Raw genomic sequence first — 56,009 nt, 5'->3', positions numbered from 1 at the left:
GCAGCAACGAGACGATGCCGGCGAACACCAGATACCACGCCGGCACGATGCGCGAGCCGGTGACGTCGATCAAGGTCGAGACGGTGAGCGGTGCGAGCCCGCCAAACAGCGTGACGGCCACGTTGTACGACAGCGCCACGCCCGTCGAACGCATGGCCGTCGGAAACAACTGCGTCAGCATGCCGGGGTGTGCGCCCGACATGACGCTGAGCACGACCGTCGCGATGATCTGCGCGCTGAAGACGCGCTCGGGCGAAGGCGCTGCGAGCACCCATGCGAAAAGCGGATAGGCAGCACATACCCAGACGATCGTCACCGGAAAGAACAGCCGATATGCGCCGAGGCGGTCGGCGAGCATCCCTGCCAACGGATAGCCGACGATGCCGATCAATCCGGAAATCGCCGTGCCGAACAGCGCATTCTTGAGCGGCAGATGCAATTGGTGCTCGACATAGAGCGGCATATAGGAATGCCACAGATAATTGGTTGCCGCTCCAACGATGATGACGCCCATCGCGCATAGCGCCGCATCGCCACGCTCGCGAATGAATGTCCGCAGCGACTGGCGTGGCGCATGTCCGAGCCGTTCTCGCAACTGTACGAATTCCGGCGACTCGCCGACCTTGTGCCGGATGTAGAAGCCCACTGGCCCGACCAGCGCGCCGAGCAGAAACGGCACGCGCCAACCCCACGCCACGAGCGACTGGTGCGACAGATGGGTGGTCAGCAAGAACGAACATAGCGACGACAGTAGCAGCGCGACGGCCTGTGACGTCATCTGGAAACTGCCGAAGAACATTTTGCGTCCGGGCGGCGCGTATTCCGTCAGCATCGCGGCCGCCGTCGCGAACTCGCCGCCCACGGAGAGCCCTTGCAGAATACGTGCGAGGATCACGACGAGCGGCGCGGCCATGCCGATCGCCGCGTAGCTGGGCGTCAGGCCCATCATCAGCGTGCTGGCTGCCATCAGCAGAATCAGCAGCGACAACGTTTTGCGTCGCCCGTAGCGATCCGCGCATGCGCCTATCACGATGCCACCCAGCGGCCTGACCACGAAGCCGACGGCAAACGTCGCCAGCGTCAGCGTGATGGACACAAATCCGTTGCCGACAGGAAAAAACACCTGCGCGATGATTTTCGCGAAGTAGCCGTAGATGAGAAAGTCGAACCACTCGAGGCCATTGCCGATGACCGACGCGAGCACCGCGCGGCGAGTTTGCGAACGGCTGAGCGCCGTGGCGGCCGACGCGGGCACGTCCGCTTGCAAGATGGATTGCATGTGTCTCCTTTGATTCTCTTCCAGCTTTTGAGACAAGCGTACGTGTCGATGTCCTGAATGTAAAATACATATGGGACACGGTTGCCATATCCAACGCATATACCAGACAAACGATGGAACTCAGACAGCTGCGCTATTTCCTCGCCGTCGCCGACGAAGGCCAGTTCACTCGGGCCGCCGCGCGACTGCATATCCAGCAGCCGCCGTTGTCGCAGCAGATTCAGGAACTCGAACATGAGCTGGGCTTCGCGCTTTTCGTGCGGCAGCCCCGCGGCGTCGTGTTGACGGCGCCCGGCGAGATATTCGCCGCACGCGCGCGTACGGTACTGCTCGAATTGAACAACGCCGTCGTCCATGCGCGCGGAGTGGCGCAAGGCCGGATCGGCACGGTGCGCGTTGCGCTCACGAGTTCGGCTGCGTTTCACCCGCTTACGCCTACCGCCATTCGCAATTTTCGGGACATGTACCCCGGGATTTCGATAGAGATGAGCGAGGTGAATGCGGCGGAAATCATCGAAATGATGTTGAACGGTCGCGCGGATGCAGCCATTCTCCGCAAACCGGTCGAAACGTCAGCTGATTTACGCTTCGAGCTGCTCGCCGAAGAACGCATGTTGCTGGTGCTGCCGGTGGGGCACCGGCTGATCGGCGGTCGTTCCGTGTCGCTCAAACAGCTGGCGAACGAGTCGTTTATCTTCGTGCGTCGGCCCGGTGCGCCCGGCATGTACGCGGACTTCATTCGGGCGTGTCAGGCCAAGGGCTTCGAGCCGCGCGTGGTGGAAGAGGTGCCGCGCATGGTGACGGCAATCAATCTCGTGGCGGCGGGCGGAGGCGTATCGCTCGTGCCCGCGTCGATGCAACGTTATCATCAGGAAAGCGTGCGCTACTGCCGTGTGGCCGGCGATCATGCGTTTCGAGCACCGTTGCATCTCGTCACCCGGCATGATTTGCAAAACCCTGCCGCGTCGCACTTCCGTGAAGCGTTGTTGATGTTTGTCCAGCATCATCCATATCGCGAATGAGCCAGAGAAGGGCAAGCGCCTGACGGATTGCTCACCGGACGATCAAGGCCCGGCCCGCGGCTTGTTAATGCTCTATAGTGCGATTTACTTGCGCGACAGTACGATGATGAGTGACGACCCCTTCTCCGACATCCTGAGACTCACGAACGCCGAATCGCTGGCGACGGGAGGCTTGTCCGCCGGCGGCGCCTGGGCCGTGCGATTTCCGGCACCCGACAAGATCAAGTTCTTTGCGGTGGTGAAGGGCACGTGCTGGGTCTCCATCGACGGAGAAGAAACGCCTATCCGCTTTGGAAGCGGTGACGTCGGATTGTTGACGGCGAAACGCGCCTTCGTCCTCGCAAGTGATCCTTGCGTGCCACCCGTCGACGCGATGGCGTTGTTCTCGGGCGCCGGAAGGTCGACGGTGAAACTCGGCAACGGCGATGAATTCGCGCAGATCGGCGGGCACGTATTGCTCGATCCGGTCACCGGCAGCTTGCTGTCGGACGTTCTGCCGCCATGGATTCACGTACCGGCCGCATCGCCGCAGGCAGTGAAGGTCCGCTGGCTTCTCGAGCAACTCGTGGAAGAGCGTGCGGCCGATCTTCCCGGCGCGCAACTCGTATCGGCCCAGCTTTCACAGCTGCTCTTCATTCAGATATTGCGCGCCCATTTGAAAACGTCCGCCTCCTTGACGGGATGGCTGCGCGCGTTCGGCAACCCGCGTATCGCACCCGCACTGCGGTTGATGCACGGCGACCCCGCGCGTTCATGGCATCTGGATGAGCTTGCCGCCGCGTGTGCGATGTCACGGACCACGTTCGCTTCTCACTTCAGGGCGAGCGCCGGTGTCGCGCCGCTGACCTATCTGGGAGAGTGGCGCATGCGTCTTGCGGAGCGCCGTTTGCGCGACGAGGACATCCCGGTGGCCCTGCTTGCGCAGTCGCTCGGTTACTCGTCCGAAAGCGCATTCAGTCACGCGTTCAAGCGTATGTCCGGGCATTCACCGACCGCATATCGCCATGTCGTACGGACTGCTGCTGAAGGCGCGGGCAGCGGGCGCGGCGGCATTCGCGCGGCCGTGGAGGCTACCGGTGCGACTCCGCAGCCGTTTCCGTTGGAACCTCGGTGAAATGCTCGAGCGACTCGGCGTTCCCATACAAGACATTCCACACATATGAAAAAAGGCGCGAACGCGACGATCCGGGACGTGGCAATGGCAGCCGAGGTGTCTGTCGCGACCGTATCGAAATATGTCAACGGGACCAAGCGCTTCTCACCGGAAGTTGAGTTCCGCCTGAAGCAGACCATCGAGAAACTGGGTGGATACGTCGTTGAAGCCTGAGCAGCGCGCCGCCTTGCTCGTGGCGGCAATGGCATTGCCCGACAAGGAGGAGCAACTGGTGGGCGGCCCCGGCGTGATCGCCGAGCTCCCGCAATGCTTCGGTGCACGTCACATTCCCGGGCTGCCGAAATACCACATCCCCACGCTGCGCATCTGACCGGCACGCTGGGCGTCGCTGAAATTCAGGCGGTTCAGTCGCACGGGATGATCGCGATGGCGAAGCATCTCGTCGCGAACGAGCAGGAAACGAACCGGATGACCATCTCGGAAAACGTCGACGATCGGACGCTGCATGAACCGTACATGCTGTCGTTCGAGGCAGGTGTCCGAGCCGCGACGCCGCCGCTCGCATCACGCGGATTCACCGGCTCTCGCGGGATCGTAGAACAGCGCAAAGAGTTCCGACTGCGACCCGACACCGAGCTTTGCGTAGATGTGCTTCTTGTGCGCGCGCACGGTTTCGAACGAGATCGACAGCTTCTCGCCGATCGCCCGCGTGGAGAAGCCGCTCAACGACAGCATCGCCACTTCGATTTCACGCGTCGTCAACGCGCCGCGCCCGTGCTTTCCGGTCAGCATGCCGAAGCGCGTGTGCGGATCGGGCGCTTCATGTTCCCTCCCGCGCGGCGTTTCGTTCACGACGAACGTCTCGAAGCGCAGGCGCTGCTGCATCAACGACAGCACCCACGGCGTGTAAAGCGTCAGCAATGCCATCTCGCGCTCGTCGTACTTGCTCGTCTTGCCGAGCGAGAAACCCAGCGTGTGATCGCGATCGATCACGACGTTGAAATGCACTTCGTCGCCGACGATGTTCTTCTTGAAGTACCGCTGGTAGTACTCGGTCATCCGGAAATTGTCCGGTGCGACGTCGGCGAGCGTGTAGAAGCCCGACGCCTGCGTTTCGAACGCGGCGAGATAGAACGGATCGAGCTGGTAGAGCGCGGCCAGGTAGTCCTGGAACATCAGGTCGATCTTGCCGTCCGGCATCGCCTGTTCGGCGAGCACGAGCGGCGCCGCATCGCGCGCGAAGCGCAGCGCGACCCAGTTGTCGAAGTCGAGATGCCGCTCCAGCACGCGCGTGAGCCGCGCCCAGAAATGCGGGCCATCGAGGGCGTCGATGGCCGAGCCAATCTCCCGATGAAAGGCGAGATCTCGCCATTCGAGGTCCATCGTGTGCTCCGGTGAGGGTAACCCTGGCGGGGAATTTCAGGTCAAAAATAATAACCCGATAATCGGCCTCAATTCGACGGGCGGCGGGCTATGCACCGCTTCGCTCGACGCGCGTCGCATCCACGTGCAACGCATACGACATGCCAATGAAAGGCGATTGGAAGGAGAGGCTTCATGCAGGTAGAACTCGCGCAACTGTCGCTCGTCGACGGGGATGTCGCACACAACACGCGCAAGGTGATCGACACGATCGAACGCGTCGACGTGGCCGGCGGCACGAAACTGATCGTGTTCCCCGAAACGACGCTGTCGGGTTTCCCGACGCGGGAGAACGTCGCCGAGGTCGCCGAGACGCTCGACGGCCCCCGGCTGCTGGCGGTACGCGACGCGGCGCGTCGCACGGGCGTGGCCGTTGCGGTGGGCCTCGCGGAGCGCGATGGAGGACGGTTCTACAACACCACGGTACTCGTCGACGAGCGCGGCGACATCGTCCTGCGCTATCGCAAGACCCATCTGTGGGCGTCGGATGTCGGCGTATTCACGCCCGGCGACCGCTTCGCGACCTGCGTCTGGAACGGCCTGACGGTAGGCCTGCTGATCTGCTACGACATCGAATTCCCCGAGACGGCGCGCGCGGTCGGTGCGCTCGACGCCGATCTGCTGATCGTCACCAACGGCAACATGGACCCGTTCGGGCCCGTGCATCGCCGTGCGATCGCCGCACGTGCGATGGAGAACCAGATGTTCGCGGTGATGGTGAATCGCTGCGGGGCCGGCGACGATGACCTGACGTTCGCGGGCCTGTCCACGCTGGTCGATCCGTTTGGCGACAGCACGATCGAACTCGGCCGGGACGAAGCCGTCGCACCGGCGAACCTCGATCTGACGCGCCTCGAAGCGAGTCGCGAGCATTACAGCTATCTGCACGACGCACGCGTGGCGCTCGGTCTCTCGCCTGTCGAACAAGCTGACGGCGGGCGCGTGCTCACGATCGACGCGTGCCGTCACCGCGCCGGGTAGTCCCGAAGCGCGGTCCATCCAATGCATGGAGCAGGGCGCGAGCCCCCGCACATGCCCCGGTCGTCCCATTGACATGCCGGCCGCCCGACACACAGGCATTCGCATCGCCCCAGAAGGGCCCAGGAGATCACATGCAAGCGTCGTCATCCCATGAACCGGCACGCCTGAAGCGCACGCTCGGCCTGCCGTCCGTGCTGCTGTTCGGCCTCGCCTATATGGCACCGCTGATCGTCTACGGTACCTACGGCGTGCTCGCGAAGGCCAGCGACGATACGGCCGCGCTCGCCTATCTGCTCGCGCTGGTCGCCATCGCATTCACCGCGCTCAGCTACGGCAAGCTCGCGCGGCTCTATCCGGCCGCGGGCTCCGCCTATACGTACACGCGCAGGACGTTCAACCCGCACCTGGGCTTCATGATCGGCTGGGCAACGCTGCTCGATTATTTCTTCCTGCCGATGGTGATCTGGCTGATCGGTGCGGCGTATCTGAACGCGGCTTTTCCGCATGTGCCGACCTGGATCTGGATCGTCGCGTTCATCGTGCTGACGAGCGGGTTGAACATCGTCGGCATCGAACTGGCCGCGCGCTTCAACATCGTACTGATGGTCGTGCAACTGGCGATCGTCGCGATGTTCGTCGTGCTGTGCTGGCACTATGCGTCGGCGGCGGCGAGCCCGGGCGGCATCGCGATGGCGGAGCCGTTCTTCAAGCCGCACGTGCCGTTCGGCGCGACGATGGCCGGCGCCGCGATCGCCGCGTATTCGTATCTCGGCTTCGATGCCGTCTCGACACTGACCGAGGAAACGATCGATCCGAAAAAGAACATGCCGCGCGCGATCCTGCTGATTGCATTGATCGGCGGCGCGATCTTCGTGATCGCGGCGTATACGATGCAGCTCGCGCACCCGGGCGTCGACTTCAAGGATACGGATTCGGCTGCGTTCGAAGTGGCGAAGATGATCGGCGGCGACCTGTTCGTCACCGTGTTCCTCGCGGGCCTGATCCTCGCGCAGTTCGCGTCGGGCATCTCCGCGCAGGCAAGCGTCGGGCGGCTGCTCTATGCGATGGGCCGCGATGAAATCCTGCCGAAGCGCATCTTCGGGTTCATTCATCCGCGCTTCAAGACGCCCGCGATCAACATCGCGCTGGCTGGCGTCGTCGGGTTGATCGCGCTGAAGCTGGATGTCGCCACGTCGACGTCGTTCATCAACTTCGGCGCGTTCCTTGCCTTTACCGCCGTCAATCTGTGTGTGATTCGCCTGTACCTTTCCGGCAATCACGGCGAACGCCGGATCGGCGTGTTCGGCGGGCTCGTCTTTCCCGCGATCGGTGCGGTGTCCGATATCTGGCTGCTCGTGAGCCTCGAGAAGACGGCGCTCGTGCTCGGCGTCGTGTGGTTCGCGCTCGGGCTCGTGTATCTGTGCTGGATCACGCGGCTGTTTCGCCAGGCCCCGCCGGAAGTGGCGATTTGAACGGCGCGGGCAGCGCGCAGCGCATCAGCCGACAGGCCCGGTCATTCTGCCGACTCGGGCGATGACGAGAAGCACGCGCGTTGCTCGGCCCATTTCAGCATGGCGTCCAGTGCGGGGCACAACGCCTGCCCCCAATCAGTGAGTCGGTACTCCACCTTTGGCGGCACCTGCGGATAAAGCTTTCGCGAAACGATTCCGTCGGCTTCCAGCTGCCTCAGTTGCTGCGCGAGCATCTTCTGGGAAATGCCTGGAATCAATCGTTCGAAATCCGAATATCGCTGCACTTTTCCGTCGAAGAGATGGAACAGGATGATCAATTTCCAGCGCCCTTCGAGCAGCTGAATCGCCTGTTCTACCCCCAGCGCAGCCGTCGCCGGCGTGTATTCCTTTCCCATGGCTCAGTCACTTACTTTTTAGTGCGTTCTTGTGGAATGGTTAGTCTATGACGAGAATGTCCGTCATGAAAGCCCATAGCGAGAACGCAGACATGACGCTGTTACTGCCAGACCCGATTCACGCCTATTTCGAATTCAGCAACGGCGCGGATACGCGTCGGGCCGCGCACTGCTTCACGCCGGATGCGGTCGTCGTCGACGAGGGCCGGACGCACCGGGGGCACGACGCGATCGAGTCGTGGAAACGCACGTCGCGCGAGAAATTCGAGTTTGCGGTCGAGCCTGTCGCCGTCTCCCGGGATGGTGATCGCGTGACGGTCAGGGCCAGGGTCGACGGCAACTTCCCGGCAAGCCCGGTGCAACTCGATCACGTGTTTGATCTGGCCGGCGACAAGATCCGGTCTCTGGAGATCCACTGATGGCCACGACGCTGGAATTGCGGGGCAAGCGCGTCCTGGTGACGGGCGGGACGATGGGTGTAGGAAAGGCCGTCGTCGGCTTGTTCCGCGAACTCGGCGCGAAGGTACTCACCACCGCGCGCACGCCACCGGCCGATACGCCCGCCGACATCTTCGTCGCGGCGGACCTGGCAACCGTCGAGGGCTGCGAAGCAGTGGCCGAGGCAGTGGTGACCAACTTTGGCGGCGTCGACGTGATCGTCCACGTCGTGGGCGGTTCACGATCGCCTGCCGGAGGTTTCGCTGCATTGAGCGAAGATGCTTGGCAGGACGAACTGAACCTGAATCTCCTGCCCGCGGTTCGACTGGACCGCGCATTGTTGCCGGGCATGCTGGCACAACGCGCAGGGGTCGTCATTCACGTCACGTCGATCCAGCACGCGCTTCCGTTGCCGGAATCGACCACCGCCTACGCGGCAGCGAAAGCGGCGCTTTCCACCTATAGCAAGAGCCTGTCGAAAGAAGTCTCGCCCAAGGGCATTCGCGTGATCCGTGTTGCGCCCGGGTGGATCGAAACCGAAGCGGCCGTCGCTTTCGCGGAACGGCTCGCCGCACAGGCGGGAACCGACTATGAAGGCGGCAAGCAGATCATCATGGATTCGCTTGGCGGCATTCCGTTGGGACGGCCGTCGACGCCCGGCGAAGTGGCGAATCTCATCGCCTTCCTGGCGTCCCCGCGTGCCGCGTCGATCACCGGCGTCGAGTATGTGATCGATGGCGGCACGATTCCGACTGCGTGAGCATGCGAGTGGCCATCGCCAACGCTGGATGCAGCGCACGATCGACAAGCGACCCGTCACGCGATGCGAGTGGCTGACGGCGGCCCGCCGATGCAGGCGTATCACGACCACGAATGGGGCGTCCCGGCACGCGACGAATTGGGCCTGGTGGTCGGCAATCGCGTCATGGCCGACGATTCGCCTCACGTGTCCGGCGCAGAAACGGTGGTGCGGCACGTTACGACTCCGATCACCGGAACTTGATCGGGAAAAGCACCAGAAGCTTGCGGATTTTGTTCCGGTTATAGTGGAATGACTGAAGGTAGACGCGGCGCTTTTTGCCGATACCGTTCAGGTCATGACTGTAGACGGGTGCTGTATGAAAAACAAAATCGACAAGACCGCCGGACCGATCTGGGGCGTGGCAGCAGGATTGCTTCTTGCTGGGGCAGGATTGAGTCTGGGTATTTTCCCCGCGGCGTTGCGCAGCGCGGGCAGCGCAAACGACTTCATGGCGTCGGGCGTCGCGATGCTGGGCATCTTCCTCGTCGTCTATTCGACGCACGAACTGCGAAGAAAACGCTCGCACTGAGCGTTCGCGCGCCACTGATTCACGACGATCGACGCGGCCCGACGGACGGCTCGGGCGTGCGCTACGTCTTGCGGATTTCGTGGTCGTAGACGAGTTCGACGATTCGCTTCGTCGGAATACTCGCGCGCAGGCGGTCGACACCGTCGATCGGAAACCACTTGCATTTCGCGATCTCGTTGCTCGCTTGCGGCGTCTGGTCCGGCCCGACTTCCGCGAAGAATACGTGGTGGATCTTCGCGAGCCCGGTGAACTGCATCGAGTACACCAGATCCTGGCCGGTCATGCCGGTTTCTTCGCACAATTCGCGATGCGCGGCTTCGAGCGGGGTTTCCCCACGCTTGATCGTGCCGCCCGGAAGGGCCCAGCGTGATGCCGCACGCGTGACGAGCAACACGCGCTCATCGCGATAGCAGACGACGGTCGCGCGTTCCTTGATCGGGACGGCACTCGTTTCGGGGGCGTGGTCGGGCGTGAGGATCAGGGGCATGCCGTGATTCTAACCAGCCCAAATCGATCGGCCAAGGCGGCCTGACCGGGTTTGACCATCAGCGCCCGGCCGGAGCGCTCCCGCGATGGCAACGGCCATGCCGCGCCGGCACCCGGAGGCCGGTGCCGGCCGGCGCGCGCACGGTGCGGCCCATCCCGCGCACCGCGCCGGCGCGCGGTTCCTTCGATTACTTCTTTTCCGGCAGGAACCAGTTCATCACGAGCGCACAGATGCCGCCCGTCGCCACGCCCGATTCCAGCACGTTCTTCAGTGCATGCGGCAGGCTGTTCAGGATGTCCGGCACCTGCGACACGCCGAGGCCGAGCGCCAGCGACACCGCGATGATCAGCAGCGCGCGACGGTCGAGATGGACGCCCGCGAGAATGTTGATGCCCGACGCGGCCACCGCACCGAACATCACCATCGCCGCACCGCCGAGCACGGGCTCCGGCACGGCCTGCAGCACGCCGGCGACGACCGGGAACAGGCCGAGCACCACCAGCATGCCCGCGATCCAGATGCCGACGTGACGGCTCGCGACGCCGGTAATCTGGATCACACCGTTGTTCTGCGCGAATACCGAGCTCGGGAACGTGTTGAACACGCCGGCCAGCAGCGAGTTCGCGCCGTTGACGAGCACGCCGCCCTTGATGCGCTGCATCCACACCGGCCCTTCGACCGGCTCGTTCGAGATCTTGCTCGTGGCGGTCACGTCGCCGATCGCTTCGAGCGATGTGACGAGGTAGATGATCAGCATCGGCACGAACAGCGCCCACGAGAAGCCGATGCCGAAGTGCAGCGGCGTCGGCACCTGGAACAGCGCGGCCTGGTGCATGCCGGTGAAATCGAGGCGGCCGAGGAACGCGGCCGCGAGATAGCCGATCGCGAGCGCGATGACGAGCGCGGTGCTGCGCACCCAAACGACCGGCACGCGGTTCAGCAGGATGATCGTGCCGAGCACGAGGCCCGACAGTGTCAGGTTCTCCGCGCTCGCGAACGTGCCCTTGGCCATCGCGCCGTAGCCGCCGCCCATGCTGATGAGGCCGACCTTGATCAGCGTGAGGCCGATCAGCAGCACGACGATGCCGGTGACGAGCGGGGTGATCAGGCGCTTCACGAACGGCAGGATGCGCGACACGCCCATCTCCACGAACGACCCGGCGATCACGACGCCGAAGATCGCGGCCATCACGGTTTCGACCGGCGTGCCTTGCTTGACCATCAGGCTGCCGCCGGCGATCAGCGGGCCGACGAAGTTGAAGCTGGTGCCCTGGACGATCAGCAGGCCGGCGCCCAGCGGGCCGAAGCGCTTGCACTGCACGAAGGTGGCGATGCCGGAAATCACCAGCGACATCGACACGATCAGGGTCGTATCGCGGCTGGACACGCCGAGCGCCTGGCAGATCAGCAGGCCGGGCGTGACGATCGGCACGATGATCGCCAGCAGGTGCTGGAGGGCGGCGACGAACGCGACCATCGGCGCCGGCCGGTCGTTCGGGCCGTAGACGAGGTCACGGGCCGCTTCTGCGGCGTCGGCGCCATGGGAGGCGGAGGGGGCGGAGGAGGCGGGTTGCATGGCGAGCGGGCCGGACAAGGTGGAAAGTGCGGCATTTTAGCCGAAGGGGCCGCCGGCGCTGCCCGGTTGGGCCGCGATAGGGGATTCGGCGGCGCGCGGAAAAGGCGTCCGATCGGCGCCCGGCGATCAGCGCGTCGACCGAGTGGCGATCGCGGTCCTGTCGGGCAACCGCTTCACGAATGGCGGATGCTGCCTATCGACGGCGGCGGCCGGCTGGTCTGAGCCGCGCGACGTCAACCAGCAGTCAGCCGGCGGCGCGTGTTTACTTGCCGCGCGCCGCTGCGCGTGGCGGCCGGGCATCCGGATACGCGCGCTGGCACACGGCGATGACCGTATCGCGCAGGCGCCGATGCACGGGGTCGCCGTGCATGCGCGGATGCCACAGCGCGGACACGAGGATCGCCGGCAGGCGGACCGGGATCTCGAAACTGCGCAGCCCGAGGGCTTCGGTGAGCCCCTGCGAGCACGCGTTGCCGAGGCTCGAGCGCGGCACCAGCGCGATCAGGTCGGTGCTGGCCGCGACACGCATTGCGTCCGGGTAGCCTGGCACGACGACGTGCACGGCGGGGCCGTCGCCCGCGTTGACGGTCGAATCGTCGGTCAGCCCGCCGAAATCGCCGAGCTGGACCGCCATGACGTGGCGGCAGGCTGCATAGCGCGCGGGCGTGATCCGCGCCGATGCGAACAGCGGATGCCCGGCGCGCGCCACTGCGACGTGCCAGTCGTGAAAGAGCATGCGCGTGTGCAGCTCGGGCGCGTCGTCGCCGCGCTTGCCGATTTCGAGGTCGACCGTGCCGTCGCGCAGCGCTTGCGGATCGCGGTCGAGCTTCGGGACGAAGCGGATACGCACGCGCGGCGCGACGTCGCCGAGTGCGGCCACCACCGGGCCGGACAGCATTTCCATGAACGACGCGGCTGCCCGGATCGTGAACGTGGCCGTGAGCGTCGCGAGGTCGACGTCGGCCGTCGCCGGCCGGAGCACGGCGCGGGCGTCGCTCGCGACGGCATGCACGCGGTCGCGCAACGCGGCTGCATGCGGCGTCGGCACGAGCTTGCGTCCGGCGCGCACGAGCAGTTGGTCGCCGGTGGCAGTGCGCAGCCGCGTGAGCGTGCGGCTCATCGCGGACGTGCTCAGACCCAGCCGGCGCGCGGCGCCGGTCACGCTGGCTTCCGACAGCAGCGCGTCGAGCGCGGTGACGAGGTTCAGATCGATGTCTTCCATGCGGACAGGATACGCCACTGCGGGATGTGACATGGCGTTCGATGCAACGATGGATTGCATCCGGTGCGTCTGGCGCCTGTCGTGGTGCCCGCCTATAGTGGGCGCATCACGAAACACGGCAAAGGCGAAAAACCATGCAATCGACTGAATTGAATCGACGAAACGCCCCCGCGATCCTCCTCGTCGCGGCGTCGCGCGGCCTCGGGATGGCGATGGCGGAGGCATTCCTGAACAAGGGCTGGCACGTGACGGGCACGGTGCGCGAAGGATCGGGACGCACGAAGCTGCACGACCTGGCCGACCGGTTCGACGGCCGGCTCGAGATCGGCACGCTCGACATCTGCGAGCCCGCGCAACTGGCCGCGCTGCGCGCGCGCCTGTCGGGCCGGCGCTTCGACATGTTGTTCGTGAATGCCGGCACGACCAACGATCCGAATGAAACGATCGGCGAAGTGACGACCGACGAATTCGTGCGCGTGATGATCACGAATGCGCTGGCGCCGATGCGCGTGATCGAGACGCTGCAGGATCTCGTGACCGACGACGGGCTGATCGGCGCAATGTCGTCGGGGCAGGGCAGCGTCGCGAACAACGTGACCGGAATGCGCGAGGTGTATCGCGGCAGCAAGGCCGCGCTGAACCAGTTCATGCGCAGCTTCGCGGCACGTCAGGCCGATACGCGCCGTGCGCTGGCGCTGATGGCGCCCGGCTGGGTCCGCACCGAACTCGGCGGACCCGATGCACGCCTGACCATCGAGGAGAGCGTGCCGAGCCTCGTCGACGTGCTGCTGGCGAAGCGGGCGCGGCCCGGGCTCGAATACCTCGACTATCTGGGGCGCACGGTGCCCTGGTAAGCAGCGTGGTGGCGCAAGCGCGCGGCGGCCGGCCGGGCTCCGGCTCGCCGCGAGCGTGCCGTGAGGGACTGGGTTCGAGGTTTTCGCGGCCGGTCGCGGCACTGCGAAGGCCGTGCCGATTCAATACAATGCGACGACGCGTCAGTGATACGGTGCCGCCTCATCGCGTTTGAATCCATCCGGTTCATCGCGGATGGGGTGCGCTCCCGTCATGACGGGCTTGTGTCGAACCTGGAGCGCAGCATGAACGAACCCTACCTGCAGGTCATCGCGCATTACTTCGCGAAGCCCGGCAACGGCGACCGCGTGATCGAACTGCTCGCGGAACTCGCGCCGGCCACGCGGGCCGAGCCGAAGAATCTCGACTACGCGTATTTCCGGTCGCCGGAGCACCCCGACCACATCGTGATTCTCGAACGCTATCGCGATGCCGGTGGCCTCGACGCGCATCGGGAAACGCCGCATTTCCAGCGGATCGGAATCGGGGCGATCATGCCGTTGCTCGATCGCCGCGACGTGTCGCGCTACATGGTGCAGCCGGACACCGGCACGGCGACGCCACCGGGAGGCACCCGATGAACCCGTTTCAATTCCGTACCGTTCCGACCCAGATCGTCGAATTCGGCGCCGCGCGCCGGCTCGGCGCGCTGTTGCGCGAACGCTTTCCGGCGCTCGTGCGGCTGTGCGTCGTCACCGATGCGTTCCTGCATCGCAGCGGCGTGCTCGCGCCCGCGCTGGAGAGCCTTGCCGCGCACGGCTGGCAGGCCACCGTGATCGACGACGTGATCGCCGATCCGCCCGAGCACGTGGTGCTCGACGCCACCGCGCGGGCCGTCGCGGCCGATGCCGAGATCGTGCTCGGGCTCGGCGGCGGCTCGTCGATGGACGTCGCGAAGCTGATCGCGGTGCTCGCGCCGGGGCAGCAGGCGCTGGCCGACATGTACGGCGTCGACAAGGTCGCGAGCGCGCGGCTGCCGCTCGTGCAGATGCCGACCACGGCCGGCACGGGCTCCGAGGTCACGGCCGTGTCGATCGTCACGGTCGGCGAGGCGCGCAAGATGGGGGTCGTGTCGCCGCATCTGTTCGCGGACGTCGCGATCCTCGACGCGGAACTCACGCTCGGCCTGCCGCGCGCGGCGACGGCCGCCACCGGCATCGACGCGATGGTGCATGCGATCGAGGCGTACACGTCCGCGCGGCTGAAGAATCCGGTGTCCGACATGCTGGCCACGCACGCGCTGACGCTGCTGTCGCGCAACCTGCTGCCCGCCTGCGACGACGGCCGGAACCGGCACGCGCGCGAAGCGATGCTGGTCGGCGCGATGTTCGCGGGGCAGGCGTTCGCGAATGCGCCGGTCGCGGCCGTGCACGCGCTGGCCTATCCGGTCGGCGGGATCTTCCACGTGCCGCACGGGTTGTCGAATGCGCTGGTGCTGCCGCACGTGCTGCGCTTCAATGCGCAGGCCGCCGCGCCGCTGTATGCGGAACTGGCGGCCATCGTCGCGCCGTCGGCCACGGGCAGCGACGAAGCGAAAACGCATGCGCTGATCGCGGAGATCGACCGGCTGATCGTCGCGACGGGCATTCCGCGCACGCTGCGCGAGGTGGGTATCGGCGAGGCCGACCTGCCGAGGATGGCGTCGGACGCGATGCTGCAGACGCGCCTGCTCGTGAACAATCCGCGCGAGGTGACCGAGGCCGACGCGCTGGAGATTTACCGGCAGGCGTGGTGACGCGGCGGGCGGGCGTGGCGCGTCGCCCGGCACGATTCAAGACGTGCGCACGGCCTGCCGAGCGGGCCGTGCCGCGACCCACGCGCATGCCAGCGCGACGGCCACCAGCACGCAGCCGGCCCACGGTGTAACGAGCAGCGCATCGCGCCCGACGAGCACGCCGCCGAGCGCCGATCCGAGCGCGACGCCCGCATGCATCGCCGATACGTTGAGGCCGACGCTCGCATCGGCCAGCGTCGGCCCGGTGTGAAGCAGATAGTTCTGCACGATCGGCGAGATCGACCAGCTGATGCCGCCCCACAGCATCATCGCGGGCACGAATACGAGCGGCGACGCACCGGCCGCCGGCAGCGCGGCCATCGCGACGAGAAACACGGCAGGGCATGCGCACAGCGCGCGCGCTGCGCCGAGCCGATCCGAGCAGAACCCGCCGAGCCACGCACCGGTCACGCCGGCCATCCCGAACGCAACGTACAAGCCTTCGAGCCCCGCCGCGCCGGGCGACAGCACGGCCTGCAGATACGGCGTGAGATACGCGAACAGCGTGAAATGGCCGCCGATCATTGCGATCGACACGCATTGCGCGGCGAGCAATCGCGGTTGCGACAGCACGGCGCGATACGACGGCATGCCGGGCGTGCCGGCCGCGGCAGGCGTCATGCGCGGCAGCCCACGCGCGAGCCAGATCCCGAGCGGCAGCGCGGGCACCGCGATCGACATGAACACCGCGCGCCAGCCGGCCCATTCGGCGATGCGCATCCCGATCGGCACGCCGAGCACGAGCGATGCGCTGATCCCCATGAAGACGATGCCGATCGCACGGCCGCGTTTCGGCACCGGCGCGAGTTCCGCCGCGAACCGCGTCGCGACGAGGATCAGCGTCGCGCAGCTCGCGGCCATCAGCACGCGCGCGGCGAACAGGCTCGCATAGCCGGGGCTCGCGGCGGCGCACAGGTTGGCGGCCGCGAACGCGCCGAGCGCCGCGAGCAGCGCGGTGCGCCGTTCGACCCGTGCGACGAACGAGGCCGCCACCAGCGCGGCGAGCGCGAACACGGCGGAGAAGATCGTGGTGAGCTGTCCGGCAGCGGCGATCGAGACGTGAAGGCCGGCGGAGATCGCCGGCAGGATGCCGACGCAGATGTTTTCGGCAACGCCGGCCAGGAACACGGCGGCGGCCAGCAGATACACGCGAACGTCCAACGCAAACCCCTCCTGTACGCGCGATGCGACGGCGCCGGGCAGGGGCGCGGCCGCATCGGATCGAATCGACGGATGGGTTTCGACGCGAGGCTTCGGTTATCCCGGAAAGGAGGACGGTACCGCACGGTCGGAACGCGCGCAAGTGCCGGCGCGCGGTCGTGGCGGCGTCGGGCGGCGGACGCGAAGAACAGGACGGTGGGCGGCACGCCGCCGCCCACCGCGCTTACATGCGCGCCGCGTCGGCGCCGGCCGCGACCACGTAGGCCGACGCCTGCTTCGTGCCGTCCGGCTTCGTCTGCAGGTACACGCCCTGGATTTCCGGCTCGAAGCCCGGCAGCGCGTTGATCCCGGCCTCGAGCGCGCGGAAGTAGTCGAGCGCCGGGCCGCCCCACGCTTCGCCCGGCACCACGCAGAAGATGCCGGGCGGATAGGGCAGCGCGCCTTCGGTCGCGATCCGGCCTTCGATGCGCTCGAGCGTGACGAGCTCGACGTTGTTGCGGATCAGCTCGGCATTCGCGGCCTGCGGCAGCATCGCCTGCTTCGGGAACTGCGCGCGCCGGAACATCTGTTTCTGCAGGTGCTTCATGTCGTGGCTGCGGTAGAAGTCGTGCATGCGCTGGCACAGCTGCCGCAGGCGCATCGTGCCGTACAGCTCCGGATACGCTTCGCACAGCGACGGAATCGCTTCGCGCAGCGGTGTGTCCTGGTCGAGATGGCGTTCGAACTGCGCGAGGTGCGCAACCAGATGCTGCAGCTTGCCGAAACTCTCCGATGGCGTGAGCAGGAACAGGATCGTGTACAGGTCGGCCTTCTCGGGCACGACGCCGTGCTCGCGCAGGTAGCGCGCGAGGATCGGCGCCGGTGCGCCGAACGCCGCGTATTCGTGCGTGTCGCGATCGATACCGGGCGTGGTCAGCAGCAGCTTGCACGGATCGACGAAATACTGGTCGTCCGCATAGCCTTCGAAGCCGTGCCACGTGTCGGCCGGATGGAAGCGGAAGAAACGCAGGTCGTCGACGATCTGCTCGGTCGGATAGTCGGCCCACGGGCGGCCATCGATCTCTTGCGGGACGAACGGACGGATCTGCCGGCAGGTTTTCAGCAGCAGCTTGCGCGCGTCGACGCCGTGTGCGACGCAGTCGCGCCACAGGCGCTTGCCGGCCGGGCCCGCATGCATCTGCGCGTTGACGTCGAGCGCCGCGAACATCGGGTAGAACGGGCTCGTCGACGCGTGGATCATGTACGCGTTGTTGAAGCGCCGGTGATCGCAGAAGCGCTTCTGGCCTTCGATGTGGCGGTCCTTCTTGTGGATCTGCGACGTCTGCGAGAAGCCGGCCTGTTGCTTGTGCACCGACTGCGTGACGAAGATGCCGGGATCGTCGGGGCCGAGCGTGAGCATCAGCGGCGAGCAGTCCTGCATCATCGGAATGAACTGCTCGTAGCCGACCCACGCCGAATCGAACAGGATGTAGTCGCACAGATGCCCGATCCGGTCGACGATTTCGCGTGCGTTGTAGATCGTGCCGTCGTAGGTGCCGAGCTGGATCACCGCGAGCCGGAACGGGCGGGGCAGGTCGGCGCGCTCGGGCGCGACGTCGCGAATCGCGTCGCGAATGCGCGCTTCGCCGAGCGCCGCGCTGTCGACGCCGCCGATGAGGCCCCACGCGTTGCGCGCGGTCTCGAGGTAGACCGGCCGCGCACCGGACAGCACGAGCGCGCCGAGGTGCACGGACTTGTGGTTGTTGCGGTCGAACAGCACGAGATCGTCGGGCGCGAGCAGCGCGCTCGTGACGACCTTGTTCGACGTCGACGTGCCGTTCAGCACGAACCAGGTCTTGTCCGCGTTGTAGATCCGTGCGGCGTTGCGCTGCGCTTCCAGCGCGGGCCCTTCGTGGATCAGCAGGTCGCCGAGCCGGACGTCCGCGTTGCAGAGGTCCGCGCGAAACAGCGTCTCGCCGAAGAAGTCGAAGAACATCCGGCCGAGCGGATGGTTCGAGAAGAACTGGCCGCCCTGATGGCCCGGGCAGTCGAATTCGACGTAGCCGCGCTGCACGTAGTCGCGCATGACCTTGAAGAACGGCGGCAGCAGGTTCTCGCTGTAGATGTCGGCGGCGGCGGAGATCTGCCGGCCGTAGTAATGGCGGCCGCCGTGCCGGAGCTGGATCACGCCGCTCGCGCGCGGCAGGACCGACGGCGGCACCTCCTGGTCGGGCTCGACCGCGACGAAGAACGGAATCGCGAAACCGGTTCTCTCGACGGTTTTCAGCACCTTTTCCGCGGCATCGATGCCGACGACGATGGCCGCGATATTCGTGAAATCGGTCTGAAATACGTCGACCTGTTCATGCGTGGTGAGAAAGGCGCCGATCAGCGCCGGCTCGACTGCGATTTTCAACAGGCTCACGCGAACTCTCCGGTAAATGACCTGAAACGGGAGCCGCATTCGCGCCGGGACGCAATCGTGAACCGATATGCGCTACAGCCGATTGAAAACGGTCCCGCGAATGCCGAATGCCGATTGCGCATTGCACCAGAAAGCCTTGCGCGGCGCGGCACGACCGCGATCGGGCAAGGCCCGGCGCAGCCGATCGTAGCAACAAAAGCACGCGGATTCAATCGATCGGAACCGGCAATGCCATGGCGGCATGAGCATGATCAAGTCATCGGGAATTGGCGTGTTGCGGCGCACATAAAAATGATCCAATGATGAAAATCCGATTCGAAAGGGCCGATTGTTTCGCCGAATCGTCGGCTTTTCATCGAAAGGCATCCATGGCATAGTCGGCTCCGAACTGGATGGCGAATCAAGCCGGAATTGCGCGCGTCTCATGCCGCTGCCCGTGACTGCTTCCCGCGTGCTCGTGAGACGAACGATACCAATCGAAGCAACGCAACAGCGAGGGCAACATCTTGAATACTTCCATCGGCGGCATTCGCCGTCTCGGCATGCGTGCGCTACTGGTCGACGACGAGATCGCGCAGAAAACCGCGACCGGGCGCGCGGTCCGCACACTGAGCGCGGAGCTTGCGCAACGCGGGGTCGACGTGCTGACGGCCACGTCCGCCGACGATGCCATCGTGCTGATCCGCTCCGATCCGTCGATCCAGTGCGTGCTGCTCGACTGGGATCTCGGCGTGGACGGTCACGGGCCGTCCGAAGCCGTGGTCGACGCGATCCGGCATCGCAACGGCAGCGTGCCGATCTTCCTGCTGGCCGACCGCAGCGTCGCGTCATCGGTACCGGCCGCGGTGATGGGCAAGGTCGACGATTTCGTGTGGCTGCTCGAGGATACGGCCGATTTCATCGGCGGGCGCATTCACGCGGCGATCGAGCGCTATCGCTCGACCGTGCTGCCGCCGATGTTCGGCGCGCTCGCGAAGTTCTCACGCGTCTACGAATACTCGTGGCATACGCCGGGCCATACCGGCGGCACCGGCTTCCTGAAATCGCCGGTCGGCCGCGCGTTCTTCGAATACTTCGGCGAATCGCTGTTCCGCTCGGACCTGTCGATCTCGGTGGGCGAACTCGGCTCGCTGCTCGACCACTCGGGCCCGATCGGCGAAAGCGAGCGCTACGCGGCGCGCGTGTTCGGCGCGCATCGCACGTATCACGTGACGAACGGCTCGTCGACGTCGAACCGCATCATCCTGATGGCGAGCGTGAGCCGCGACCAGATCGCGCTGTGCGACCGCAACTGTCACAAGTCGGCCGAGCACGCGATGACGATGTCGGGCGCGATTCCGACCTACCTCGTGCCGACGCGCAACCGCTACGGGATCATCGGGCCGATCGCGCCGGAGCGCCTCACGCAGGTGGCGATTCGCGAGGCGATCGCATCGAACCCGCTCGCGGCCGGGCTGGCCGATCGCCAGCCGAAGCACGCGATCGTCACGAACTCGACGTACGACGGCCTTTGCTACAACGTGACGCGCGTCGAGGAACTGCTCGGCGCGAGCGTCGACCGGCTGCACTTCGACGAAGCGTGGTACGGCTACGCGCGTTTCAATCCGATCTACCGCGACCGCCATGCGATGCACGGCGACCCGCGCGACCACCACAAGGATCGGCCGACGGTGTTCGCGACGCAGTCGACGCACAAGCTGCTGACCGCGCTGTCGCAGGCGTCGTACATCCACGTGCGCGATGGCCGCAGCCCGATTCCGCATGGCCAGTTCAACGAAACGTTCATGATGCACGCGTCGACGTCGCCGAACTACGCGATCATCGCGTCGAACGACGTCGCGGCCGCGATGATGGACGGCCCCGGCGGCGCCGCGCTGACGCGCGAGTCGATCGACGAGGCCGTCGCGTTCCGGCAGATGATCGCGCGGATGAACGGCGAATTCGGCGCGAAGGGAGACTGGTTCTTCGAATGCTGGCAGCCCGACACCGTGCTCGAGGCGCGCACGGGCCGCACGCTGCCGTTCCACGAAGCGCCGCCCGAGCTGCTCGCGAGCGACCCGGCGTGCTGGGTGCTGCGCCCCGGCGCGCAATGGCACGGCTTCGGCAATCTCGAGGACGGCTATTGCATGCTCGACCCGATCAAGGTGTCGATCGTCACGCCGGGTGTCGCGCCGGCCGGCGGCCTGATGCCGGTCGGCATCCCGGCGAGCGTCGTCACTGCGTATCTCGATGCGCGCGGGATCGTCGTCGAGAAGACGACCGATTTCACGATCCTGTTCCTGTTCTCGATCGGTATCACGAAGGGCAAGTGGGGCTCGCTCGTCAGCGCGCTGTGCGATTTCAAGCGCGACTACGACGCGAACCTGCCGCTCGACATGGCGATTCCGTCGCTCGCGAAGGAGCATGGCGCGCGCTATGCGGGCATGGGGCTGAAGGATCTGGCCGACACGATGTTCGCGGCGATGGAGCAGCTCGGCACGACGCGCCTGATGTCGGAGGCGTTCTCGATCCTGCCGAAGCCGGAGATGAGCCCGGTGCGCGCGTACGAGCACCTCGTGCAGGGCCGCGTCGAGCAGGTCACGCTCGACGAGCTGGCCGGGCGCACGGTGGCCACCGGCGTCGTGCCGTATCCGCCGGGTATTCCGCTGTTGATGCCGGGCGAGAACGCGGGGCCGGCCGGCGGCCCGGTGCTCGGCTACCTGAAGGCGCTCGAGGCGTACGACCGGCGTTTCCCCGGGTTCGCGCACGACACGCACGGCGTGGAGGTCGAGGACGGCACGTACCGCGTGTACTGCCTGACCGCCTGACACCCGACCGGGCGAACGAACGAGCGACCGGCCGCACGGCGGCCTCACATCGAAGGATCGACACCATGGAACACGCAGCGCACCTATCGGACGCCGCCCCGGCGGCCGCGCAGAAGCACCGGATGAACGTCTGGCAGCTCACCGTCCTCACGGCGGTCAACATGATGGGCTCCGGCATCATCCTGCTGCCGTCGAAGCTCGCGCAGGTCGGCACGATCTCGCTGCTGTCGTGGATCGTCACGGCCGGCGGCTCGCTCGCGCTGGCCTATGCGTTCGCGCGCTGCGGGATGCTGAGCCGCAAGCCGGGCGGGATGGGCGGCTACGCGGAGTACGCGTTCGGCAAGGCCGGCAATTACATGGCGAACTATACGTACGGGCTGTCGCTCGTGATCGCCAACGTCGCGATCGGCGTCACGGCGGTCGGCTACGGCACCGTGCTGTTCGACGCGACGCTGTCGCCGCTGCAGACGGGCCTGTGGACGATCTTCCTGCTCGTGCTGACGACGGTCGCGAACTTCGGCGGCTCGCGCATCACCGGCCGGATCGGCGCGGTGACGGTGTGGGGCGTGATCATTCCGGTCGTCGTCGTGTCGCTGATCGGCTGGTTCTGGTTCAGCGGCGCGACCTGGGGCGCCGCGTGGAATCCGAACCACATGCCGTTCGGGCCCGCCGTCGGCAGCTCGATCGCGGTGACGCTGTGGGCGTTCCTCGGGCTCGAATCGGCGTGCGCGAACTCGGACGCCGTGGAGAATCCGGAGCGCAACGTGCCGATCGCCGTGCTCGGCGGCACGATCGCGTCGGCGATCTTCTACATCGTGTCGACCAACGTGATCGCGGGGATCGTGCCGAATGCGATTCTCGCGAAGTCGAACGCGCCGTTCGGCATCGCGTTCGCGACGATGTTCACGCCGACCGTCGGCACGATCGTCACCGCGCTGATGGTGATCGCGTGCATCGGCTCGCTGCTCGGCTGGCAGTTCACGGTCGCGCAGGTGTTCAAGAGCTCGGCGGACGTCGGCTACTTCCTGCCGGTGTTCGCCCGCGCGACGCGCACCGGCACGCCGATCGTCGGCATGGTGATCCTGCTGGTCGCGCAGGTCGCGCTGGCACTGATGACGATCAGCCCGGAGCTGAGCAGCCAGTTCCAGAAGATCGTCGATCTCGCGGTCGTCACGAACCTGGTGCCTTACGTGATGTCGATGGCCGCGCTGATCACGATCCAGAAGGTCGCGAAGGTGCCGCCGGGCAAGGCGCTCGTGACGAACGTGATCGCGATGGTCGCGACCGCGTACAGCTTCTACGCGCTGTTCAGCTCGGGCGAGCAGGCGCTGATGCTCGGCGGCCTGTGCGTGTTCCTCGGCTGGACGCTGTTTGGCTTCGTCAGCGCGCGCTTCTACCAGATGGAAGTCGACGCGCACGTGAAGGAGCCGGGGAAGTCGCTGCAGGCGTGACGGCTAGCGCTGACCTTGCGTCAGCAGCGGCGGGAGTTCGCTTTTCAGCAGATCGACGACGGCGCGCACGCGCGGCGGCAGCGGCCGCTGCGCGTGCACCAGCACATTGAGCGCGAAGTCGGGGACGTCGTAGTGCGGCAGCAGGCGGACGAGCCGGCCATGCGCGAGCGCATCGGCGCACGCCGGGTGCTGGACCACGCCGATGCCGCCGCCCGCCGCGATCGTGTCGAACATCGGGCGCCAGTGGCTCGCGGTCATGACGGTGCGGATGCGCGCGTATTCGACTGTGCCGCCGTCGCGCCGCAGCGGCACCTGTTCGTTCGCGAACACGCCTTTCACGCGGATGAACGGATGGTTCGCAAGATCGGCCTTCGTATCGATCGGGCCGTGCCGCTCGAGATACGACGGCGCGGCGACGAGCACGCGGCCGACCGCGCCGAGCGCGTACGCGACGAATCCGCCGTCGCCGAGCTGGCCGACCCGGATCGAAATGTCGACGCCCTCGGTGACCGGATCGACGATATCGTCGTTCAGCACGAGGTCGATGTGCAGCTTCGGATACGCGGTGCGGATCTGCATCAGCACGCCCGGCAGCACGACCTCGCCGAAACATTGCGGCGCCGCGAGCCGGATCGTGCCGTCGAGCGCATGCGCCGTCTTCGACACCGACGCAACGGCCAGTTCGGCCGCTTCGAGCAGCGCCTTGCTGCGTTCGTAGAAAATGCGGCCTTCCTCCGTGCACGCGAGGGTGCGTGCACTGCGCATCAGCAGCCGCGTGCCGAGATGCTTTTCGAGCTTCTCGATGCGCTCGCTGACGGCCGGTTGGCCCATGTCGAGATCCCGCGCCGCGCCGGACATCGTGCCGCGCTCCACGACCCTCACGTAGATGCGCATCGTCGCCAACAAATCCATGAAGTCGCGCCTCGTGTCTTCCGGTTCGATTTTTACCGATCGACGGATGGTACCAAAGCGGCGGAGGGACGAGGGTGTGCGTTGGGCCGATACTGACTATCGGCCGGTGCGTTCATGGCGCCGTCGAAGCCGCGTGCGTTCGTCGGCGTCGTGAGCGAAAATCGGCTTCCTTCCGCGCGACCCGACAGGAGCCCCGACATGACGCAACGCAATGAAGCCCGACGCACGCACTGCGTCGCCTGGCAGATCGTGCAGACGTGGCAGGCGGCCGAATGGTGCCGTCTCGACGCGTCGCAAACGGGCGTCGCGCTGTCGGGGGTGGTAGCGGGTGCGATCGACGGCACGCCGTTTCGCATCGATTACGCGATCGCATGCGGGACCGACTGGCTCACGCGCTCGGCGCGCGTGACGCATTGGACCGGCACGGCGCCGCCACGGCAATGGGACATCGCGTGCAATGCAGGGCAGTGGACGATCGACGGCGTCGATGCGCCGATGCTCGCGGGCGCAACCGACATCGATCTCGGCTTCAGTCCGTCGACCAATACGCTGCCGATCCGGCGGCTGGCGCTCGCCGTCGGCGAATCGGCCGCGATCCGCACCGCGTGGCTGCGTTTTCCCGACTTCGACATCGTGCGCGGCGAGCAGCGCTATACGCGCACGGCGCCGCACGTGTATCGCTACGAGAGCGGCACGTATGCGGCCGACATCGGAATCGACGACGCGGGCCTCGTCACCGACTACGACGAATGGCGGCGCGTCGGCGCGGCGTCTGCGTCGTGACGGATCAGCGTGCGCTGGCGACCGACAGCTTGCCCGGAATCAGCTTCAGCGTGGTGAACGCGTCGGCGATGCTCTGCTGGTACGCGACCGTCGCGTCTGTGATCGGCTGCACGCCGTAGCCGGCGCGCTTGAGCGCGACTTCGAGCGTCGGCGCATCGAGGCCGACGAGCGGCGACAGTTGCGCGGCCACCTCGGGCACGTGATCGCGCGCCCAGCGATCGACCGCGTCGACTTCGTCGAGCAGCGCGCGCAGCACCTGCGGGTGGGCGGCCGCGTACTTGCGTGCGGCGAGGTAGTACTGCGTGTTGCGCACGAGCCCTTCGCCATTCGCGACCACGCGCGCGCCGAGCTGCCGTTCGGCGGCGGCCAGATACGGATCCCAGATCACCCACGCATCGACGCTGCGCTGCACGAACGCGGCGCGCGCGTCGGCCGGCGTCAGGTAGATCGGCTGGATGTCGGCATACGTGAGGCCCGCATGCTCGAGCGCCTTCACCAGCAGGTAATGGACGTTCGAGCCCTTGTTGAACGCGACCTTCTTGCCGCGCAGTTGCGCGAGGGTGCGGATCGGCGAATCGGGCAGCACGACGATCGCCTCGCCCCGAGGCGCGGGCGGCTCGTTGCCGATGTAGACGAAATCGACGCCCGCGGCCTGCGCGAAGATCGGCGGGGTTTCGCCGACCGTGCCGACGTCGATCGCGCCGGCGTTCAGCCCTTCGAGCAGTTGCGGGCCGGCCGGGAATTCGAGCCATTGCACGGTGACGCCCTGGCTCGCCAGACGCTTCTCGAGCGTGCCGCGCGCCTTGAGCACGACGAAGTTGCCGTATTTCTGGAAGCCGATGCGCAGCCGCGTGCCGCTGTCGTCGGCCCGGGCCGGTGCGGCCGCGAGCGGTCCGAGCGCGAGCCCGGCCAGCCCGGCGGCCGCGCCGTGCAGCCACTGGCGGCGGCGCGGGTTCGCCGGGGTCGTTTCAAGGTCTGCGTGCGGTGTGTCGTTCATTAGGGCGTGTTCACGCTAATAACGGGTTTGCGCTGGCCCCCAGAAGGGCCGAGCGCGAGGATTGCGACGAAGCGAATACTCGACGTATTCGCGAGGAGCATGACGCGGCGATCGGCCCTTCTGGGGGCCAGCCCCGCGAATGAATTTTTCCAAACAGGGGAACGTGCCTTTCCGCCCACATTGCGGCGTCGTGCGTCGCTTGTTTGGCACGGCCAAACGGCGCTCCTTACTCCTTGCACTGCGGGCGGAAAGGCACGTTCGCAAACCCGTTATTAGCGTGAACACGCCCTAAGGCGTCCTGCTGGCGGGTTCACGGGGCGCGCGCGAAGGCGGCGCGGGCGCAGGACCGGGCCGGATGCGGGCGACGCGCGCAACGGGCCGGCCCGCGCCGGAGTCGAGACGATACGGGCCGGCGGGCCGGCCGCCAACCAATGAATCCGCATATGCAAATCAGCGGCCGGACGATACGTGAACCGTGACGCGGCAGGGCGCCGCCGCGCTCACGCGGTGACGAGCAGGCTTTCCTCGATCGAATCGACGCGGTCCGGATAGAACGCGAGGTGCCCGCGAATCGATTCGACGGCCGGATTCGGATGCTCGTATGTCCACACCGCGTTGGCCGAGCGTTCGCCGCCGGCCGGAATCGAGTAGTACGCGCAATCGCCCTTGTACGGGCAGTAGGTCGCGTGGTCGGTGCGTTCGAGCAGCGACATGTCGGCGTCCTCGCGCGGAATGTACAGCACGGCCGGATAGCTGGCCTCGCGCAGCACCAGCGCGTGGCGCGTATCGGCGACGACCTTGCCGGCGACCTTCACGACCACTCGCGACGCATGCGGTTCGATCAGGATCGGATGATCGGGGCCCGGCGACTTCACGGGACGAGAGGGCGTATCGGGGTTGATCGACATTCGTGGTCCTCCAGAGAGAGCGGCGCGCTCGGACGCGCCGTGCCGGCACCTGCGCGCCGGGCGGATTCCCGCGCGCCGGTGCCGGCGTGGGCCAACCGATACGATGCACCCATTTCGCGGAGCCTGCAGGGGGACGGAAGGGCGCCCGCGGCCGTGCGCGAATGGCGCGGCCTCATGACGGTGGCCGGGCCTCGCGGCGGGGTGCGCGAGCCTGTCTGCGGCGCTCGCATGGACATTCTCATGCAGCGGCAGCGGGATGCAGCCACGACGATAAGCAACGCGGAATTAATTGGTAAGCGATCGGCGGGCGGCGCGCGAAGATCGACGGTCGTCATTCGCCTGGCACCTCTTTCTTTCCTCCGTCACCATGAAGAATCCTTTCGTTTCGTCCGCCGCGCGCTGGTCGCGCGGCGTATCGTCCGCCGGCGCCGCGCTCCGCTGCATCGCCGCGTCGTTGCTGCTGGCCGGCGCCGCGACGCACGCGCTGGCGGCGCCCACGGGCAAGACGCTCGTGTACTGCACCGAAGGCAGTCCGGCCGGCTTCGATCCCGGCCAGCACACGACGAGCACCGATTTCGATGCGAGCACGTACCCGGTCTACAACGGGCTCGTGCAGTTCAAGCGCGGCACGCTCGACCTCGAACCGGCGCTCGCGACGAGCTGGGACGTGTCGCCCGACCAGCGCACGATCACGTTCCACCTGCGGCGCGGCGTGAAATTCCAGACGACCGCATGGTTCAAGCCGACGCGGCCGTTCCAGGCCGACGACGTCGTGTTCACGTTCCGCCGGATGCTCGACCCGGACGATCCGTTCCGCAAGGCTTATCCGGTCAGCTTCCCGTATTTCAGCGATCTCGGCTTCGACCACAACATCGAACGCATCGAGAAGGTCGACGACTATACGGTGCGCTTCGTGCTGAAGTCGCCCGACGTCGTGTTCGTGCGCAATCTCGCGATGGCGTTCGCGTCGGTGCTGTCGGCCGAATATGCGGGGCAGCTCGCCGCGCGCCATCGCGAGTCGGACATCAACCAGTTTCCGGTCGGCACGGGGCCGTTCGTGTTGCGTACGTACCAGAAGGATGCGCTGATCCGCTACGACGCGAATCCCGACTACTGGAAGCCGGACGACGTGAAGCTCTCGCGCCTCGTGTTCGCGATCACGCCCGATCCGGCCGCGCGGCTGCAGAAGCTCGTGGCCGGCGAGTGCCAGGTGTCGGCGTTTCCGCGGCCGGCCGATCTCGAGACGGTGCGGCGCGACCCGAAGCTGACGCTGTTTTCGGGGACGGGCTTCAACGTCGGCTTCGTCGCGTACAACACGCAGCATCCGCCGCTCGATCGCGTCGACGTGCGGCGCGCGCTCGACATCGCGATCGACAAGACGGCGATCATCAAGACCGTGTTCAACGGCGACGCGACGATCGCGACGAACCCGATGCCGCCCGCGCAATGGTCGTACAACCCGCGCCTGAAGGATGCGCCGCGCGATCCGGCCGCCGCGAAGGCGCTGCTCGCGCAAGCCGGCTTCCCGAACGGCTTCGACCTGACGCTGTGGGCGATGCCCGTGCAGCGCCCGTACAACCCGAACGCGCAACTGATGGCGCAACTGATCCAGCAGGACTGGGCGAAGATCGGCGTGCGCGCGAAGATCGTCAGCTACGAATGGGGCGAGTACAACCGCCGCGCGAAGCACGACGGCCAGCACGACGCGATCCTGTACGGCTGGTCGGGCGACAACGGCGACCCCGACAACTGGCTCGGCACGCTGCTCGGCTGCGAGGCGGTGCACGGCAGCAATCTCGCGAAGTGGTGCAACAAGGACTTCGAGCAGCTCGTGACCGCCGCGCGTTCGAACGGGGACGTCGCGAAGCGCACGGCGCTGTACGAGCAGGCGCAGGTGGTGTTCAAGGATCAGGTGCCGTTCACGCCGATTGCGACGTCGATCGTGTCGTTGCCGATCTCCAGACGCGTGCACGGGCTGACGTTCTCGCCGCTCGGCGGGCACCGGTTCGACGGCGTGTGGCTCGATTGATCGAAGTGGGGCCGGCGCGCCGCGTCCGCGCCGGCGTTTGCCGCATCAGTTGAGTGCGACGGCGGCCGCGGCTTCGACCGGCGTGCCTTCGAGCGCGACCGACGGGCGGCCGTCGGGGCCGACCGGCACGTCGCCGATGAGCGTCGTGCGATACAGCTGGCGGTCGAAATCGAGATCGAAGATGTCGACGGGCGCGAGATGCGCGGTCGCGCGGTTGTCCCAGAACGCGATGCTGCGCGGTTCCCACTTGAAGCGGATCGTGAATTCCGGCCGCGTCACGTGTTCCCACAGCAGTTCGAGCAATGCCTGGCTCTCGCGAGGCGTCAGCCCGACGATCGATTTCAGGAAGCTCGGGCTCACGTACAGCGCGCGTTCGCCGGTCTCCGGATGCACGCGCACGAGCGGATGCTCGGTCACGAGCGGGCGGCGCTCGACGGCGTCGTCGAATGCGCCGGTCGCGCGCGCGCCGGGCGGCGGCGTGAAGCGGTGGATGCCGCGCAGCGTGTCGACGAAGCCGCGCAGCGGCGCGGACAGCGTTTCGTACGCGCGCACGAGGTTGGTCCAGTGCGTGTCGCCGCCGTACGGCGGGATCGTCACGCCCCGCAGGATCGACGCCCACGGCGGGTTCACGGCGGCCGTCACGTCGGTGTGCCAGCCGGTCCAGGGCCGGCGCACCGGTTCGCCTTCGAAGCGCGTCGCCTTGCGATGCTTCGCGATCGAATAGACGGCCGGATGGCCGTCGACGTGCCCGAACACCGGGTGGCCGACCGTCGGCTCGCCGAACTGCGCGGAGAACGCGACATGCTGCTCGTGCGTGAGGAATTGTTCGCGGAAGAAGATCACGCGCCATTTCAGCAGCGCGGCGCGGATCGCCGCGATCTGCGGCGTGGTCAACGGTTGCGTGAGGTCGACGCCGCGGATTTCCGCACCGATATGGGCGGACAGCGGGATCACGTCGACCGGCTGGGCGGCGGGTTCGAGTAGGGCGCTCATGCGACGCTCCTGGCGGAAGTGAACGAGGGAGACGGACGACATCGTGACGCGTGCACGCGTCGGTCCGGCGGTGCGAGGTTCATGGCGGGTGTCCTCCAGAGCGGAGCGCGGCAGCGCGCGGAAAAGAGCGCCGCCGCGTGACGTCGGTACGTGGACGTTATTGCAGCGTGGCGCCCGGCCCCTTGAGCAGGACGCTCTGGCGGCCGTCGATGCCGACCGGCACGTCGCCGTGAACGGTCGCGCGGCGCACGACGCGGCGCGCATCGCCGTAGTCGTTGATCGCGTAGTGCTGGGTCGCGCGGTTGTCCCAGATCGCGACGTCGCCTTCCTGCCAGTTCCAGCGCACGGTGTTCTCGAGGCGCGTCACATGTTCGTGCAGCACCTGCAGCAGGTGCGCGGAATCCTGCGACGACAGCCCCTTGATCTTTTGCACGAAGTGCCCGAGCACGAGCGTGCGTTCGCCGGTTTCCGGATGCACGCGCACGACCGGATGCTCGGTTTCGTAGACGGTCGACGTGAATACTTCGCGGTAGCGCTTCAGTTGCGTATCGTCGGCATGCACGTGCGTCGACGCATAGTCGTACGCGTTCGTATGCAGCGCCCACAGCGTGTCGGCGAGCGCGCGCAGCGGGTCGGGCAGATTCGCGTACGCGGCGGCCGTGTTGGCCCACACGGTATCGCCGCCGAACGGCGGGATCACGACCGCGCGCAGGATCGAGATCTTCGGGTACGCGTCGACGAAGGTCACGTCGGTGTGCCACGAATTGGCGCGTGCGCCGTGCGCGGAATCGAGTTCGAGCAGGGCCGCGCTGCCGTCGACGGACGGCACGGTCGGGTGCGCGACCGTGTCGCCGAAGCGGCGCGCGAAGGCTTCCTGCGCGGTGTCGTCGAGATGGTGCTGGCCGCGGAAGAACAACACCTTGTGGCGCAGCAGCGCGGCGTGGACCGCATCGAACGTCGCGTCGTCGAGCGTGGCCGACAGCCGCACGCCGGAAATTTCGGCGCCGATCCGGCCGGCGACCTGGCGAAGCTGAAGCGGGGCGGCGGCCGTGCGCGGCGCGGCGTGCGAAGCAGGCGAAGGCGAATGAGCGGCGTGCTGGACTTCGGACATCGGGAGTCTCCTGGGAGTCGGGTCGGTCGAGTCTCCATTCAAGCAGGCGCCGCGCGGAACCGGAACCGATGAATCGTCACAACCTTAGCGTGCGCGCTGCGATGAACGATATGTGTCGTGATGCTGAACGATTCGATCCGTCATGCGCCTACCACGCGAGCCGCCATTCGCCGATCCGGTGCGGGCGCGCCGCGTCGATGCGCTGGCCGGCCGAACCGTCGTCGTCCGGCGGTTCGCTGTCGTCGAAATCGGCGAGCACGGTGTCGCGCAAGCGCGCGAATGCCGGCGAATCGCGCCGGCGCGGGCGTGGCAGCGCGACGTCGACGATGCGCGCGATGCGGCCCGGACGCGGTGCCATCGTGACGACGCGGTCGCCGAGATAGACGGCTTCGTCGACGTCGTGCGTGACCAGGATCATCGTGATGCGCTCCTGTTCCCAGATGCGCAGCAGTTCGTTCTGCATCTTCGCGCGGGTTTGCGCGTCGAGCGCGCCGAACGGCTCGTCGAGCAGCAGCACGCGCGGCCGGTTCACGAGGCCGCGCGCGATCGCGACGCGCTGCGCCATCCCGCCCGACAGCTGGTTCGGAAACGCGTGCTCGAAACCGTTCAGCCCGACGAGTGCGATGTGTTCCGCGATCGCGCGCCGTTTCGCGGCGGCGTCCAGCGGCGCGTTGCGCAGCGCGGCGCCGATGTTCTGTTCGACGGTCAGCCACGGGAACAGCCGGTGATCCTGGAACACGATGCCGCGCTGCAGCGACGTGTCGCGCACGCGCTCGCCGCCGGCGTGGATTTCGCCGGTGTAATCGGTGTCGAGCCCGGCGACGAGCCGCAGCAGCGTCGACTTGCCGCAGCCGCTGGCGCCGACGATCGTGACGAATTCGCCGGCGCGCACGTGCAGCGACACGTCGTCGAGTACCGCGAGCGCCGCGCCGCGTTGTGCGTAGTGCTTGCTGACATGGAGGATGTCGAGCGAATCGGAGGCGAGAGTCGTCATGGCGGTCAGGAGAAGGGGGCGATACGGAATGAACGGGCGCTCAACGCGTCAGGTCGCCGCGCCGGGCCAGCACCTTGTGCTCGATCGCCCGCGCGGTCGCGTTCAGTGCCCAGCCCGTCACGCCGACGACGATGATCCCGAACAGCACGAGATCCATCCGGAACTGCTCGCTGCCGTCGATCAGCGTGTTGCCGATCCCGCTGCCGGCGACGAGCAGGTATTCCGCGCCGAGCGTCGCGAGCCACGAATAGATCAGGCCGAGATACAGGCCGGTGAAGATCGACGGCAGCGCGGCTGGCAGGATCACGTAGCGGATCAGCTGGAGCCGCGAGTAGCGCAGCGCGCGGGCGACGTCGACGTACGTGCGCGGCACCGCGTGAATGCCGTCGCAGGTATGGGCGGCGACCGGCAGCAGCGCGGCGAGCGACAGGAACACGACCTTCGCGACGTCGCCGAGCCCGAACCACACGGAAATCAGTGGAATCCACGCGAACAGCGAGATCTGCTTGAACGTGTCGAAGCTCGGGCCGACCATCCGCGCGGCGACGCGCGACAGCCCGAGCACGGCGCCGAGCAACAGCCCGCCCGTCGCGCCGATCGCGAACCCGCACGCTTCGCGCGCGAGCGATGCCGACAAGGCACGGCCGAGCGCGCCGCTCGTGGCCTGCGCCCACGCGGTGTGCAGCACGTCGGCGGGGCTGACGAACAGCCCGCTTTTCATGAGGTGCGCGGAAGCGAGGGCCCACCAGCACGCAAGTGCGGCGAGCGGCAGCACGAAGCCGCGCCAGTCCGGTGCATGCAGGCGGCGGTCGGCGGTGGCGGGCGGTGTGGCTGATGGTGTGGCGGCGTGCGACACGGGCGACTCTCCTTCGATGGGGCGGGCCCCGGTTCAGCCGCGAAACGCGGACGGCACGCCGCGGCGCAGGCGCGCTTCGAGTGCGTCGAGCGCCCGGTTGATCAGCAGGCCGACCGCGCCGACCACGACCACGGCCGCCATCACGAGATCGAGCTGGAACAGTTGCCGCCCGTAGACGATCAGGTAGCCGAGCCCTTCGGACGACGCGACGAGTTCGACCACGACGAGCGCGAGCCACGACTTCGTGAACGCGAGCCGCACGCCGGTTGCGAGCGTCGGGATCGCGGCCGGCAGCACGACGTGGACGATACGTTGCCGGCGCGTGTAGCCGAATCCGCGCGCGACTTCGTCGAGGGCGGGCGGCGTCTGGCGGAACCCCTGCAACGTGCTCAGCGTGACCGGGACGAGCGCCGCATGCGCGATCAGCAGGTACTTGAGCGGCTCGCCGACGCCGACGAGCAGCAGCAGGAACGGCAGCCAGCCGAGCACCGGAATTTGCACGAGTGCATTGAAACTCGGCAGCACATAGGCTTCCAGCGTGCGCGACAGCCCGAGCGCGACGCCGATCGACACACCGAGCAGCGTGCCGGCCGCGAAGCCGACGAGCACGCGCTGCAGGCTGATCAGCGTGTGACGCACCAGATCGCCGCTCGACGCGAGCTCGGCCAGCGTGTCGACCACGCGTTCCGGCGGCGGCAGGATCTGCGGCGCGATCCAGCCGCGCGCGCTGCCGACGCTCCACAGCGCGAACAGCAGCGCGGGCAGCACCCACGGCGCGAGCTGCCATGCGAGCCGTTTCAGCGCAGCCGAGCGGCGCGGCGGCACGGCGAGCGGGTGCGATTCGGACGACGGGACGGAAAACGCGGTGTCGCTCATCGGGGCGGGTCCGGTCAGGTGTCAGGTGAGAGGCTTGCCGGCGGCGTCATAACGCGGCCAGTAGTTTTCGAGCTTCAACGTGCGCAATGCGTTGTCGAGATACTTCGGCTCGAACCAGCCGTCGACGTCGACCGGCTGGCGGATCAGCTTGAGGTTCAGCGCATCCTGGGCGACGGCCTTGTAGCGCGCGACGACGAACGGGTCGATCAGCGGGGACAGGCGCTCCTTCAGGCGCTGGTTCGCATAGTCGGCCTGCCACGACGAATACGGCACGCCGCTTTTCGCCCACAGCTTGAACAGCGCATCGCGGTTCGCCTCGTCGGACGACCATTGCGCGCCCTTCACGAACGCGGTGACGACGCGCTGCACGATGTCCGGGTGCGCGCGGTCGAAATCGTCGAGCACGAGCAGGTGGGTCTGGCGCGTCAGTTGCGGGCCGTCGTTCTGCGACTCGTAGATGATCTTCGCGAGGCCCGCGTCGCGCAGCTTGTACAGCGCGTAATCGCCCACCGACGCGTCGATGCCTTTCGATGCGAGCGCGGCGAGCGAACTGGCGGCGTCGAGGTTGATCACGCGCAGGTCGCGTTCGCCGAGGCCGTTCTTCGCGAGCGCGTTGTCGGCGACGAGCTGCAGGTTGGTGCCGCGGAAGATCGACACGCGGCGGTCCTTCAGGTCCTTGATCGAGCGGATCGTCGAGTCGGGCGGTACCGCGATCTTGATGCCCGAGCGCACGCTCGCGGCGAGCAGCAGGCGGGTCTTGATCCCGTTCGAGCGCGCGAGCACGGCGGGCAGGTCGCCCTGGTACGCGAAGTCGAGCGCCTTGTTGGCGATCGCCTCGTTGACGGCCGGGCCCGCACCCTTGAAGAACAGCCATTCCACCTTGATGCCGTCGGCGGCGAATTCCTTTTCGACGAGCTGCTGCAACTGCACGGTGGCGGCGCTCGATCCGCCGAACGTCGGGGGATCGCCGGCGCCTTGCTGGGCGACGCCGATGCGGATGGTGGCGGGCTTGTCGGCGTGCGCGGCGGCGGCCGGCAACGCAAAAAGGGACGCGATCAGCAGCGATCGCAGCAGGCGCAGTGGGAGCATGAATCGATGGATCCGGAACGTTGGAGAACGAGGCCGGGCCGCAGCCCGTCGGGTCATTCTCGATGACGCCCCGGGGCCGGACAAGCAACGATTTGAACTATGCTTATCGCCGCGCGGGGGATCGCGGGAGGGTGCGGGCGCGCTGCAGGAGCACGAGCAGCGCGGTCGCCGTGACGGCAGGCCCGATCTGCGGCAGCGTCAGCCACGGATTCAGAAACTCGTACATCGGCAGCGCCCACATGACGGCGACGACGCACTGCTCGCCGCGCCGCCAGCCGTACTGTGCGCCGATGGCGATCATGCACGCGATCGGGATGCACAGCCACGACAGTTCGTAGTGCCAGACATACGGATTGGCGGCCAGCGTCGCGACGACCAGTACCGCACTGCGCAACCGTGCGTCCCGGCTGCGGCGCCAGACGAAGCACGCCGCCGCGAGCGCGATCGCCGCGATGACGGCCTGGCCGGCGTACGCGAGGGCGGGCGACAGGCCGGCAAGCCGAAACGCCGCGAACGGCGTCGGCGATGCGAACCAGAACGGCACGCCGTGCTCGATGATCAGCGAACGCAGCGCGCCGGCGTTTTGCAGGAACAGGCGCAGCGGTTCCATGCCGCCCGCCGCGATTCCCAGTGCGGTGATTGCGGTCGCCCATGCCGCGGCCCACGCGAACGCGCGCCACGCACGCGCGGCAATCAGCACGAACGGGAACAGCAGGGCCAGTTGCGGCTTGACCGACAGGAGTCCGATACAGAGGCCGGCCAGCAGCGGCCGCCGGTCGACGAAGTACACCGCGAGCGCCGCGCACGCCGCGGTCAGCATCGCGTTCTGTCCGTACATCGCGGTGACGAACACGCCCGGGCAGGCGAGCAGCGCGAGCCAGCCGATGCGCGTCGCGCCGGGCACCGCGCCGAATCCCGACACCCGCCACACCGCGAGGCCGAGCAGCACGATGCCGAGTACGACGAACACCGGATAGCTGATCGCGTAGGGCAGCAGCGCGAGCGGTGTCACCGCGAGCAGATACGACGGCGGGTACAGCCACGGCAGGAACGCATGGCGGCCGGCCAACGGGAACAGCGTGGCGAGTTCGCGCGAGAACGCGGGGATGTCGTAGGCCAGCCACGGCGAGCCGTGGAGCATCAGATGGGACGCGGACCAGAACACCATGTACCCCGAGCCGGGGCGAAACGTGCCGGGGTCGGTCGAGTGAAAGCCGACCCAGAGCAGGATCGCGCCCAGCAGCACACCGATCACCAGCATGACCGCGCTGTAAAGCGCGATGCGTCCGGGCGTGAGCCAGGGGCGGACCGGGCGTTCGTCGCGCCGGATCGACGAGCCTGAAATATCCATGCGGTGCTACTTGACCGACAGATTGCGCGACGCCTGCGCGCCTGCCACGACCGTCTGCCGGCGCCGGGCCGTCGCGATGCGCCGGACTGGAAACTGCAGCAGTTTCGAGCCGTCCGCTGGCGCGGCGTGCCGCGCGGGCTGCTGGCCGGCCTGCGCGTCGGCCCGGTAGCGGCGCCGCACGAGGTAGACCGGGCGCTGCTTCGATTCGTGATAGATGCGGCCGAGGTATTCGCCGATCACGCCGATGCCGATCAACTGGATGCCGCCGACGAACAGCATCACGGAGATCAGCGACGCGTAGCCGTGCACCGGGTTGCCGAACAGCAGCGTGCGCATCACGATGTACGCGCCGTAGACGAACGACAGCGCGGCGAACGCGAGGCCGATGTAGGTCCACACGCGCAACGGCACCGTGCTGAAGCTCGTGATGCCCTCGAGCGCGAAGTTCCAGCGCCGCCATCCGGAGAATTTCGAGCGGCCGCCGCTGCGCGCCGCGCGCGTGTATTCGATGATCTCGGTACGGTAGCCAACCCATGCGAACAGGCCTTTCATGAAGCGGCGCCGTTCGGGCAGGGCCCGCAACGCATCGACGACCTGGCGATCCATCAGCCGGAAATCGCCGACGTTCTCCGGCATCTCGACCTCGGAGAGCTGGTTGTGCACGCGGTAGTAGAGCGCGGCGGCCACGCGCTGCATCAGCGGATCGCACCGGCGGTCGGTGCGCTTCGCGGCGACGACCTCGGCGCCCGCGTGCCAGCGTTCGAGCATCGCGGGGATCAGGGCGGGTGGGTCCTGCAGATCGGCGTCGATCAGGATCACGGCCGCGCCGGCCGCTTCGTCGATGCCGGCCGTGAGCGCGGCTTCCTTGCCGAAGCGCCGCGTGAGATCGACGATGCGCACGCGCGGATCGGCGACCGCGATGTCGATCAGCTTGTCGAGCGTGCCGTCGCGGCTGCCGTCGTTCACGCAAACGATTTCGAAGCGCGCGGTGCCGATCGCTTCCAGTATCGGAACGGTGGTCGCGAAGAACGCATCGATCGCTTCTGCTTCGTCGTGAAACGGCACGACGAGCGATACCAACGGCTTCAGGGTGTGCCTGGACATACGTCCCCCGTGAGATCCGGTCTGCGCCGCATCGTCTGGTCCTGTCGTCGCCGGGTGTGCGAAAACGGGTCCGGATCGGCGCGTATGTTGTGTTTGTAATGGCCTCGGCGGCGTGCCGCGAGCCGGGCGGCGAGCCGTCAGATCATTCTACGCACGAATGACACGCAGGTGACAGCGCGCGCGGGTTTGTTCGGGGGCGGGTTTCCGCGATGCAGCGGCTCGCCGGGGAGCGCTGCGGCGCCGGTTACGCGTGCATCCGCAACGGTTAGCATGTCGTCGGTAATGACGATGACGGAGACGGTCATGCAAGTCCAGGATCTGACAGGCGCGCGGCTGGATTACTGGGTCGCGATCGCGGAAGGCCACGAGGCGCCGCGTGCCGACGCGTCCGGATGCACGTCGATTCGCGCGGCGGGCGGCGTGCCGACGCCGTTCGCGCCGTCGTCGTCCTGGGCGGACGGCGGCCCGATCGTCGAGCGGCTGCCGTTCGCCGCGTTCGAGCGCGAGGGCGGGCGGGGCGCCTGGCGTGCGGTGCTGCACCGCGCCGTACCGGCCGCGGGCGAGCGCTGCACGTTCAACCAGGCGGGGCCGACGTTGCTGGTCGCTGCGATGCGTACGCTCGTCGCGTCGACCTTTGGCGACGACGTGCCGGATCCCGATATGGCGCGGCCGCGCTGAACGTACTCCGTGGCCCGCGTGGCCGCGCTCAGGCCGACACGTTCCGGATGGCGATCGACGCGACATCGACGCGGCGCGGCAGGATCGCATCCGCGGCCGCGCGATCGGCGACACGCTGCAGCACGTCGATGTCGGCGCCGCTGAGGCTGCGCTGCGCGAGCGCGGCCCGGCGCGCGATGTCGGTGGCCGCGTCGGGCGGCAGGCGCGTGAGCGACGCATAGACGCTCGCGTAGTCGGCCGGGTGCGCAAGCGCCCATTGACCGGCGCGGGCGAGCCGCGCGAGCACGTCCGCGAGCGCCGCGCGCTTGCCGCGATCGTCGAGCGTTTCGACCGGCGACGTCAGGAACGCAAGCCCCGAATTGATGCCGCTGCCGTCGCGGACGATGCGCGCGCCGCGTCGCACCGCATGCCCGTAGTACGGATCGAACGTGGCCCAGATGCCGATCCGCTTCGCCTCGAATGCGGCGAACGCGTCGACCGGCAGCACGAAGCGCACGTTGACGTCGCGCGGGGCGAGCCCGTGTTCGCGCAGCGCGCCGTACAACTGGTACTGCGAGATGCTGCCGCGTGCCGACGACACGACGACGGTTTGCCCTTTCAGGTCGGCCACCGTGCGGACCGGCGAGTCCGGCTGCACGACGATGCCGAGCGACGCCGGCGAGCCGACGCGCGTCGCGACGATCCGCAACGACGGATCGCCGAGCGCGGCCGTCAGCACGGGCAGGTCGCCGGCCGGTGCGAGATCGATCGCGCCCGCGCGCTGCGCTTCGAACAGCGGCGCGGCGCCCTGGAAGTTGGCCCAGCGGAACCGGTACGGCGCGCCGTCGAGCACGTGCGCCGCTTCGGCCAGCGCCCGCAGGCCGCCGGCCTGGTCGCCGAGGACGAGCGTGACGCCCGACAGGTCGGTGCCGGCCGCGCGGGCGGGCAGTGCGAGGCCGCCGGCGAGCGGCGCGGCGGCGAGCGCGGCAAGGCGCTGCAGCGCGCGGCGGCGCGCGGGGGCGGAAGAGTGGGTCATCGGCGGCGTGTCCTCGGTGATCCGCGCGGGCCGCGCGGCTGCCGGGCAGATTACGGAATCGGTTTCCGGCCGGCAAACATCGAATCGTGAAATGCATATTCGCGCGCCGGCCGCCGGGTGGTCGGTGTCGACCCGATGCTTGGGGCGGTCGTGTCGCTGTCGGGGCTGCTCGCACTCGCACTCGAGCGGCACGCGTGACGCGGCCCGTTGCATCAACCCTTGTTCAATCCGTCAGCCTTTAAGCGCATCGCGATCGACCTGCGCGTCGTGCAGGTCGCGCGTGGCGTCGCGCAGCTTCGCCTGCTTGTCGGCGAGCTTGCGTTGCGCGTTGCTCAGCTTCCTTGCATCGCCTAGCGTTTCGGCTTCGTGGACGCGCGCCTGTGCGTGGCGGACTTCGTCTTCCGCGTGGCGCACGTCGCGCGCCTTGTCGGCGAGCTTGCGTTCGGCGCGCGCGAGCTGGCCGGCATCCGTGCAGTTCGCCTGGATTCGTTCGAGCGCGGCTTGCTGACGCATCGCCTGTTGTGTGTTGCCGAACCGTTTCGCGTTGTCGATCTGCGTGTGCAGCGCGCGGATGCGCGTTGCGCAGTCCTGAGTGCCGGCGAATGCGCCGGTGCTCGCGAATAGCGCGACCGGGATGGCCAGCGCGATGAGTGTGTGTTTCATGCGATTTCCTCGATTCGATCAAGCGGCCACGGGCGTTCGCGATACGACGTCCGGCGGCACGGGTTCGAGGCGTGATTCTGACGAGTCGGTGCGGCGCGCGTAAATAGGACCGGTCTGACATGCAGCGGCCGAGCGGACCCTTCCGGCCCGGGTGCGGCGCCGGTCAGTGCGATTTCGTTGCGCCGCGATGGATGCGTGCCGCCTGCGCGACGCGCGCCGGATGCGACGCATGGCAATGGGTGGCCGGTCTGCGGCGCGTGCGCCGGGTGGGCTCGGGCGGATCGGTGCCCACCACCGCGGTGTTCGTTGCGTCCGCATCGGCCCCGGAAACGGCAACGGCAGCGACTGCCGCGACCGCCGGCAACCTTGCTTCGGCGTCGAGCCATGCGCGCGTCGCCTCGGCGATCAGCCCGCGCAGCCACCGACCGCCTTCCGCGCACGATCCCGACTCGTTCCACGTCATCCGGTACGCGATGTCCGGCGGCTCGACCGGCAGCGCGACCGCGGCGAGCGGCAGCAGCTTCGCATAGTGCCGCGCGAGCCGGTACGTGGTGGTGAGAATCAGGTCGGTGCGCACCAGCGCATGCGCGGCGAGCTCGAAATGCGGCAGCGTGACGACGATGCGCCGTTGCAGGCCCACGCGTTCGAGTTGCCGGTCGATCGCGCCGGACGCTTCGAGCCACGACGGCGTCGGGCACAGTTGCGGCGCCGCCGCGAATCCGGCGGCCGTCATCGCGTCGCGCCGCGCGAGCGGGTGCGTCGCGCGCATCAGGCATACGACGCGGTCGTCGAACAGGTCGTCCTGGCGGAAGCGCGACTGGCGCACGGGCCGGTTGTCGATCACGACGTCGAGGTCGCCGTCGGCCAGCGCGCGCTCGTCGTCGAACCCGTCGCCGAGCGGATGGAACACCAGTTGTGCGTGCGGCGCACGCTCGCGAAACAGCGCGACGAGCTTCGGCACGAACAGGACATTCAGGTAGTCGGGGCAGCCGATCCGGTAGGTGCGCACCGACGTGCGCGCGTCGAACGTCGGCTGCTGGATGCGAATGAAGTCGATCACGCGCAGCGCGTTGCGCAGCGGCTCGATCAACCGCGCGCCGAACTCGGTCGGCACCATCCCGTAGCGGCTGCGTACCAGCAGCGGATCGCCGAGCAGCGTGCGCAGGCGCTTGAGCGCGGCGCTCGTCGCCGGCTGCGACATGTTCAGGCGCACGGCCGCACGCGACACGGTGCGCTCGGTCAGCAGCACGAGCAGGATGCGCATCAGCCGTGCATCGAGCACGTCGAGCGCGCCCGCGGCATCGAACGTGCCGCGGGGCAGGGCGGTTGAATCTAGCGGGGCCCGCATGACGATACGCGTCCCGACGATACGAGGCGGCCGCGCGATGCGGCCGCCGGCCGGCGGCCCGTCATTTTGCGAACGGCCAGCCGACGATCCGCTTCGGGCGCGGCGGCGCGTACGTGCGGACCTTCGACGTCTTCAGCTTCAGGCGCACCAGCGATTCGGCGAGCACGACCGCGGCCGATACGCCGTCGACGACCGGCACGCCCGTGCATTCCTCGATCTGCCGGTCGAGGCCGGCCATCCCGCCGCAGCCGAGGCAGATCACTTCCGCGTGATCGTCCTTCACCGCGCGCTGCGCCTGGCCCACGATCGATTCGATCGCGCGGGCCGGATTCTCCTCGAGTTCGAGCACCGCGAGGCCGCTCGCACGCACCGACGCACAGCGCGCATCGAGCCCGGCGAGCTTCAGGCGATCCTCGATCAGCGGCACCGTGCGGTCCAGCGTCGTGACGACCGAGTAGCGATGGCCGAGCAGCATCGCGACGCTCGCGGCCGCTTCGGTGATGTCGACGACGGGCACCGTCAGCAGTTCCTGCAGCCCTTCGCGGCCATGCTCGCCGTAGCCGGCCTGGATCACTGCGTCGTACGGTTCGTCGTAGCTCAACACGCGGTCCATCACGGCGATCGCGGCGAGGTAGCTCTCGAAGTTGCCTTCGACCGACTCCGCGCCGAAGCGCGGCGTCAGCCCGACGATCTCCGTGCCCGGCGACGCGGCGGCCTGCGCATGCGCGGCGATCGCGTCGGTGATCGACTCAGTGGTGTTGACGTTGACTACCAGGATCCTCATCGGTGACTCCGTGTGCGTGTGTGTCAGTGTTGTGCGCAGGGGACCGCGATGTGCTCGCCCGAGCGCGCTTCGTAGATCCGTTTGCGATCGGCCAGCAGCCAGTACACGCTGCCCGCGATCGCCGCACCGAGCAGCCACGAGAACGGCGTCATCGCGCTGAAGGCCGGCACGACGGCGAGCGTGATCGAGATCAGCGCGGACGGCACGAGTGCCGCGAGCGCCTTGCGGTTCACGCCGCGCGTGTAGAAGTAGGCGCCGCTCGGCGCTTCGGTGTAGAGATCGGGCACGTTCACGCGCTGCTTGCGCACCAGCCAGTAGTCGACCGTGATGATCCCGTACAGCGGGCCGAGCAGCGCGCCGAGGCCGGACAGGAAATAGACGATCACGATCGGGCTGTTGTACAGGTTCCACGGCAGGATCAGCACGGCGATCGTCGCGCTGATCAGGCCCGCGCGGCGGAACGACAGGCGATGCGGCGCGAGGCTCGTCAGCACGAAGGCCGGCGCGACGAAGTTCGCCATGATGTTCACGGCCACCGTCACGATCAGGAAGGCGAGGCAGCCGAGCACGAGGAACAGCTTGTTCGGCACCGTCGCGATGATTTCCGTCGGGCTGTGGATGATGTGGCCGTTCAGCTTGAACTGCGCGCCGGCGAGCACGAAGCTGATCGTCGCGAATACGAGGATGTTGACCGGCAGCCCCCAGAAGTTGCCGACGCGCACCGTCTTCGGGCTCGGCGACGAGCGGGCGAAATCGCAGAAGTTGAGCACCAGCGTGCCGTAGATCGCGAGCCACAGCGCGCCGCCCGCGAAGATTTCCGTCCACATCTTCAGGCCGGTCATCGGCTTGCCGATCGACATCGCGAGGTGGCCGCCGGTGCGGCTGAACATCCATGCGGCGAGCGACAGCGTCGTGACGAGAATCACCGGGCCGGCGAGCCCCTCGTACTTGCGGACCATTTCCATCCCGTACGTGAGGATGCCGATCTGCACCAGCCAGATCGCGACGAACGTGATCCAGCCGAGCGTCGACAGCCCGAAGATCGCATTCTGGTCGAACACGGCGAGGCCCGGCCAGATCGCGGTAAGCAGCACGCGCAGCACGACGGACGCGAGATAGGTCTGGATGCCGAACCATGCGATCGCGATCACCGCGCGAATCATCGCGGGCAGCATCGCGCCGTAGATGCCGAAGCTCATCCGGCTGATCACCGGGAACGGCACGCCGGTTTTCTGGCCCATGTAGCCGGTGAGGTTCATGAAGCCGTACACGAGCACCGCGCCGATCGCGAGCGACGCGAGCATCTGCCAGCCCGACAGGCCGAGCGCGAACAGCCCGATCGCGAACGAGTAGTTCGCGATGTTGTGCACGTCGTTGGTCCATAGCGCAAAGATGCTGTAGCGGCCCCAGGTCCGGCCTTCGGCCTGGGTCGGCGCGAGATCGGGGTTGTGCAGCCGCGGGCTCAGCGCGGGATCGCGCGCGGCCGGGTCGGTTCGATGCGATGCGTCGTCCGCGCCGAGCCCGAGGCCCGCGCGGTGAATGGCTTCCAGTTGCACGCCGTTGTCTCCTTCCATGTGCGGGGCGCGAAACCGGCCGCGTGTCGTACGCGACGCGGGCCGGGCCCCGGTGGACGTTATGTCTCGGATTTGTTCGCGAGTATGGGCGGCAGGCCCGGCGATGGGAAATTAAATATTCGGCTGGCCGTCAGTTGAAAAATGAATGGGGGGCGGGCGGCCGCGGCGGCGGGGGACGGCACGCAAATTGCGGGTCAGCGGGTTCCATCCACATCGACATCAGCGGAGGTGTCATGCAGCGATATTCCATTCGTCACGTATCGCGAGCCGTCTTCGCCGGCATCCTGATCGCGGGTCTCGCGGCAGGCGCGGGTTGCCAGAAGAAGGGCGACAACGGCGCAGCCAGTTCAGATTCGAGCGCAGCGAGCGGCATGTCGGCCGCGCCTTCCACCGCGCCTTCGACCGCACCGTCGGGCATGCCGAGCAGTGGGGCGGACGCCGGCGCGAGCCTGCCGGGCGCGGCCTCCGCGCCGAGCGGCGCGAGCGGCGGCTGACCGACGGCGGATAGCCGGAGCGGACGGTGCGTCAGCGCGCCGTTCGCCGCTGAGGTGCGGTGCACACTGGCACGCGCGCCGGACGGCGTGCGCGCGGCCGTGCGCATGAAAGATTTGCAAGGACCGTTGTAGCGATTTCCGGCCCGGCGGCGACGGCGTGACGCCGGCGTCCGCCGGCCGGGCAAGGAGGTGCGATGCAGAACGCGGAATCGAACCCTACCCCGGAAAAGCAGCGGGAACAGATCGAGAAGAGCCCGGTGAAGACGCCGGCGGCCGGCGACATGCCCGACGCGGCGACCCAGGCCGCGCAAGTGGCGCGGCGTCCGCTGACGCCGGAGGCGGTCGCCGGCAAAATGCCGACCGGCCTGCCGGAGATCGACGTCGACGCGCATGCGGTCGACAGTGGCGACCCGGTACGTCGGGCCGCCGGCCGGATCGTCACGCTCGACAACGCGAACATGGCGATGACCGACAACACGGTCGACGTCGACGGCAAGGGCATGGAGGCGCGCACCGGCGCGTCGGAGCTGCAGGACAACGTGATCTATTCGAACGCGTCGCTCGACGAAGCGGTCGATACGCCCGACGAAGGGCTCGGCGGGATCGAGAGCCGGCCGTCCGGCAACATGCCGCAGATCGCGACGCGGCCGGGCTGGCGGGTGCGTCATGTCGGCGACGTCGATGTCGAGCACGGCGACAGCACGCGTGCCGAGCACGTGATCTGCCTCGAACGGTCCGACGACTGATAGCGGCGACCGATACCGGCATTCGAGGTAGTCGACGCGCGGCGGCCGGCGCACATCGCACCGGCCGCCGCGATCGTTTCCGGCCCGTGCTGCGTTACTGCGGCCCGAGCTCCTGCGCGGACGTATCGGCGTCGTTGCCCTGCGCGACCAGCACATGGATGTCGTTCGGCGTCACGTCGCCGACGCCGCCCGACGGAATCGTCAGGAGCAGCCAGTCCGCGTTGTTGCCGATGCTGACCGGTGCGGTCTTGAGGATCGGCGACTTGCTGCCGGCCGTCGTGACGACCACCTGGTACGTGCCGCCGTTCAGGTAGACCGAATCCTGCGTCGTTGCCGGTACGGCGTTCTGGTACGCGGCGCCTGCCATCGTCGGGCTGACCGTCGTGATGTCGGTGCCCGGCGGCACGACGTACACGTCCACGTTCTGCGCATTCGGCGATGCGTTGAAGCTGCGCACGCGCGCCTTGTCCGACAGCAGGCCCTTGTCGTACGGGTCGTCGATGACGGAGATCAGCGACGTCGTGCTCGGCAGCGCGATCGTCGTGTAGTGGTGACCGTTCGCGGCGCTGAACGCCTGGGACGCGATGGTCGTGGTCGTCCCCGACACGTCGTAGCTCGCGGTCTGCGTGCCTGAATCGACGTCGTGATAGCGCGTCACACCCTTGTAGGCGACGCCCGACTGGTCGACCTTCCCGTTCAGGTAGTAGTCGAGGTTCGGGCCGGCCGGCACCGCGTTGATGAAGCGCGCCTGCGGCTTCGAGATACCGAGTACGGTGCCGGCGTCGTCGCCGCCGCCGCACGCCGCGAGTACGGAAATGACCGAGCACAGGGCCACTATCGTTCGTATTGATTTCATGTTGTCCTCTCGTTCAGGGAACCTGCTTGCGATGCAGAACCGCCGCGTGACGGATCGCGCGGGGCGCAGCGCCGGTTGGAAGGCAGATGACTGTCCGCCGGATGGCGGGCGCGAGGATGTCGCAAGCGGTGTGCCTGTGCGAGGAAAAAACGGCGAACGGCGGCGGGGGAAGCGCGCACGCGCCGGCGTGGCGGCGTGCGCGGGATGACGCGAGGAGCGGGAGCAGACCGCGCGAATCGGCGCGGTTGTAAAAAAGCAGCGTTGCGCGCGCGGCGCGATACGTCAGCGGTTCACGAGCCGGGCCGGATACGCGAGCGCGAGTGCGCAACCGACCAGCATGCACGCGGCGAAACCATACAGACCCGCGCTTTGCGAATGGAACGTATCGCGCAGCCAGCCGATGAAATAGGTGCTGCCGAACCCGCCGAGGTTCGCGATCGAGCATGCGAACGCGATGCCGCCGGCGGCGGCCGAGCCCTTCAGGAACGTCGACGGCAGCGCCCACACGACCGGCATCGCGGCGGCCGCGCCGGCGTTGATCAGCGAGAACAGCAGCACCGTGCCGAGCGTGCCGTGCGACGAGGAAGCCGCGATCGCCAGCGCGACGGCCGACACCATGAACGGCACGACGATATGCCAGCGGCGTTCGCGTGCGCGGTCGGAGCTGGCGCCGCAGTACAGCGTCGCGAGCACCGCGGCGGCGTTCGGGATCACCATCAGCCAGCCGATCTGATATGCGTCCTTCACGCCGGTGTCGCGCAGGATCGTCGGCAGCCAGAAGCTCACCGCATACAGGCCGAGCAGCACGCACAGGTCGATCAGGCCGAGCGCCCACACCTTCGGGTCGGAGAACGCCTTGCCGAGCGCGTGGCTCTTGTTGCCGGACGGATCGGCGTCGAGATTCGCACGCAGCACCCGCTTCTCGTCGGCGTTCAGCCAGCGCGTGGATTCGATGCCGTTCGGCAGCCAGCGCAGCACCGCGAAGCCGAGCAGCACCGACGGCAGCGCTTCGAGCAGGAACAGCCACTGCCAGCCGCCGAGCCCGTGCGCGCCGTCGAACGCACGCATGATCCAGCCGGAAATCGGGCTGCCGATCATGCTCGACAGCGGCAGGCCCACCATGAACAGCGCGACGATCCGCGCGCGACGTGCATCGGGATACCACTGCGTCAGGTACAGCAGCACGCCCGGCAGGAAACCGGCTTCGGCGGCGCCGAGCAGGAAGCGCACGACGTAGAACTGCATCGGCGTATGCACGAACATCGTCGCGCCCGACAGCAGGCCCCACGTGATCATGATCCGCGCGATCCACAGCTTCGCGCCGACACGTTGCAGCACCAGATTGCTTGGGACTTCGAACAGGATGTAGCCGGCGAAGAACAGCCCGGCGCCGAGGCCGTACACCGTGTCGCTGAACTTCAGCGCATCGAGCATCTGGAGCTTCGCGAGCCCGATGTTGATGCGGTCGAGATAGGCCGCGAAGTAACACAGGCAGAAGAGGGTGATGAGGCGCAGCGTGACCTTGCGATAGAGAGGGCCGTGGGGCGCGTCGTCGGGGGAAACGGCGGCGCTCGGGTGTGCGGTAGACATGGGACTGCCCCTGTTCGAGTGTGACGGATGAATGGGTGGCTCGATCGTCGCGAGCGGGACGTTCCGCTGCGCACTGGAGTCTGTATATCACGTCAAATACGTAGCGTACACACTAGAAAATACCGAAGCGCACAGGCACGTATGCGGTCATCTTAAGGCAAGCGTTTGCATGACAAAAGTCCGTGTCATCAAAGGGGTTTTGGATGATATGGAGTGTGCGCTGAAAAGATGGACGCACAGGCGATGGCATGCACGAATTTCGTGCGTATGCACTCAAAATTGAAGTGTGTGCGCGAAAGCTGGCGGCGGCGCTCACATGCACAGGCGGTAGCCGCCGCGACGGTGCGCGGCTGGCCGGCACGCCGCCGTGACGGGCGGGCGATCCGCCATGGATCGGACGAGCCTCACGCGCGACTTGCACGCGATTCCGCGAACCCTGATGCACCGCAATGACGCGACCGGCCGGCCGCCGGCCACCCCGATTTGAGGGTGTACACTGCTTGTCTTTCATTTGCATGCAGGCAAGGGCCTGCACTCTCATGGCGTCTTCCAAGGATTCGTACGATTTTCACGACCAGGTCGGGCATCTGCTGCGCCGCGCGTATCAGCGGCACGTTTCGATTTTCCAGGAAGCGATTCCCGATTCGGATCTCACGGCCGCGCAGTTCGTGACGCTGTGCGCGGTCAAGGAGCGGCAGGCGTGTTCGCTGAACGACATCGTCAAGGCGACCGCGATCGATCAGGCGACGATTCGCGGCGTCGTCGAGCGTCTGAAGACGCGCGCGCTGATCGAGGTGTTGCCCGACCCGAACGACGGCCGCAAGCTGATCGTGCGCGCGACCGCGGCCGGCCTCGCGCTGATCGACCGCACGGTGCCGTTCGCGCGGCAGGTGACGGAGCGCACGTACGGCGCGCTCAATCCCGGTGAGCGGGTCGCGCTGCAGTTCCTGCTGCGCAAGATGATGGAAGAAGACGGCGATGCCTGACGGGTGGCGCGCGGCGCAGATCCATCTACGTCGTGACAGGCGCTGCCGCGTCGGCGCGCATCAGCCGGCCGGCCTCGCGTAGCCCGGCGCGCACGGTCTCCGGCGTAAACGGCGGCGCGTAGAACCGTACGCCGGTGGCATCGAACAGCGCATTCGCGACCGCGGCCGGGCCCGGCACCGATGCCGATTCGCCCGCACCGAGCGGCGGTTCGCCTTGCCTCGGCATCAATACGACGTCGACGTCCGGCACTTCCGCGAACGTCAGGATCGGGTAACTCGCCCATTCGCGCGACGCGACCTTGCCGTCCGCGAACCGCACGCGCTCCTTCAGCGTGCGGCTCAATACCTGGATCACGTTGCCGTGGATCTGGTGGCGCACGCCATCCGGGTTGATCATCGTGCCCGTGTCCTGTCCGACCGTCACACGTTCGATGCGGATCTCGCCCGACACGCGATCGACGCTCAGGTCGACGATCCAGGCCGACCACGCCGCGCCGAAGCCGGGGAAGCGGCTGTGCACGTAGCGCGCATACGCGATCCCGCGGCCGCGCACGAGCCGCGCTTCGTCGCGTTCATCGTGTTGGTCGCGTTCGTCGAGCGGGCGCGGCACGCGCGGCGTCCACCCCGCGCGCTCGGCCACCGCCTGAAGCAATTCGATCGCACGCGTGTCCTGCAGATGGCGAATGCGGAACGCGAGCGGATCGACGCGGGTCAGCGCCGCGCATTCGTCGACGAACGCATCGTGCGCGAACGAGTTCGGCAACGCCGACACGCCGCGCAGCCACGACGCCCGCGCGAGCGGCGCGAGATCCTCGCAGACGAAGCGACGATGCGGGCTGACATAAGGCGACACGGCCGTGCGGTCGCCCATTTCGAACACGCGCGGCTCGGGCGCGAGCGCACCGGTCAATAGCGCCGCGAGCAGCGGCGCATCGTTCGACGGATAGCGCGTCGTGAAGTCGTAGCCGAGCAGGCGGCCGTCGCGCGTGACGGTGCCCGTCACCTGCATCGACTGGCCCGCGCCTTTCGGTTCCCACAGATGTTCGTCCGCGCGCGACAACTGCACGCGCACCGGGCGGCCGACCGCGCGCGACAGCAGCAGCGCGTCGCCGCACACGTCGTCCGCGCCGTTGCGGCCGTAGCAGCCGGCCGCTTCCATCCGCACGACGTCGATATCGGCCTCATCGCGCGCGACGAGCGTCGCGAGGTCGTAGCGCAGCGACACGGGGTTCTGCGTGCCGGACCACACGGTGATCCGACCGTCGCCGGGCGCGCGGTAGTCGGCGAGCGCGCACGACGGGCCGATCGAGCCGTGCATCTGGAACGGCCACGCATAGGTGCGCGACAGCGTGAGCGTGTCCGGTTCCGTCCGCGCGGCGTCGACGTCGCCTTCGTTGAGCAGCACGCGGCGGGTGGCCGGCGCGGCGGCGATCGCGGCGGCCGGCGCGTCGAGCGGCGGCAGCGCGGGAAGCGGCCGCCACGTCACGCGCAACTGGCGCGCGGCGCGGATCGCGTGCTCCTCGCGCTCGGCGACCACTCCGACGAAATCGCCGAGCGCGACGACGGCCACGAGCCCCGGCACGTCGGCTACCGATGCGCGATCGACGTCCACCAGCGACGTGCCGACGAACGGGCCGCTGTCGTGGCCCGCATACGGCGGCCGGACGACGCGGCCATGCAGCATGCCCGGCACGCGCATGTCGTGCACGAACGTGAGCTGGCCGGTCGCCTTCGCGGGCAGGTCGACGCGCGGCGACGCGCGGCCGACGATCCGGTAGTGCGCGGGGTCCTTCGTGCGGGTGTTCAGGTCGAGCGTCAGCGCGATCCGCCGCGCGGCGACGAGCGCGGCGAACGTGACCGTCTGTCCATTGGCTGAAATCGTTCCATCGTCGATGTTCAGCCGCTCGACATCGACGCCGAACCGCTCGGCGGCGAGCGCCAGCAGCGCGTGACGGGCCTGCGCGGCCGCGCAGCGCAGCGGCGCGGCGGAAATCTGGATCGTCGCGCTGGCGATCGTCGGGCCCTGGTTCGGCGTCGCGGCCGTGTCGCCGAGCACCATCGTCACGCGCGCGGCCGGCACGTCGAGTTCCTCGGCGACGATCTGCGCGAGCGACGTGCGAATGCCGGTGCCGAGATCGACGTGTCCGTTGAACGCGAGGATGCGGCCGTCGTCGAGAATCGCGACGAACACTTCCGGCAGCGCCGGCACGTACGACGACAGGCTGCCCGGCTGGCCGGGCGCCGGCTTCACGGGCGGCGCGGGCGGCCGGATCACGGTCAGGCAGCCGGTGTGCGCGAGCAGTTCGGAGCGGTTCACGGGGGAGAGATCCTGTCGAGGAAGGCGCGGCCGGCGCCCGGTCGCGACGAAGGCGGCGTGCAGGCAGCGCGCGGCGCACGCGAGACGGCGGGTGGTCGCGGCGCGGCGGCGCATGCGGTCAATCTAGGTCGCCAAAACCGCCGCGTCAATTGCGCGCGGGTGCAGGCGTAGCCAGCGCTCACGCCGCCCGAACCGCACGAACGGCCGGAGCCACCCGTGCGCCGTGGCAGTTCAGCGTGCCTGCACGGCATCGATCGCCGCGATCGCGTCGTCGAGCGGCATCACGGCCGCATATTTCTGCTGCATGTCGAACAGGTTCGCGTCGTGCGGCGCGATCGCGCGATCGCCGACGCAATCGGCGAGCACGAGCGGGCGGAACCCGTGCGACATCGCGTCGACGACACTCGCGCGCACGCAGCCGCTCGTCACGGCGCCCGCGACGAGCAGCGTCTGCACCGCGCGCTGCGCGAGCCACGGCGCGAGTTGCGTGCCGAAGAACGCGGACGGCACGGTCTTGCGCACGACGAGTTCGCCCGGCGCCGGCGTGAGCTCGGGCACGATCGCGCTGTTCGGATGATGCTCGGTCAGCGTCGCCATGCCGGGCACCTTCAGCGAAAACACGTTGTCGTCGCTGCCGTCGTCCGCATACACGATGCGGCTGTGCGCGACCGGCCAGTTGCGTTCGCGCGCGAGCGCGAGCGCACGCGTGGTGCGCGCGATCGCCGGCGCGATGTTGCCGCCGCCGAACGTCGCGGGATCGGCGAAGCCGACCACGAAATCGACGATCAGCAGTCCAATGTTGCCGTGCGGCGGAAGCGGCGTGCCGAAACCCTGCTGGCGATACACGTTCGCTTCGGCGTGACGGGAAAGATCGTTCATGGTGTCGGGGGCTCGTCGGTCAGGCGGGTTGATCGGTCACGCGGCCTTCGCGCACGACGGTCTCGCCGTCGAGCTCGACCGTGCAGCGGCGCAGCGGGATGTCGATATGACAGGTGGTCGTGCGGCTGCCGCCGCCTTCGTTGTTCGGGCCGAGCGAGAACAGGAAGTTGCCCTCGAACGCGCGCGCGTCCATTCCGATCGTCGCCTCGCGGTCGTACAGCCCGAGCGTCGACCAGCGCGCGCGCGGCTGCAGCCCCCAGCCGATATGCGAGATCGCATAGCCTTCGGGGTCGGCGAACGTTTCCATGTAGTCGCGCAGCAGGTCGGCGTCGACGCCGCCTTCGATACGCGTCGCATACCCGCCTTCGACGGTCAGCGCGATCGGCTCGCGCACGTAGTGCTTCTGCGGCAGCAGGATGTCGCCGCGGTCGATCACGATCGTGCCGCGCGCGGTGCGATCGTTCGGATAGGTCAGCGCGAAGCCGCTCGGCCAGTGGTCCCAGCGGCCCGGCGCGTCGACGAATCCGTATTCGGCGGTCGGCGGAAACTCGCCGAGCGGGCACACGAGCGCGGTGCCGGCCGCCGAACTCACGCGCATCTCGCGGGCCGCGGCGATTTTCTTCGCCGCGGCGAGCACGCGCGTGCGATCGGCCAGGGTCGGCACCATTCGCACCAGCACCTCGGGCGGTTCGACCGCGAGCAGGATCTTCGTGCCGGACTTCAGGATGTCGTGCTGTTCGGGCGAGAACAGCAGCGTCATCAGGTCGAGCACGAGGTCGCTCTCGCGCAGCGCGGCGATCGCGGCCTTGTTGCCGGTCAGCGGCGTCGTGCCGAGGTAGGCGAGCGGGTCGCGGCTGAACGCCTTGTCGCCGTTGACGGGCGGCAGGTCGAGCCGGTTGACGATCGCGCCCAGCGATTGCGTCGCGATCAGCGCGCACGACAGCGTCTGCGGATGGGTGGCCGCGCTCGTCAGGATCGTGACGGTCTGGCCCGGCTCGAGGCGCGACAGCGTGAGGACCTGCTTCCAAGCGTCGATCAGTTGGGTATCGCTGACTGGCATCGTCGGCTCCGGTAAAGGCGTGAAGGAAAGGGCGGGGCGCCGAGCTCAGGCCGCAAGCGGCGTGCCGAGGAAGTCGCCGAACGCCGCGTAGAAACCCGCCGCGTTGTCCCACGGAATCATGTGGCCGGCATCGGGCACGCGCACGTGCCGCATCGTCGGCGTCGCGCGCTGCAGTTCGGCGACGTCGTCGTCGCGCACCACGTCGCCGCGCTCGGCGGTGATCAGCAGCGACGGCACGGCCAGGTGCGCGGCATCCGCGTGGAAATCGTCGGTATGGAAGCCTTCGTACGATGCACGCACCGCGCGTTCGTCGCAGGTATGCAGCCATTCGGCGCGCAACTGCAGTTCGGCCTCGGTCCAGGTCGGGCAGAACGCGCGCATGCCGTCGGCATCAGTGCCGGCGCGCGCGAGCGCCATCGAGTCGATGTACCACGGCAGCTTGCCCGGGTAGTCGCGGCGGGTCGGGCCCGACACGGGCGGATCGACCAGCACGACCGATGCGAGCCCGCGGATGCCGCGCCGGGCCGCGCGCGCGGCGATGCGCGCGCCCATCGAATGGCCGACGAGGCTCGTGCTCGGCAAATCGAGCGCGGCGACGAGCGCCGCGACGTCGTCCGCCTGCGCATCGAGGCTGTAGTCGAGCGACGGCGACGCGTCCGACAGCCCGCGGCCGCGCACGTCGAGCACGTAGGTGTCGAACGCCGCGCCGAATACTTCGCCGACGAAGCCCCACGTGATCGCGGGGCTCGTGATGCCGGGAATCAGCACGATCGCCGGGCGCGCCGCGCGTGCGCCGGTCGCGCCGCCGTAGCGCAGATAGTGCTGGCGGATGCCGTTGGCGCGAACGTTCGCGCCGTACAGGAAAGTCGAGGACATGGGATGGCTCCGAAGTAGCGGCGGCGCTCAGTACGCGCCGGACAGCAGCGCGCCGGCGCCCGGCACGATCGGTTCGAGATCGAGTTCGCGCAGCATCGCGTAGGTGGTCGCGATCGCCGCGGTGATCACCGGCTTGCCCGTCATCGCCTCGACCTTCGCGACGGCCGGCAGCGACGGCATCTGCACGCATGCGGACAGCACGATCGCATCGGCGTCCTGGTAAGGCAGCGTCTTGACGATGTCGGGCAGGCGCGCCGGATCGTGGCGGCCCACGTCGAGGTTGTCGGGGATCTCCAGCGCGCGGTACGCGAGCACGTCGAAGCCTTCGTTGCGGATGTAGTCGACCACCAGCTCGGTGAGCGGCAGCATGTACGGCGCGACGACGACGATGCGCTTCGCGCCGATCACCTTCAGCGCGTCGACGAGCGCGCCCGCGCTCGTCAGCACCGGCGCCTGCGCACCGTTGTCGGCCGTGTGCTTCGTGAGGCGCGCCTGCGACACGCGGTGATAACCGTGACCCATCGCCATGATCGCGACGAGGCACGCGTAGCCGAGCACGTCGACACGCGCATCGCTCAGTTCCACCGCGCAGCGGTCGGATTCGGCGTCCATCGCCGCGAGTTCTTCCTTGACGACCTTCTTCATCCGCATCCGGCTCGAGTGATACGTGAAGCGCTCGGGCCGGATCGCTTCGCGCAGCCGCAGCATCGCCGGGATCTCGGTCTCCATCGTCGTGTTGGAACTCGGCACGATCTGGCCGATGCGGTAGGTCTTGCTCATGACGGGAGGCTCCGTGTCGGTAAGGAGGGGGCGGCGCGCTGGCGCGGGGTCGCCGGATGTTGGGCAAAGTCTAGTGTGTACATTTGAAAATGGCAATGGATCAAAATTACGTCTGCCATGGGTAGATTGTTGGTGTGTATGGATTTCAGGAGATTTATTGGTGCTTTCCCGGAGACGTCGGCATCGATCAATAATCTGCTTGTCCTGAATAAATTGAGTGTGTACGCTAAATAAACGCCATTCAATCCGCTCGCCCTGGCGCCGCGTTCGGCAATGGGCCCATGATCAGGAGATCCGCATGAGCAAACCCCGTATCGCAATCATCGGCGCCGGTCTCGGCGGCACGGCCGCTGCCGCGCTGCTGCAGCGCGGCGGTTACGACGTCGCGCTGTACGAGCAGGCGCCCGCGTTCTCGCGTCTCGGCGCGGGCATCCATCTCGGCCCGAACGTGATGAAGATCATGCGGCGCATCGGCTGCGAGGACGCGCTGGAAACGATGGGTTCGCATCCGGATTTCTGGTACAGCCGCGACTGGCGCACGGCCGACGTGCTGTCGCGGATTCCGCTCGGCGACTACGCGCGCAAGGCCTACGGCGCGAGCTACCTGACCGTGCATCGCGGCGATTTCCATGCGCTGATGACGCAGGCGGTGACGCCCGGCACGATCCGCTTCGGCAAGAAGCTCGCGGCGGTGGAGGACACGGGCAGCGACGTGCGCCTCACATTTACCGACGGCAGCATCGAGACGGCCGACATCGCGATCGGCGCGGACGGCGTGAATTCGCGGCTGCGCGAGCACCTGCTCGGTGCGGAACCGCCGCGCTACACCGGTTATGTCGCGCACCGCGCGGTGTTCCCGGCCGCGCTGCTCGGCAACAAGCCGTACGACATGTGCGTGAAGTGGTGGTCGGAGGATCGCCACATGATGGTCTACTACGTGACCGAGAAGCGCGACGAGTACTACTACGTGACGGGCGTGCCGCAGGCCGAATGGCCCGAGGGCGTGTCGATGGTCGACAGCAGCCGCGACGAGATGCGCGAGGCGTTCGCCGGTTTCCACGCTGACATCCAGCATCTGATCGACGTGTCGCCGTCGATCACCAAATGGCCGCTGCTCGAACGCGATCCGCTGCCGTTGTGGAGCCGCGGCCGGCTCGTGCTGCTCGGCGACGCGTGCCATCCGATGAAGCCGCACATGGCGCAGGGCGCCGCGATGGCGATCGAGGATGCCGCGATGCTCGCGCGCTGTCTCGACGAAGTCGGCGTCGGCGATTACGCAGGCGCGTTCGCGCTGTACGAGGCGAACCGCGCGGCACGCGCGTCGAAGGTGCAGCTCGTGTCGCACAACAACACGTGGCTGCGCACCAACGAGGACCCGTCGTGGGTATTCGGTTACGACGTGTTCGACGTGCCGCTCGAAGCGCCGTCGCGCAGCAGTGTGGCGGCCGTGGCCTGACGCGCGGCGCCTGCGCCGGCCGGCGCTTTGCGTCCGCTTCGCAGCCGCTGCGCCGGCGCGGGAATCGATGCGCGGCAACGCGCATTTCGGCGTGTTATATGTCAGGCGCGCCGGCAGGCGCCAGCCGGCGGCCCGTGCCCGCCGCCGGCCGACGCCGGCCCGCACGTCGTATTCCGGATCCCTTCATGTCCCATCCCGCTTCTCCGTCGCGGCCGCTGGCGTTTCGCGTGAACGGCACGCCGCACATCTTCGCCGACGCCGCGCCCGACGCGCCGCTGCTGCTGGTCCTGCGCAACGACTGCGCGCTCAACGGCCCGAAGTACGGCTGCGGGCTCGGGCAGTGCGGCGCGTGCACGGTGCTCGTCGACGGGCAGGCCACGCGTTCGTGCGTCGTGCCGGCCGCCGCCGCGCACGGGCGCGACGTCACGACGCTGGAAGGGCTCGGGTCGTGCGACGCGCCGCATGCGATCCAGCGCGCGTTCATCGACGAGCAGGCCGCGCAATGCGGTTACTGCCTGAACGGCATGATCATGAGCACGAAGGCGCTGCTCGACCGCCACCCCGCGCCCGACGATGCGGCGATCCGGGACGCGTTGCGTTTCAACCTGTGCCGTTGCGGCACGCATCTGGAGATCATCCGCGCGGTGCATCGCGCCGCACGCTATCTGCGAGGCGGCGATGAAGCCTGACGCAGGTCCGCCGATGGCGCCGGCGTG

At 67.7% G+C, this 56,009-nt stretch carries 54 protein-coding genes and 1 pseudogene (2 of these 55 running past the window's edge); 22 read left to right on the top strand and 33 right to left on the bottom strand.

Annotated features, from left to right (window positions below; all coding sequences use genetic code 11):
- A protein-coding gene (locus BLS50_RS20730; RefSeq protein ID WP_074803816.1) for an MFS transporter crosses the window boundary here: on the bottom strand, positions 1-1,279 show its 5' portion. The gene continues 71 nt to the left of window position 1, outside the view; only the first 1,279 of its 1,350 coding nucleotides appear in the window; its start codon is at positions 1,277-1,279; its stop codon lies beyond the left edge, outside the window.
- A gap of 113 nt (positions 1,280-1,392) precedes the next feature.
- On the opposite strand from BLS50_RS20730, the gene BLS50_RS20725 reads away from it, so the two are divergent.
- From BLS50_RS20725 to BLS50_RS36385, 4 genes and pseudogenes are all read left to right on the top strand, one after another.
- On the top strand, positions 1,393-2,301 hold the full coding sequence (locus BLS50_RS20725) for a LysR family transcriptional regulator (RefSeq protein WP_074803814.1): 909 nt from the start codon (positions 1,393-1,395) through the stop codon (positions 2,299-2,301).
- A gap of 67 nt (positions 2,302-2,368) precedes the next feature.
- Positions 2,369-3,415: an AraC family transcriptional regulator gene (locus BLS50_RS20720; RefSeq protein ID WP_074803812.1), complete on the top strand. Its 1,047-nt coding sequence runs from the start codon at positions 2,369-2,371 to the stop codon at positions 3,413-3,415.
- Positions 3,416-3,460: 45 nt separating this feature from the next.
- A pseudogene (locus BLS50_RS20715) lies at positions 3,461-3,607 on the top strand (LacI family DNA-binding transcriptional regulator); the annotation flags it as partial.
- A complete protein-coding gene (locus BLS50_RS36385) occupies positions 3,606-3,785 on the top strand; it encodes a hypothetical protein (RefSeq protein WP_069230909.1) in 180 nt (59 codons plus the stop codon). The pseudogene BLS50_RS20715 and the gene BLS50_RS36385, both read left to right, overlap by 2 nt.
- 194 nt (positions 3,786-3,979) lie before the next feature.
- Here the strand turns inward: BLS50_RS36385 and BLS50_RS20705 are convergent, their stop codons facing one another.
- Positions 3,980-4,798: a response regulator transcription factor gene (locus BLS50_RS20705; RefSeq protein ID WP_069230910.1), complete on the bottom strand. Its 819-nt coding sequence runs from the start codon at positions 4,796-4,798 to the stop codon at positions 3,980-3,982.
- Between the two features lie 174 nt (positions 4,799-4,972).
- Between BLS50_RS20705 and BLS50_RS20700 the strand changes: the two genes are divergently transcribed.
- Positions 4,973-5,818: a carbon-nitrogen hydrolase family protein gene (locus tag BLS50_RS20700; protein ID WP_069230911.1), complete on the top strand. Its 846-nt coding sequence runs from the start codon at positions 4,973-4,975 to the stop codon at positions 5,816-5,818.
- Positions 5,819-5,949: 131 nt separating this feature from the next.
- Complete coding sequence (locus BLS50_RS20695; RefSeq protein WP_069230912.1) at positions 5,950-7,290, top strand: APC family permease; 1,341 nt, start codon at positions 5,950-5,952, stop codon at positions 7,288-7,290.
- 41 nt (positions 7,291-7,331) lie between these two features.
- Here BLS50_RS20695 and BLS50_RS20690 read toward each other — a convergent pair whose 3' ends face one another.
- Complete coding sequence (locus tag BLS50_RS20690) at positions 7,332-7,685, bottom strand: winged helix-turn-helix transcriptional regulator (RefSeq protein WP_074803808.1); 354 nt, start codon at positions 7,683-7,685, stop codon at positions 7,332-7,334.
- Between the two features lie 65 nt (positions 7,686-7,750).
- Between BLS50_RS20690 and BLS50_RS20685 the strand changes: the two genes are divergently transcribed.
- The 3 genes from BLS50_RS20685 (at position 7,751) to BLS50_RS20670 (ending at position 9,454) form a co-directional block, all read left to right on the top strand.
- Positions 7,751-8,104, top strand: coding sequence for a nuclear transport factor 2 family protein (locus BLS50_RS20685; RefSeq protein WP_256334104.1), 354 nt, complete (start codon positions 7,751-7,753; stop codon positions 8,102-8,104).
- Positions 8,104-8,883 (top strand): SDR family oxidoreductase, encoded by a 780-nt coding sequence (locus tag BLS50_RS20680; protein ID WP_074803806.1) that lies wholly within the window; start codon positions 8,104-8,106, stop codon positions 8,881-8,883. The genes BLS50_RS20685 and BLS50_RS20680 overlap by 1 nt, the downstream gene beginning before the upstream one ends.
- Positions 8,884-9,241: 358 nt before the next feature.
- Positions 9,242-9,454, top strand: a complete 213-nt coding sequence (locus BLS50_RS20670) for a hypothetical protein (protein WP_012338455.1) — start codon at positions 9,242-9,244, stop codon at positions 9,452-9,454.
- A gap of 61 nt (positions 9,455-9,515) precedes the next feature.
- Here the strand turns inward: BLS50_RS20670 and BLS50_RS20665 are convergent, their stop codons facing one another.
- The 3 genes from BLS50_RS20665 to BLS50_RS20655 form a co-directional block, all read right to left on the bottom strand.
- Complete coding sequence (locus tag BLS50_RS20665; protein WP_011548059.1) at positions 9,516-9,941, bottom strand: NUDIX hydrolase; 426 nt, start codon at positions 9,939-9,941, stop codon at positions 9,516-9,518.
- Between the two features lie 187 nt (positions 9,942-10,128).
- Positions 10,129-11,517: a nucleobase:cation symporter-2 family protein gene (locus BLS50_RS20660; RefSeq protein WP_074803804.1), complete on the bottom strand. Its 1,389-nt coding sequence runs from the start codon at positions 11,515-11,517 to the stop codon at positions 10,129-10,131.
- Positions 11,518-11,779: 262 nt separating this feature from the next.
- On the bottom strand, positions 11,780-12,739 hold the full coding sequence (locus BLS50_RS20655) for a LysR family transcriptional regulator (protein ID WP_074803802.1): 960 nt from the start codon (positions 12,737-12,739) through the stop codon (positions 11,780-11,782).
- Between the two features lie 134 nt (positions 12,740-12,873).
- On the opposite strand from BLS50_RS20655, the gene BLS50_RS20650 reads away from it, so the two are divergent.
- The 3 genes from BLS50_RS20650 to BLS50_RS20640 all read left to right on the top strand — a co-directional run bounded on the left by BLS50_RS20650 (position 12,874) and on the right by BLS50_RS20640 (position 15,326).
- Positions 12,874-13,593: an SDR family oxidoreductase gene (locus BLS50_RS20650; protein WP_074803801.1), complete on the top strand. Its 720-nt coding sequence runs from the start codon at positions 12,874-12,876 to the stop codon at positions 13,591-13,593.
- Between the two features lie 243 nt (positions 13,594-13,836).
- Complete coding sequence (locus BLS50_RS20645) at positions 13,837-14,172, top strand: putative quinol monooxygenase (RefSeq protein ID WP_074806561.1); 336 nt, start codon at positions 13,837-13,839, stop codon at positions 14,170-14,172.
- Positions 14,169-15,326, top strand: a complete 1,158-nt coding sequence (locus tag BLS50_RS20640; protein WP_074803799.1) for an iron-containing alcohol dehydrogenase — start codon at positions 14,169-14,171, stop codon at positions 15,324-15,326. Before BLS50_RS20645 ends, BLS50_RS20640 begins: the two co-directional genes overlap by 4 nt.
- Positions 15,327-15,362: 36 nt before the next feature.
- Here BLS50_RS20640 and BLS50_RS20635 read toward each other — a convergent pair whose 3' ends face one another.
- The 3 genes from BLS50_RS20635 to BLS50_RS35995 all read right to left on the bottom strand — a co-directional run bounded on the left by BLS50_RS20635 (position 15,363) and on the right by BLS50_RS35995 (position 19,296).
- Complete coding sequence (locus tag BLS50_RS20635; protein WP_074803797.1) at positions 15,363-16,526, bottom strand: MFS transporter; 1,164 nt, start codon at positions 16,524-16,526, stop codon at positions 15,363-15,365.
- A 223-nt stretch (positions 16,527-16,749) separates the two neighbouring features.
- The gene (locus BLS50_RS20630) at positions 16,750-18,930 is read right to left on the bottom strand and encodes an ornithine decarboxylase (RefSeq protein WP_176934271.1); all 2,181 of its coding nucleotides are present in this window, start codon (positions 18,928-18,930) and stop codon (positions 16,750-16,752) included.
- A 72-nt stretch (positions 18,931-19,002) separates the two neighbouring features.
- Positions 19,003-19,296 (bottom strand): hypothetical protein, encoded by a 294-nt coding sequence (locus BLS50_RS35995; RefSeq protein WP_176934269.1) that lies wholly within the window; start codon positions 19,294-19,296, stop codon positions 19,003-19,005.
- 176 nt (positions 19,297-19,472) lie between these two features.
- Between BLS50_RS35995 and BLS50_RS20620 the strand changes: the two genes are divergently transcribed.
- Together BLS50_RS20620 and potE are read left to right on the top strand one after the other, a co-directional pair.
- Positions 19,473-21,737, top strand: coding sequence for an Orn/Lys/Arg family decarboxylase (locus tag BLS50_RS20620; RefSeq protein ID WP_074803791.1), 2,265 nt, complete (start codon positions 19,473-19,475; stop codon positions 21,735-21,737).
- A gap of 65 nt (positions 21,738-21,802) precedes the next feature.
- Positions 21,803-23,188 (top strand): putrescine-ornithine antiporter, encoded by a 1,386-nt coding sequence (gene potE, locus BLS50_RS20615; RefSeq protein WP_023478030.1) that lies wholly within the window; start codon positions 21,803-21,805, stop codon positions 23,186-23,188.
- A 3-nt stretch (positions 23,189-23,191) separates the two neighbouring features.
- Here the strand turns inward: potE and BLS50_RS20610 are convergent, their stop codons facing one another.
- Positions 23,192-24,100, bottom strand: a complete 909-nt coding sequence (locus tag BLS50_RS20610; protein WP_074803789.1) for a LysR family transcriptional regulator — start codon at positions 24,098-24,100, stop codon at positions 23,192-23,194.
- A 198-nt stretch (positions 24,101-24,298) separates the two neighbouring features.
- On the opposite strand from BLS50_RS20610, the gene BLS50_RS20605 reads away from it, so the two are divergent.
- Positions 24,299-24,883: a putative glycolipid-binding domain-containing protein gene (locus BLS50_RS20605; RefSeq protein WP_053526654.1), complete on the top strand. Its 585-nt coding sequence runs from the start codon at positions 24,299-24,301 to the stop codon at positions 24,881-24,883.
- A 4-nt stretch (positions 24,884-24,887) separates the two neighbouring features.
- On the opposite strand, the gene BLS50_RS20600 is transcribed toward BLS50_RS20605, so the two are convergent.
- Positions 24,888-25,880, bottom strand: a complete 993-nt coding sequence (locus BLS50_RS20600; RefSeq protein WP_074803787.1) for a sulfonate ABC transporter substrate-binding protein — start codon at positions 25,878-25,880, stop codon at positions 24,888-24,890.
- A 500-nt stretch (positions 25,881-26,380) separates the two neighbouring features.
- Complete coding sequence (locus tag BLS50_RS20595) at positions 26,381-26,788, bottom strand: DUF427 domain-containing protein (protein WP_074803785.1); 408 nt, start codon at positions 26,786-26,788, stop codon at positions 26,381-26,383.
- A 367-nt stretch (positions 26,789-27,155) separates the two neighbouring features.
- Here BLS50_RS20595 and BLS50_RS20590 point away from each other — a divergent pair, with 367 nt between their 5' ends.
- Complete coding sequence (locus BLS50_RS20590) at positions 27,156-28,817, top strand: ABC transporter substrate-binding protein (protein ID WP_074803783.1); 1,662 nt, start codon at positions 27,156-27,158, stop codon at positions 28,815-28,817.
- A 45-nt stretch (positions 28,818-28,862) separates the two neighbouring features.
- On the opposite strand, the gene BLS50_RS20585 is transcribed toward BLS50_RS20590, so the two are convergent.
- The 8 genes from BLS50_RS20585 to BLS50_RS20550 form a co-directional block, all read right to left on the bottom strand.
- Entirely contained in the window at positions 28,863-29,810 is a 948-nt protein-coding gene (locus BLS50_RS20585) for a TauD/TfdA dioxygenase family protein (protein ID WP_048986941.1), read from the bottom strand.
- Positions 29,811-29,967: 157 nt separating this feature from the next.
- On the bottom strand, positions 29,968-30,921 hold the full coding sequence (locus BLS50_RS20580; protein ID WP_074803781.1) for a TauD/TfdA dioxygenase family protein: 954 nt from the start codon (positions 30,919-30,921) through the stop codon (positions 29,968-29,970).
- A 148-nt stretch (positions 30,922-31,069) separates the two neighbouring features.
- On the bottom strand, positions 31,070-31,915 hold the full coding sequence (locus tag BLS50_RS20575) for an ABC transporter ATP-binding protein (RefSeq protein WP_074803780.1): 846 nt from the start codon (positions 31,913-31,915) through the stop codon (positions 31,070-31,072).
- A gap of 40 nt (positions 31,916-31,955) precedes the next feature.
- Positions 31,956-32,771, bottom strand: coding sequence for an ABC transporter permease (locus BLS50_RS20570; RefSeq protein WP_074803778.1), 816 nt, complete (start codon positions 32,769-32,771; stop codon positions 31,956-31,958).
- A 33-nt stretch (positions 32,772-32,804) separates the two neighbouring features.
- Positions 32,805-33,647, bottom strand: coding sequence for an ABC transporter permease (locus BLS50_RS20565; RefSeq protein ID WP_069230926.1), 843 nt, complete (start codon positions 33,645-33,647; stop codon positions 32,805-32,807).
- A gap of 21 nt (positions 33,648-33,668) precedes the next feature.
- Complete coding sequence (locus tag BLS50_RS20560; RefSeq protein WP_012338436.1) at positions 33,669-34,736, bottom strand: ABC transporter substrate-binding protein; 1,068 nt, start codon at positions 34,734-34,736, stop codon at positions 33,669-33,671.
- A gap of 103 nt (positions 34,737-34,839) precedes the next feature.
- Positions 34,840-36,087 carry a glycosyltransferase family 87 protein gene (locus tag BLS50_RS20555; RefSeq protein WP_069230927.1) on the bottom strand — a complete coding sequence of 416 codons (1,248 nt, stop codon included), beginning with the start codon at positions 36,085-36,087 and terminating at the stop codon, positions 34,840-34,842.
- 6 nt (positions 36,088-36,093) lie between these two features.
- Positions 36,094-37,191 carry a glycosyltransferase family 2 protein gene (locus BLS50_RS20550; protein ID WP_053524718.1) on the bottom strand — a complete coding sequence of 366 codons (1,098 nt, stop codon included), beginning with the start codon at positions 37,189-37,191 and terminating at the stop codon, positions 36,094-36,096.
- Between the two features lie 303 nt (positions 37,192-37,494).
- Between BLS50_RS20550 and BLS50_RS20545 the strand changes: the two genes are divergently transcribed.
- Complete coding sequence (locus BLS50_RS20545) at positions 37,495-37,869, top strand: phage protein NinX family protein (protein WP_074806556.1); 375 nt, start codon at positions 37,495-37,497, stop codon at positions 37,867-37,869.
- A gap of 28 nt (positions 37,870-37,897) precedes the next feature.
- Here BLS50_RS20545 and BLS50_RS20540 read toward each other — a convergent pair whose 3' ends face one another.
- The 6 genes from BLS50_RS20540 to BLS50_RS20510 form a co-directional block, all read right to left on the bottom strand.
- Positions 37,898-38,884, bottom strand: a complete 987-nt coding sequence (locus BLS50_RS20540; RefSeq protein ID WP_074803776.1) for an ABC transporter substrate-binding protein — start codon at positions 38,882-38,884, stop codon at positions 37,898-37,900.
- 231 nt (positions 38,885-39,115) lie between these two features.
- Positions 39,116-39,547 (bottom strand): DUF1090 family protein, encoded by a 432-nt coding sequence (locus BLS50_RS20535; protein ID WP_074803774.1) that lies wholly within the window; start codon positions 39,545-39,547, stop codon positions 39,116-39,118.
- Positions 39,548-39,710: 163 nt separating this feature from the next.
- A complete protein-coding gene (locus tag BLS50_RS20530; RefSeq protein ID WP_074803772.1) occupies positions 39,711-40,895 on the bottom strand; it encodes a LysR family transcriptional regulator in 1,185 nt (394 codons plus the stop codon).
- Positions 40,896-40,956: 61 nt separating this feature from the next.
- A complete protein-coding gene (locus tag BLS50_RS20525; protein ID WP_074803769.1) occupies positions 40,957-41,679 on the bottom strand; it encodes an aspartate/glutamate racemase family protein in 723 nt (240 codons plus the stop codon).
- Positions 41,680-41,702: 23 nt separating this feature from the next.
- Positions 41,703-43,253, bottom strand: coding sequence for an NCS1 family nucleobase:cation symporter-1 (locus tag BLS50_RS20520; RefSeq protein ID WP_074803767.1), 1,551 nt, complete (start codon positions 43,251-43,253; stop codon positions 41,703-41,705).
- 253 nt (positions 43,254-43,506) lie between these two features.
- Complete coding sequence (locus BLS50_RS20510) at positions 43,507-43,854, bottom strand: hypothetical protein (protein WP_143028359.1); 348 nt, start codon at positions 43,852-43,854, stop codon at positions 43,507-43,509.
- Positions 43,855-43,941: 87 nt separating this feature from the next.
- Between BLS50_RS20510 and BLS50_RS20505 the strand changes: the two genes are divergently transcribed.
- The gene (locus tag BLS50_RS20505; protein WP_011548029.1) at positions 43,942-44,493 is read left to right on the top strand and encodes a DUF3005 domain-containing protein; all 552 of its coding nucleotides are present in this window, start codon (positions 43,942-43,944) and stop codon (positions 44,491-44,493) included.
- Between the two features lie 94 nt (positions 44,494-44,587).
- On the opposite strand, the gene BLS50_RS20500 is transcribed toward BLS50_RS20505, so the two are convergent.
- Together BLS50_RS20500 and BLS50_RS20495 are read right to left on the bottom strand one after the other, a co-directional pair.
- Positions 44,588-45,349 (bottom strand): DUF4397 domain-containing protein, encoded by a 762-nt coding sequence (locus BLS50_RS20500; RefSeq protein WP_011548028.1) that lies wholly within the window; start codon positions 45,347-45,349, stop codon positions 44,588-44,590.
- Between the two features lie 282 nt (positions 45,350-45,631).
- A complete protein-coding gene (locus tag BLS50_RS20495; protein WP_006479260.1) occupies positions 45,632-46,939 on the bottom strand; it encodes an MFS transporter in 1,308 nt (435 codons plus the stop codon).
- 539 nt (positions 46,940-47,478) lie between these two features.
- Here BLS50_RS20495 and BLS50_RS20485 point away from each other — a divergent pair.
- Positions 47,479-47,925 (top strand): MarR family winged helix-turn-helix transcriptional regulator, encoded by a 447-nt coding sequence (locus BLS50_RS20485; RefSeq protein ID WP_006491051.1) that lies wholly within the window; start codon positions 47,479-47,481, stop codon positions 47,923-47,925.
- A 25-nt stretch (positions 47,926-47,950) separates the two neighbouring features.
- Here BLS50_RS20485 and BLS50_RS20480 read toward each other — a convergent pair whose 3' ends face one another.
- The 5 genes from BLS50_RS20480 to BLS50_RS20460 all read right to left on the bottom strand — a co-directional run bounded on the left by BLS50_RS20480 (position 47,951) and on the right by BLS50_RS20460 (position 53,837).
- Positions 47,951-50,242: a xanthine dehydrogenase family protein molybdopterin-binding subunit gene (locus tag BLS50_RS20480; RefSeq protein WP_069230932.1), complete on the bottom strand. Its 2,292-nt coding sequence runs from the start codon at positions 50,240-50,242 to the stop codon at positions 47,951-47,953.
- A 231-nt stretch (positions 50,243-50,473) separates the two neighbouring features.
- Positions 50,474-51,121, bottom strand: a complete 648-nt coding sequence (locus BLS50_RS20475; protein ID WP_069230933.1) for an isochorismatase family protein — start codon at positions 51,119-51,121, stop codon at positions 50,474-50,476.
- Positions 51,122-51,140: 19 nt separating this feature from the next.
- The gene (locus tag BLS50_RS20470; protein ID WP_011694696.1) at positions 51,141-52,181 is read right to left on the bottom strand and encodes a hypothetical protein; all 1,041 of its coding nucleotides are present in this window, start codon (positions 52,179-52,181) and stop codon (positions 51,141-51,143) included.
- 45 nt (positions 52,182-52,226) lie between these two features.
- On the bottom strand, positions 52,227-53,057 hold the full coding sequence (locus tag BLS50_RS20465) for an alpha/beta fold hydrolase (RefSeq protein WP_069230934.1): 831 nt from the start codon (positions 53,055-53,057) through the stop codon (positions 52,227-52,229).
- 27 nt (positions 53,058-53,084) lie between these two features.
- The gene (locus BLS50_RS20460) at positions 53,085-53,837 is read right to left on the bottom strand and encodes a maleate cis-trans isomerase family protein (RefSeq protein ID WP_060212471.1); all 753 of its coding nucleotides are present in this window, start codon (positions 53,835-53,837) and stop codon (positions 53,085-53,087) included.
- 298 nt (positions 53,838-54,135) lie between these two features.
- Between BLS50_RS20460 and BLS50_RS20455 the strand changes: the two genes are divergently transcribed.
- The 3 genes from BLS50_RS20455 to BLS50_RS20445 form a co-directional block, all read left to right on the top strand.
- On the top strand, positions 54,136-55,293 hold the full coding sequence (locus tag BLS50_RS20455) for an FAD-dependent monooxygenase (protein ID WP_011548021.1): 1,158 nt from the start codon (positions 54,136-54,138) through the stop codon (positions 55,291-55,293).
- Positions 55,294-55,478: 185 nt separating this feature from the next.
- Entirely contained in the window at positions 55,479-55,982 is a 504-nt protein-coding gene (locus tag BLS50_RS20450; RefSeq protein ID WP_069230935.1) for a (2Fe-2S)-binding protein, read from the top strand.
- Positions 55,972-56,009, top strand: the 5' portion of a protein-coding gene (locus BLS50_RS20445) for a c-type cytochrome (protein WP_069230936.1). The gene runs 2,383 nt beyond the window's last position; the window shows 38 of its 2,421 coding nt (coding positions 1-38); the start codon lies at positions 55,972-55,974; its stop codon lies off the right edge, out of view. Before BLS50_RS20450 ends, BLS50_RS20445 begins: the two co-directional genes overlap by 11 nt.

It is taken from the genome of Burkholderia orbicola (assembly GCF_900100915.1).
GTDB classification, from domain to species: Bacteria; Pseudomonadota; Gammaproteobacteria; order Burkholderiales; family Burkholderiaceae; genus Burkholderia; species Burkholderia orbicola.
The sequence above is the reverse complement of the archived record's forward strand: the minus strand, read 5'-3'. Positions and strand labels throughout refer to the sequence as shown.

Excerpts from the sequence above, each read along its gene's own strand:
- BLS50_RS20455 (WP_011548021.1), top strand. The coding sequence starts at position 54,136 with ATGAGCAAACCCCGTATCGCAATCATCGGCGCCGGTCTCGGCGGCACG.
- BLS50_RS20470 (WP_011694696.1), bottom strand. The coding sequence starts at position 52,181 with ATGCCAGTCAGCGATACCCAACTGATCGACGCTTGGAAGCAGGTCCTC.
- BLS50_RS20695 (WP_069230912.1), top strand. The coding sequence starts at position 5,950 with ATGCAAGCGTCGTCATCCCATGAACCGGCACGCCTGAAGCGCACGCTC.
- BLS50_RS20540 (WP_074803776.1), bottom strand. The coding sequence starts at position 38,884 with ATGACCCACTCTTCCGCCCCCGCGCGCCGCCGCGCGCTGCAGCGCCTT.
- BLS50_RS20505 (WP_011548029.1), top strand. The coding sequence starts at position 43,942 with ATGCAGAACGCGGAATCGAACCCTACCCCGGAAAAGCAGCGGGAACAG.
- BLS50_RS20485 (WP_006491051.1), top strand. The coding sequence starts at position 47,479 with ATGGCGTCTTCCAAGGATTCGTACGATTTTCACGACCAGGTCGGGCAT.
- BLS50_RS20580 (WP_074803781.1), bottom strand. The coding sequence starts at position 30,921 with ATGTCCGAAGTCCAGCACGCCGCTCATTCGCCTTCGCCTGCTTCGCAC.
- BLS50_RS20685 (WP_256334104.1), top strand. The coding sequence starts at position 7,751 with ATGAAAGCCCATAGCGAGAACGCAGACATGACGCTGTTACTGCCAGAC.
- BLS50_RS20640 (WP_074803799.1), top strand. The coding sequence starts at position 14,169 with ATGAACCCGTTTCAATTCCGTACCGTTCCGACCCAGATCGTCGAATTC.
- BLS50_RS20535 (WP_074803774.1), bottom strand. The coding sequence starts at position 39,547 with ATGAAACACACACTCATCGCGCTGGCCATCCCGGTCGCGCTATTCGCG.
- BLS50_RS20645 (WP_074806561.1), top strand. The coding sequence starts at position 13,837 with ATGAACGAACCCTACCTGCAGGTCATCGCGCATTACTTCGCGAAGCCC.
- BLS50_RS20610 (WP_074803789.1), bottom strand. The coding sequence starts at position 24,100 with ATGGATTTGTTGGCGACGATGCGCATCTACGTGAGGGTCGTGGAGCGC.
- BLS50_RS20550 (WP_053524718.1), bottom strand. The coding sequence starts at position 37,191 with ATGTCCAGGCACACCCTGAAGCCGTTGGTATCGCTCGTCGTGCCGTTT.
- BLS50_RS20655 (WP_074803802.1), bottom strand. The coding sequence starts at position 12,739 with ATGGAAGACATCGATCTGAACCTCGTCACCGCGCTCGACGCGCTGCTG.
- BLS50_RS20575 (WP_074803780.1), bottom strand. The coding sequence starts at position 31,915 with ATGACGACTCTCGCCTCCGATTCGCTCGACATCCTCCATGTCAGCAAG.
- BLS50_RS20700 (WP_069230911.1), top strand. The coding sequence starts at position 4,973 with ATGCAGGTAGAACTCGCGCAACTGTCGCTCGTCGACGGGGATGTCGCA.
- BLS50_RS20565 (WP_069230926.1), bottom strand. The coding sequence starts at position 33,647 with ATGAGCGACACCGCGTTTTCCGTCCCGTCGTCCGAATCGCACCCGCTC.
- BLS50_RS20690 (WP_074803808.1), bottom strand. The coding sequence starts at position 7,685 with ATGGGAAAGGAATACACGCCGGCGACGGCTGCGCTGGGGGTAGAACAG.
- BLS50_RS20665 (WP_011548059.1), bottom strand. The coding sequence starts at position 9,941 with ATGCCCCTGATCCTCACGCCCGACCACGCCCCCGAAACGAGTGCCGTC.
- BLS50_RS20495 (WP_006479260.1), bottom strand. The coding sequence starts at position 46,939 with ATGTCTACCGCACACCCGAGCGCCGCCGTTTCCCCCGACGACGCGCCC.
- BLS50_RS20705 (WP_069230910.1), bottom strand. The coding sequence starts at position 4,798 with ATGGACCTCGAATGGCGAGATCTCGCCTTTCATCGGGAGATTGGCTCG.
- BLS50_RS20450 (WP_069230935.1), top strand. The coding sequence starts at position 55,479 with ATGTCCCATCCCGCTTCTCCGTCGCGGCCGCTGGCGTTTCGCGTGAAC.
- BLS50_RS20475 (WP_069230933.1), bottom strand. The coding sequence starts at position 51,121 with ATGAACGATCTTTCCCGTCACGCCGAAGCGAACGTGTATCGCCAGCAG.
- BLS50_RS20650 (WP_074803801.1), top strand. The coding sequence starts at position 12,874 with ATGCAATCGACTGAATTGAATCGACGAAACGCCCCCGCGATCCTCCTC.
- BLS50_RS20510 (WP_143028359.1), bottom strand. The coding sequence starts at position 43,854 with ATGCGCACGGCCGCGCGCACGCCGTCCGGCGCGCGTGCCAGTGTGCAC.
- BLS50_RS20465 (WP_069230934.1), bottom strand. The coding sequence starts at position 53,057 with ATGTCCTCGACTTTCCTGTACGGCGCGAACGTTCGCGCCAACGGCATC.
- BLS50_RS35995 (WP_176934269.1), bottom strand. The coding sequence starts at position 19,296 with ATGCCTTTCGATGAAAAGCCGACGATTCGGCGAAACAATCGGCCCTTT.
- BLS50_RS20560 (WP_012338436.1), bottom strand. The coding sequence starts at position 34,736 with ATGCTCCCACTGCGCCTGCTGCGATCGCTGCTGATCGCGTCCCTTTTT.
- BLS50_RS20620 (WP_074803791.1), top strand. The coding sequence starts at position 19,473 with ATGCGTGCGCTACTGGTCGACGACGAGATCGCGCAGAAAACCGCGACC.
- BLS50_RS20525 (WP_074803769.1), bottom strand. The coding sequence starts at position 41,679 with ATGAGGATCCTGGTAGTCAACGTCAACACCACTGAGTCGATCACCGAC.
- BLS50_RS20545 (WP_074806556.1), top strand. The coding sequence starts at position 37,495 with ATGCAAGTCCAGGATCTGACAGGCGCGCGGCTGGATTACTGGGTCGCG.
- BLS50_RS20590 (WP_074803783.1), top strand. The coding sequence starts at position 27,156 with ATGAAGAATCCTTTCGTTTCGTCCGCCGCGCGCTGGTCGCGCGGCGTA.
- BLS50_RS20605 (WP_053526654.1), top strand. The coding sequence starts at position 24,299 with ATGACGCAACGCAATGAAGCCCGACGCACGCACTGCGTCGCCTGGCAG.
- BLS50_RS20680 (WP_074803806.1), top strand. The coding sequence starts at position 8,104 with ATGGCCACGACGCTGGAATTGCGGGGCAAGCGCGTCCTGGTGACGGGC.
- BLS50_RS20555 (WP_069230927.1), bottom strand. The coding sequence starts at position 36,087 with ATGGATATTTCAGGCTCGTCGATCCGGCGCGACGAACGCCCGGTCCGC.
- BLS50_RS20500 (WP_011548028.1), bottom strand. The coding sequence starts at position 45,349 with ATGAAATCAATACGAACGATAGTGGCCCTGTGCTCGGTCATTTCCGTA.
- BLS50_RS20520 (WP_074803767.1), bottom strand. The coding sequence starts at position 43,253 with ATGGAAGGAGACAACGGCGTGCAACTGGAAGCCATTCACCGCGCGGGC.
- BLS50_RS20725 (WP_074803814.1), top strand. The coding sequence starts at position 1,393 with ATGGAACTCAGACAGCTGCGCTATTTCCTCGCCGTCGCCGACGAAGGC.
- BLS50_RS20600 (WP_074803787.1), bottom strand. The coding sequence starts at position 25,880 with ATGAACGACACACCGCACGCAGACCTTGAAACGACCCCGGCGAACCCG.
- BLS50_RS20530 (WP_074803772.1), bottom strand. The coding sequence starts at position 40,895 with ATGCGGGCCCCGCTAGATTCAACCGCCCTGCCCCGCGGCACGTTCGAT.
- BLS50_RS20595 (WP_074803785.1), bottom strand. The coding sequence starts at position 26,788 with ATGTCGATCAACCCCGATACGCCCTCTCGTCCCGTGAAGTCGCCGGGC.
- BLS50_RS20585 (WP_048986941.1), bottom strand. The coding sequence starts at position 29,810 with ATGAGCGCCCTACTCGAACCCGCCGCCCAGCCGGTCGACGTGATCCCG.
- BLS50_RS20720 (WP_074803812.1), top strand. The coding sequence starts at position 2,369 with ATGCTCTATAGTGCGATTTACTTGCGCGACAGTACGATGATGAGTGAC.
- BLS50_RS20660 (WP_074803804.1), bottom strand. The coding sequence starts at position 11,517 with ATGCAACCCGCCTCCTCCGCCCCCTCCGCCTCCCATGGCGCCGACGCC.
- BLS50_RS20460 (WP_060212471.1), bottom strand. The coding sequence starts at position 53,837 with ATGAGCAAGACCTACCGCATCGGCCAGATCGTGCCGAGTTCCAACACG.
- BLS50_RS20670 (WP_012338455.1), top strand. The coding sequence starts at position 9,242 with ATGAAAAACAAAATCGACAAGACCGCCGGACCGATCTGGGGCGTGGCA.
- potE (WP_023478030.1), top strand. The coding sequence starts at position 21,803 with ATGGAACACGCAGCGCACCTATCGGACGCCGCCCCGGCGGCCGCGCAG.